Here is a 57,671-nt window from a genome sequence, read left to right on the forward strand (position 1 = left end):
AAAGCGAAGTGTATTTCCCAGAGCGGTCGCCGAAGTTGATTTTATGTCGTAGTTACCTCAACTCAGCGAGGCATATAACGAAAAGTGATTATAATTTTATTCTGACTTTGCTAAAAACGACTGTGGTACATCTGTTTTAAATAACATTAATTTATTTGTCGTTGGATGGTTAAAAGATAGTACTTTTGCGTGCAGACCAAGTCTTCCAATAGCAGTACGCTTCTTGGAGCCATATTTTTTGTCACCCACAACTGGGTATCCAAGGTCTTGCATATGAACACGAATTTGATTTTTCCGTCCCGTTTCCAACTGAACTTCCAGTAGTGAGAATTCATCATTTGACTGAACCAATTTATAATGCGTGATTGCATGAAGTCCATCATTTTGAGTTGGACTGGAATACATCAAATGTGTCTTGCTTTCGCGCAGCCAAGAAGAAATATACCCTTTTTCTTTTGTAACCTGCCCCTCTACTAAAGCAACATAAGTACGTTCTTTTACAATTTCTTTCCAGTTGTCCTGCATTTTCCGTTTAACTTGTTCACTCTTAGCAAACATCATTACCCCTGAAGTATCCTTATCCAGACGATGGACAACAAAAACTCTGTTATCAGGGTTCTCTTTTTTAACATAATCCATTAACTGGTGAAGTGCTGTATGCTTTTTCTCCTTTTCAGTTGCGATTGATAAAAGCCCAGCTTCCTTGTTAATGACAATGATATCATCATCTTCATAAAGAATGTTCATACCAATTAAAATGTCTTCTTTAATTGCCGCTTTATTCTTTAAAATGGTAACCGTCTGACCTCGACGCAGTCTGTAGTTATACTTCGTTTCAATATGATCATCTATCGTTACTTGACCCCTGGCCAAGATGGACTTTACAGAATTGCGGCTTCTATTAGTCATTATCTTCAATAAAAATTCTAATAATTCTATTGGTTCCTCTACTTCAAAGTTCATTGATTTTGCTTCTTTTCTGTAATTTGAATACTTTTTCTTAGGCATTATCGTTAGCTCCTTAGCTTCTTAAATAAAAATGTTAAGATTAAGCCAGATAACTATCCAGCTCAGTCTTAACATTAGATGGAATTTATTACAAATGCAAATCTAAATCTAATCCTCGTCTTTCACATCAATATCCTCTGGTATCGGTTCATTAAGGTAATCCTCAATCATTAATCGATACTTTTCTACTTGTTCGAAGTGTGATGTGAATTGTGCTTTATTGATAAGGTACTGTTCACCATCATGAATTGCACGAATACGACCTTGCAACACTAAAGCGGATAATTTCGTTTCATCCATAGATAAATATTCTGCAGTTTCCTGAACAGACAAGTACATTACCGTCAGCACCTTTCTATTTTAATTTATACTACCTATTATTTGCTCAAAACGTCATGATATTCTTTCTTTTTTTCGATTTTTTCTTTTGCATAGGGACATAGAGGTATTATTTTCTTTCCTTTTTCTCTAGCATATACAACAACATTCTCCAATAATTGTCCTGCTATACCTTGGCCACGAAGGTCATTTGATACGTAGGTGTGATCGATGACAAGTCTTTCCTCACCAGATTCCACAAATGTAATTTCTGCTAATGGATTTTGTACATTTTCTCCTATATAGAATTTATTTGCACCTTGGTTGATAGTAGCCATATTATTTCCTCCTAAATATTCAAACATCATCTATATATTATACCCTTATTTATGATTCATTGAAATGTAAAGTTGTACAAATTAATATTCAAATATGAAAATAACTTGCTTCTAAAATTTCTAAAACTTAACAGTAGCTTAATATTGGACTGCTATAATAAATGAAAGATAGTACAATTGGACTAAGAAAAGAAGGGGAAAATTACCATATGAAACATTTTTTCAGCACTGCTATTTCAAAGGCAACGTTACAAACGAGATTATTAATCCTTTTTATATCGTTAATTGTCATTTCAATTATTACTGTAGGAACAGTAACATATGTACAGGCAAAGAATTTAACTTTGAATACAATTGAAGACAGACTAGCTAGAGAGACACAATTAATGGGATACATAGCAGAAAATCTACAATTCTTATATGTGAGTGATAATGATTATTTTATGCAACAGCTTAATGCCAACATCCGCACCCAGAAAAATGAACTTAAAGAAGACGGAATCGAATCGCAATTTTTCTATATAAATAGTAATAAAGCTATTCCATTTACAGCGAGCGCAGACACATTACCCTCCATTTCAGATCCATTGATTACGGAGATTACAGAGAAAGAGAATGGGCAAATCAGTAAAGAAATTGATGGCGAACCATATACGATTTCGTTCCAGCAAATGGACGAGATTGGAGGTATCTATGTATTACTTGTACCTAATCATTCATTTATGACACCTGTGACAAATATGGGTTACATTATCATTTCAATTATCATTGCAAGCATACTCATCTCTACTATCTTGCTTATTCAATTCGTGAGATCATTAACAAGACCACTTACGGTATTACGCAATACGATGCGGGAGGTACGGGAGGGCAACTTGCACCAAGCACCTAAGCCAAAGACTACCCTCCCGGAATTTATTTCATTACATAAAAGCTACGACGCCATGATTGATCAAATGCGGACAATGCTTCATGAACTGAAAAGTACAACACTTGAATTAAACCATACAGGAGAGGATTTAAAAAATTCGTCCAATAGTACGCTTCAATCGAGTCATGATCTAACTGAATCTATCAACGTTGTTAAAAATGGCGCAGAACAAACTGCAAGCAGTTCCGAAAACAACGTATCCAGCTCTATTGCAATGAAACAAAAAACAGAAACTATGCTAAAAAACATGGACAATGTTTTTGCAAACTCTGAAAATATGAGAATCTCAGCAGTAAATGGTGAAAAAAATATCACAAAATTAATTCTAACCTCCCAAACATTCGAGAAGGATTTTAATCATTTAACTAAAACGATACAACAAGTAAATGAATACGCTAAGTCTATTTCCAAGCTTGTTGGATTGATTCAAGGTGTTGCAGAACAAACCAAATTATTATCACTCAATGCAGCAATTGAAGCAGCCCGGGCCGGGGAAGCCGGGAAAGGATTTTCGGTAGTTGCAAATGAAGTTGGCAAACTCGCAGAACAATCTTCAACAGCAGCTAATGAAATAACGAATGCCATATCGAATATGGGAGATATAACACAATATGCAACCACAGAGTTTAAAAGTTTATTTCAAAAAACGAATGAAAATTTGACAATCGCAAATGAATCGAAGGTCTCCTTTGATGAGCTAATGGAGAAAATCGTTGAAACGAATAATAATATTAAAGCGATGCAGGATGAGTTAAAGGAATTAAAAATGGAGCTTCCAAAACTGGAATTGTCAGCCGAAGACTTTGCCTCCATCTCACAAGAAACATTAGCAAGTTCGGAGGAAATGCTTGCAAGCAGTGAACACCAATATAAACAAATGGAAAACACACATGAAATCGGATTAAAGCTTATTGGTATTTCAAACGCTTTATCCCATATTACGAAACAATTTAAAGTAGATTAGGGTAGAACTTTTCGAAATAGTATATTGCTGAGAACCCTTAGATACCTCAAGGGTTCTTTCTTTTTCAATCCCAAAAATCGGTTGTATTTAAAATATAATCACACTGTTTTTCCACATCAAGCGATGAAAAGTAATGTTCCTCCAAAGGGATCCATTGATTGATGAACATTTGCAATTTTTCTTCCCCATTTCGTTTAGCAATGCGTTTCAATTGTGTTTGCGATTCAACTGTCATAAAGATTTTATAATCATAAGCATTTGCCAAACTCGGGTGTAGGCAATATACCCCTTCAATAAGGGTAATTTTTTTGGGGGAAGTATGAATTGGTTTATCCAAGGCCCTAATTGCACAGTTATATGGACGGTATGAGATGGTTTCGCTATTTTTTAAAGGGTTCAGTACTTCTTCTTTGAATCTCTCGTAATGGACATTTCCACCAGGTTCAGCCAGTCTTTCCTTTGTTTTCATCTCAAAAGGAAGGAAGAAATCATCCATATGAAAAACATTACAGTCAAATGCTCCGCCAAGTATTTTTGATAATGTACTTTTACCACTGCCACATCTTCCTTCAATCGCAACAATCAGATGGTCATTCTCTTCCAATTGTTTTTCTAATGTCTTGATAATAGGCTGAAACTTATCGTTATTCTCCATAACACTCTCCCTCTCATATATAAATAACTCAACTCTCGAAGTAACAGCTTTTTATATCATTTCGTTTTGTATAAACTCCGAAGTAACTGCTTGTTGATTTCCTCTACGGACAGTTGCTTTCCGCGGGCACGGCTTCAGCCTCCTCGCGGAAAACCACCGCTGTGGGGTCTTCAGACACGTGCTATTCCCGCAGGAGTCAACTGTCCTCCGCTCCAATCAACTGCCATGATAGTGGAAATCATTCTCTAAATAATAGAGTTGGTACAGTCATATCATTCCGCGAATGGACACCACAATAGCTCGGGGAAATACACGGAGACTCCAACGGGAAGAGAGGCATAGGTGAGACACTGAAATGCGTCAGCATGAAGGGGCTCACCAGCCGCCCGTGGAAAGCGCAGTGTATTTCCCCGAGCGGTCGCCGAAGTTCCCTATCCTAGTTCGCATTTTATCTCAACTCTGCGATAATTAATAGGCTATAAAAAGTGCGAAAGTGTGGGAAATAGTAATCTCATCTTATCAATCCCCTATACGATTCGCAATCGCATTTATCTTGAATTTTTGTTTTTGAAGCGAATCAAAGCTACAATAGTTATGGAAGGAGTTTTATAATGAACAGCAATTATAATTTACCTGAAAATATAATCGAACTATTGAATAATAAGAAAAGAAAAAATGATGATAATTTCCAAGAGTTGATCAGACAGGATGGTTATGTTCCTCCTGATATGGACTTATTGATTGATGCCATATCTGCTCTTCACATGGGGAAAAATGTTTTATTAAAAGGCCCAACAGGTGCAGGAAAAACGAAATTCGCCGAAACCTTATCCTCCCTCTTCCATCAACCCATGTTCAGTGTTAACTGCTCCGTTGATTTGGATGCAGAAAGCTTACTTGGCTTTAAAACATTGGCCTATCAAAATGAGAAACAAGTGATTGAATTCGTTCCAGGACCCGTAATTAATGCAATGAATTATGGAGAGTTCTTATATATCGATGAAATAAACATGGCCAAACCAGAAACACTCCCACTCATTAATGGCGTATTGGACTACCGAAGAACGATTACGAATCCATTTACGAATGAAATCATCACAGCCAAAGATGGCTTCGGAGTAATTGCAGCGATAAATGAGGGATACATTGGTACCGTTCCACTCAACGAGGCATTGAAAAACCGCTTCATCGTTATTGATGTTCCCTATATTGAAGGTGAACAATTAAAAAAACTCATTCAGACAAACACAAGTCTGGCAGATGAAGTGACAACCGATTTATTTGTGAAATTATCCAAAGATCTTATTACTGCGGTTCATCAAGGAAAGTTATCAGAAGACGCTGCTTCCATCCGCGCCTTACTGGATGCTTGTGATTTGAGCGGAATCATTCCACCAAAAAGGGCAATCCTTCGCTCTATTGTTGATAAATTGGATGAAGAACGTGAACGTGAATTTGTACTGAATCTGACAGATACTTTATTTGCAGTTTAGAAAGTGCATACACGCAACGAAGGTTATCACTTAAAACCTTCGTAACAACCAAGTTTTCTAATAGATAAGGAGAATATTTTATGTATCGTTTCCATGATTCAAAAGTGGATACAGATCTTTTTATGCAACTACAAGACTTAACTACTGTCCTATCCGACAATCCGAATATGGATTTTGAGCATAATTACGGATCATTTATTGATCTGATAGACTCCAAAGTTACAGCAAGTAGATTCTGGGATAAATCAAAAGATGATATTAAGGAAGCAGGACTTAAAACAGATGTTCTTTTACGAACAATTGGTACGTTACGTTATTCCAGCGTACCTGCAATGAAAACATATTTGGATAACACGATTGAGAGCGGGAAACCTAAATTTTCCGCCCAATTATTCACACTTCTTGAAGATTTACGACTTGAAGAAATGGTGAAAAAAGAACGACCAGGGACAAAAAAAGGCTTTGCTGTTCGCAAAAATTACCTGAAGCATTACTTCGAAAAGCAATTGACTGCAAATGTTACCCGAGGGTTTGCGACAGATGAAATCTTTTGTCTTCTCTATTTATTACTACAGTCCGATAATCCAGACCCTGTTTTTCCGAGAGCGAATGAGAAACAGCTTCAACAACTCGATAATTTAAAACCGCTTATCTATTCCGTCTTTGAAGCGAAAAGCACTGGAGATATTACGAAGATAGCGACACAAATTGTTTTCCGATTGAACGAGCATTATCAGGATTCCATTAATGAATATTTCATCTTTCCAATCAGCCATATTGAAAGTTATACAAAAAATACGTTATTTGACGAACTTACAAGAACAGACGATCTAGTCAATAATGATCAGGAAGATATCGATGAAGAAAACAGCGAATACTTCGATGAGGAATTTTCCACCTGGCATCGTGAGAATAAAAATGGTGAACAAAAGCAAAACTTCTTGCAATTTGAATTAGAACAAGGTACCAAAACAAGTATGATGGGTGGCGGCGCTCGCGAAACAGAAGATGCCGACCAAGCTATGGCTTCCATCCAGGGAGCTTCCGGAGAAAGTATGGAAAAGGACTATTCCGAAATGGAAGCCTTAGATAAAAAGGAAGAATCCAATGCAACACAAGGTAATGAGAATACTTTTGGGGAAGCGAACAAAGAAGCAGTACATTTAATCAAGGCTGCAAACACTCCCTCCAGGGAAGACGAGCAATTATATCAGGAGTACGTAAAAGCGATTGAAGCTTACCAACGAAAACTTGCGAATACAATCAAAAAGACAATTGAGCATAAAAAAAATACGCCACGAAAAGATTTATTGGTTGGAAGGCTATCCAAAAAATTATTACCGATAGTGATTGATGAAACTCCAAGAGTATTTTATAAAAAGGATCATGAATCAAAAGAATTCGATGCTGTCTTTACCTTACTTATCGATTGCTCTGCTTCGATGGCAGGTAAAATGGAAGAAACGAAAAGAGGAGTTATTTTATTTCATGAAGTCCTCAAACAATTAAATATCCCCCACTCCATTATTGGATTCTGGGAAGATGCAAATGAAGTGAGAGAAAACTATCAACCAAATTATTCCCACATGATCCATTCCTTTTCTGATTCTCTTTATCAAAACAACGGTCCGAAAATTATGCAACTCGAAGCCCAAGAAGATAATCGGGACGGGTTTAGCATACGAGTTATTACGAAAGAAATGGAAGCAAGGCGTGAAAAGAATAAGTTCCTTTTAGTATTTTCAGATGGGGAGCCCGCAGCATCAAACTATGATCAGAATGGAATCGTTGACACACATCTGGCCGTATCCGAGGCTAGAAAAAAAGGCATCGATGTCATCGGAATGTTTTTAGCGGACGGGGAGATTGGTGAAAGAGAAGAAGATATCATGAAAAATATATACGGCAAAGAACATATTATGGTTCCAACTATTTCTGAACTACCGGAGCATTTTACACCACTGTTGAAAAAATTATTATTAAAAGCAATTTAAAGGAAGATTAGCGCTCTTCCTAAAATCTGCTGCTACAATTCTTGATGTCCTACCAGAACCAGTAGCCAATGATATCACTAACTAATAGAGATTGGGGGGGCAATTATCAATGAAATTAGAAAATGATTATTTTAAAGACGCTATTCGAACACTTAGCAAAGTAAAAGATATCCCTCCTAGAAAAACTAGATTTACTAAAAATGATAACTTTATAACTATAAGTATAAAAAATGAATCTGAAAACGGATTAGATATAAACTGCTTTAAAGTCATTGACATAATCTACAGTTTAATTGGTCCTGCAAAAACTAAATTTAGCCATACCACTTTCACATTTCCCAACACTGAAAAAATAGATAAGATACATATCTCCTTTGAAGAAAATGATTATAAAACTTTAATAAATACATTGTTTAACAAAAATACTTAATTAAATATAGAAAAAGGCTATGCACTTTTATGCATAGCCTTTTTCTTCTTCCATCCCCTAAATTTCATTCGGGAGGCTCGTTCTATGATTTTACCTGAATCTTACTGCACTTCCATATGCAAATCTCCTGTTTTGGCCCATCCATTAAATTTCAACGCCTGATATACGACAAGTGAAATCGCTTACCTATTTGATTGATTTTGAACGTTTTTGATGTTATTATAATGATTATAGGAGGATACTTATGTTAACTGAAGAAAGGCATTCCTTTATTATAAAGCGACTAAATGAGAGCGGTATTGTAAAATCACATGAACTTATGACAGAACTTGATTGTTCAGAATCTACAATTCGAAGAGATCTTGCGCAATTAGAGTATAACGGGATACTCATACGTATTCATGGCGGCGCCAAACGAAATTACCAATTGGATGAAGAACTATCTTATACCACGAAAACGTTCAAAAACGTTCAAGAAAAAGATGAAATTGGTATTTTTGCTGCATCCTTGATTGAAAAAAATGATGTGATTTACTTGGATGCCGGTACATCCACCCTAGCTATGATCGATTATATAAATACGGATACTATAACAGTAGTAACAAATGGGATACTTCACGCCTCCCTTCTTGCTGATAAAAATATAAACACGATTCAACTTGGTGGAAAGGTAAAAAACTCCACAAAGGCGATTATTGGTGCATCAAGTCTAAGCGAGTTAAAGAATTATCGTTTTACAAAAGCCTTTTTAGGAATCAACGGAATTGACATCGCTTATGGATGCACAACTCCTGACCCTGAGGAAGCTGCATTAAAGACACTTGCCCACCATCAATCAGCAGTAACCTATGTACTTGCAGATAAAAGTAAATGGGACAAAGTTAGCTTTGCAAAGGTATGCAATTTAGAAGAAGTTACGATACTAACGGATTCCAGTGAACCAAACTTGAAACCTTATTACGATAAAACAACGATATTGGAGGCCTCGAAATGATTTATACCATTACCCTAAATCCTTCCATTGACTACTTAGTTCCTGTAAAGGAGTTACATATTGGTAAATTAAATTATATGGAGAACGATTTAAAATTACCAGGCGGAAAAGGCATTAACGTCTCTCGTATATTAAAGGAAATCAATGTGGAATCAACCGCTTTAGGATTTATAGGTGGATTTACAGGTCGTTTTATTTCAGATTGGCTCGAAAAGGATCTTGTCAAAACAGACTTCATTCCTATTGAAGGTGACACAAGAATTAACATCAAACTTAAATCAGATGCAGAAACAGAAATTAATGGGCAAGGGCCAGTGATTACAAATGCCGAAGCAGATCAATTATTAACACAAATGGAAGCTGCTGAACGTACAGATACCTTTATCTTATCTGGCAGTAAACCACCATCATTACCAGCTGATTATTACAGCAAAATGATAGAAAGCATTACCAGAAAAAAAGCAGAATTTGTCATTGATACTACTGGTGAAGCATTAAAAAAAGCATTGCCCTATAAACCATTACTAGTAAAACCAAATCAACATGAGCTGGAACAATTATTTAATGTACAACTTAATAACGCAGAAGATATTAGCCATTACGGTAAAAAATTACTCAAAGCAGGTGCCAAGCATGTAATTGTCTCGCTTGCGGGAGATGGCGCTTTGCTAATTACCAAGGACGGAATCTATAAGGGAATCAATCCAAAAGGAATAGTGAAAAACTCTGTCGGTGCTGGTGATTCCATGATTGCTGGATTTGTCGGTGACTATTTAGTAAGTCATGATCCAGTCAAAGCTTTTAAAATGGGAATTGCCTCAGGCAGCGCCACAGCTTTTTCCAATGACTTAGCTAAGAAAGAAGAAATCTTATCACTGCTACCTCAGGTGGAAGTCACCAGTATCTAACATAATAAGCTTATAAAGGACTGATAAACTTGAAAATTACTGATTTATTAAGTAAAGATATAATGATTATGGACATGCAGGCAACAGAAAAAGAAGCTGCAGTTAATGAAATGATTCGTAGCCTTAACAAACATCGGATTGTCAGTGATGCAAAGCTATTTAAAGAAGCCATTTTAGCTCGTGAAGCACAATCCTCTACTGGCCTTGGTGACGGGATTGCTATGCCACATGCAAAAACAAAGGCAGTTAATAAACCGACCGTACTTTTTGCGAAGAGCAATAAAGGGGTTGATTATGATTCACTTGATGGTCAACCAACCTATTTATTTTTCATGATTGCCGTTCCAGAAGGTGCTAATAATACCCATTTACAAACATTGGCTGCACTATCTAGAATGTTAATTGATCGTAAGTTTGTTAATCAACTCAAATTAGCAAAAACACCTGATGAAGTACATGCACTTTTCAACCAATCAGAAGATGAAGAAGAAACACCTGTAGAATCAGTGGATTCATCTGTTGAGAAACCATTTATAGTTGCTGTAACTGCTTGCCCTACCGGTATTGCACATACTTATATGGCTGAGGATTCCTTAAAGAAAAAAGCTGTGGAGATGAATGTTGATATCCGTGTCGAAACAAACGGTTCAGATGGAGCTAAAAACCGTTTAACAGATGATGAAATTAGAAGAGCTGACACGATTATAATTGCTGCTAGTAAAAAAGTAGATATGGCGCGTTTTGATGGAAAACGTGTCTTGGAAAGACCGGTAAGTGACGGAATTAAAAAAACAGAGGAATTGATTACAAAGGCAATTAATCAGGACGCTCCAATCTATCACGCTGAATATAATCAAGAAAACACGAAAGAGGAAGATAAGCCAAAATCTATTTGGAATACGATTTATAATGACCTTATGAATGGTATCTCACATATGCTTCCGTTTGTAATCGGTGGTGGAATCTTACTCGCTATATCATTTCTATTTGAAAGTTTACTCGGAAGTGATAGTGAAGTTTTCCTCTTTCTCAATGAACTTGGTGGCAATGCATTCAACTTCTTAATTCCTATCTTTGCTGGGTTCATTGCGATGAGCATTGCAGACCGTCCAGGTTTAATGCCAGGTATGGTCGGTGGTTTAATTGCAGTTAATAGTGATGCCGGATTTATCGGTGGATTAGTTGCTGGTTTCTTAGCGGGTTATGTCATTATCCTGTTAAAGAGACTATTACGCGGATTACCAAAGTCTCTTGATGGGTTGAAGCCAATTCTCCTTTATCCAGTATTGGGGTTATTCATTACAGGTATTCTCATGTTCTTCCTATTTGGTCCTATTTTTGCTGGATTAAATACTGCAATGGTGGACTTCTTGCAAGGACTTGGAACAGGTAATGCAGTTATCCTTGGCGTTCTATTGGGCGGCATGATGGCAATTGATATGGGCGGACCTTTTAATAAAGCAGCATATGCATTTTCAATCGGTATATTCACAGATACCGGTGATGGCAGTTTAATGGCTGCAGTTATGGCTGGTGGTATGGTTCCACCTTTGGCTATCGCCTTAGCTTCCACTCTATTTAAGAATAAATTTACCGAGGACGAGCGCAAATCCGGTGTTACCAACTATGTTATGGGACTTTCATTCATAACAGAAGGTGCCATTCCATTTGCTGCAGCTGATCCCCTTCGAGTTATCGGTTCTTCTGTACTTGGTGCAGCAATTGCCGGTGGGTTGACACAACTCTGGAGTAGTGCAATTCCCGCTCCACATGGTGGGATTTTCGTCATTCCTTTAGCAGAGAATGCACTATTCTTCCTACTTTCACTTGTAATAGGTACAGTAGTGGCTGCAATTGTGCTGGGCCTTTGGAGAAAACCAGCTTAACAAAAAGAACAGCATTTCTACAATAGAGTAGAAATGCTGTTCTTTCGTTTTTACACTTACATTTTATAATTTTTATGATTAACAACTGTCTTGAGTGGTTCACCTGTTACCGGATGTGTACCTATCTTAATAATCACGGAGTTTTCCCTCACCGTTAAAACCTCGCCATTCTTACCTTTCTGCTCACCCTTAACTACTTGAACCTTATCTCCCACGTACGCTTGCTTTATAGCTTTCTGTTCTTGTACTTCTTCTTCCATTTTAATTCCTCCTAGCCACGTGATGTTCTAACGCTGATGAAGATTTTAAATTACATATTATCCTTCCACAATGAACAATTGCTGATTCATCCTCTACCAATGTTAACATAAATTTACACATTTCTCTTAACATATATTTAAAAGTTTTTAATGCAAACGCTATTATATCAACGATTTATCTCCAAAAGACATGAAGCAAAGAATTATATTTTCTATCTGCACAACATATAAACGAATTCACGTTACAATGGTGAGAAAGAACTTTATAAAAAATGAAGCCAAATAAGTAAAAAGAGGTGTTCAGCATGCAAAAACTTACATTTGAAGCGTCGTGGGATAAGGCACTTCCAAGCAAAGATCGCGAACGAATCGCGGATATTTTTAAGGAAACATGTTCTCAACATTATCCTACTATTAAGCTTACCCCATTATGGCAAGCAACTAACCATCGCGGTGAATTATTAATCACTGTTTTGGTTCATAACTTCAGTGGAGGCGTATTTAAATTTAACAATACTAAATTGCGTTATATTGAAAAAAATAAAGTGATTGCAGAACATACTTTTTCGATTCCACCCCTATCGATTCAACCAGAAACAAGTATGCCATGGGCCTTTATATTTCCTGTTGAAGGCTTGAATGGTCAAGCAAGTTTAGTAAATGGAAATTTGGAATTCGCTGATTAGCATGCGAATTCCATTGAACGATTTCCAATAAACAGACAGTCCGCATACCGACATCAATTGTTATGAAAGTGCTATAATAATGATAGTACAGAGAAGAAAGGGTTGGTTTAAATTGACAGATTCAACGAATATAAAGCTCACTTCACTATCGTCCAAAGGTGGATGCGGTTGTAAAATAGGTCCGGCAGATTTAGCGAAAGTGTTACGGGATTTACCACCAGCTTCTCCTAATTCGGATTTACTCGTTGGTTTGGATACGAGTGATGACGCCGGTGTCTATCGATTAAATGATGAATTGGCGATGGTACAAACCGTTGATTTCTTTACGCCAATCGTCGATGATCCATATGCTTTCGGACAGGTTGCTGCTGCTAATGCTATCAGTGATGTTTACGCAATGGGTGGAAAACCATTAACTGCACTGAATATTGTTGCTTTCCCCATCTCCACATTGGACAAGCAAATTTTAACAGACATTCTACGGGGTGCAGGAGATAAATTGAAAGAAGCTGGTATTACGCTTGTTGGTGGACACTCCATTGATGATAATGAACCAAAATTCGGCCTTGCTGTAACTGGAATCGTTCACCCCGATAAAATTCGTACAAATGCCGGTGCCAAAGCCGGTGATAAACTTATCTTAACAAAGCCGATCGGTGTCGGTATTACAACAACCTCCATTAAACACGATTTAGTTACAGAGGAAGAAATTGCCCGAGTAACAAATGTAATGTCAACATTAAACAAAACAGCATCTGAAACAATGGAGTCGTTTGATGTCCATGCGTGTACAGATGTTACCGGATTTGGTTTACTTGGACACGCATCAGAAATGGCAAAAGGCAGCAACACAGGCATCCTTATTTATAACGAACAAGTTCCAATGTTATCAAGGATAAGAGAGCTTGCAGAAGCTGGCGCAGTCCCTGGTGGAACAAAAAATAATTTTGACCACCTAAAAAATGATGTTACGTTCCCGGAAACAATGGATCAGATCGATCAATGGATCTTATGTGACGCGGTTACATCTGGAGGACTTTTGATTTCAGTTTCTGATGAAGAAGCTGATGATTTGCTTTTGAAATTACAAAATGCTCGAGTGGAAGCTGCAATAATTGGGGAAGTAACCGAAGACCATCCAGGCCATATTAACGTAGTATAAATGTCCTTATTCAGAAAGGCGGAAACTCCTTGTTCCAAGATATTTCTATAGATGATTTACTTTCATTAAAAGATACTGGAGACATTACAATTATTGATGTACGTTCTCCTTCAGAATTTAAAGATGCAACCATTCCCGGCAGTATCAATATTCCATTTTTTAGTGACGAGGAAAGAGCAGAGGTTGGAACCATTTATAAGCAAGTAAATCCACAGGCTGCTAAAGATCGCGGGCTTGAAATCGTCTCAGCTAAGTTGCCAGCTTTCATTAAGGAATTTAAGGAATTAGAAGGGAAAAAAGCTGTCTTTTGCTGGAGAGGTGGAATGAGAAGCAGAACTTCCGCTACCGTTCTTTCATTAATGGGAATTAAAGCAGATCGTTTGGATGGTGGCTACCGATGCTATCGGAACTGGGTAGTTGATCGGCTAGAGACGATACATTGGAAGCCAGATGCCCTTGTACTAAACGGTTATACCGGTTCAGGGAAAACAACGATATTACAGCGTCTTCATAACGCGAATTATCCGGTTATCGACTTTGAAGGCCATGCAAATCATCGAGGTTCCATTTTTGGACAAATCGGACTGGAACCCAATAATCAAAAGAAATTCGACTCCCTGCTTATGGAAGACATTAGGCGACTCCAAAATTCTCCTTATGTTTTACTTGAAGGTGAAAGTAGACGGATCGGAAAGGTGACACTTCCTGATTTTATGTTAGAGAAAAAAGATAAAGGCATTCAACTGATTATTGATATTCCCATAGAAGAAAGAGTTATTCACATTCTTGACGACTACCAACCATGGGAGCACGAGCAAGAATGTATGGAAGCTTTCACTAGAATAAAGAGACGGATTCATACGCCAATTGCCAATCAAATCGAATTGGACTTAGAATCCGGAAACTATTCTCAAGCAGTACGACTTCTGCTTGAATATTACTATGATCCTTTATATGATCATTCAGCAAACCAAATTCCTGATAATCAGAAAATTAGAATCAAAGCAAACAATGTTGATGAAGCAACGGAAACCTTACAAAACTATTTAAGGGAAAAAATAAGTATCAATTAAAAAACCTATAGATTGGACACGTAAAAGTGTCTTATCTGTAGGTTTTTAATTGATATGGAGACATAAATAATACAAACTTTATTTCAAAAGTTACTTGACACAACAAAGTAATTAATGTATATTTACTTACATAAAGTAACTTTATATAGGAGGACACAATCATGACTAAAAGCGAAGTAGGTACAGTTATTTTACGTATCGTACTAGGTTTAACTTTTTTCATTCATGGGTTAGACAAGTTCCAAGGAGGAATTAGCAACACGGTTGGATATTTTGATAGCCTCGGTATTCCAGGCTTCTTAGCATACGTGGTGGCATTGATTGAATTAATCGGTGGAATTGCAATGATACTTGGTATTGGAACAAAAGTAGTTGCATTGTTGTTTGCTGTTGTTATGGTGGGCGCAATTTTCACAGCCAAATTACCTGGAGGATTTCTTGGAAATGGTCAAGGTGCAGGATATGAACTCGACCTTGCATTATTAGCTATCTCGATTTATCTTATATTAGCAGACCGCAATCCTTTATCTTTAGATAGCTTCATTGCAAATAAAAAAAATTCCTAAAACAGCTATAATAATTGTATTAGACATAAGTAAAAGCACCTACTTTTGGTATGAATAAAACCAAAAGTAGGTGCTTTTACTATTTCTAGATTAAATTTCCAGATCCCAACGTTCCTTCTCTGTCTTTTTCAACTGTGCTTCCGTTTCCTCTGGATAAACGGTACGGAATTTATGATGATCGGCCGGGATGATTTCAATCATCTTCTGAATCATGTCTTCTGGATTAAACTGATCTTTCAGTCCCTCTTGTTGTTTCAGCACGTCTTCTTCCCGTGTAAAGTTCTTTTCTTCATCAAACCATTTCCAAATTTCCTCAGAGCTACGATCATTGAACCCGGTATCAAATGCTCCGGGATTAATCGTCGCTACCTGGACTCCGAATTCTTCAAGTTCTGGTTTCATCGTTTGCGCTATTCCTTCTATCGCATGCTTTGTTGCAGTATATGGACCTAGATAAGGGGTTGCTGAAATACCAGCCATTGAACTCAGGAACACAATCTTTCCACTACCTTTTTTAACTAGCTTCCTTGCTGCAATCTGTACGGATTCCAGCGTAGCAAAAACATTCACCTCAAAAAGCGCACGGAACCGATCCATTGGCACTTCTGCAAGTGGTCCCCCTTCATTTATTGCCGCATTTGCCACAAACACATCAAAATTATATTCTTCAATCTGTGCCAGATCCCGCTGATTTGTTATATCCAATTTAAATACTTCGATATCCAGACCCTGTTCACGAACTTCACGCAAGAGATCGGTTTTCTGAGAAGTGAGTTCTGTAGTCGCAATCACACGATGTCCTTTTTTGGCTAGACCGAGTGCAGAACCTCTTCCAAGACCGCTACCTGCACCAGTTATAAAAATTGTTTTCCCCATTTTGTATACCTCCTATCAAAGTGCACTGTTATCCCTTTCTTCCCGCTAGCTAATGATATAAAACAAATAAAAAATGAATAAAGTCATCCCATGTTGAATAAAGTGGATACGAAGTAAAAAAAGGAGCTGGATATAGTTGGAAAATTATTTAAGGAGTGCTATTTTTGAACATCAGTTTTGGATACAGGTACTTGGCGATCATTCTCGATTTATCCATGATTCACTTTATCCTTCCGAAAAAGAGGATATCGCTAAAGCTACATATTTTGTACAACAATTTGATCAACTACTTGAACAGGTAAGTTCGCTTCATGAGTCAAATGCCATTTCTTTTTCAAACGAAGCGATAGAAGTTACCGAACAGCTAAGAGAATTTAAACTATCTATCATTAAACGTCATTTGACCGGACAATTCGGTATTCACCTAACACCTACCTTCTTAAATCATATGGTTAATGAATTAGAGGAGTACCAGCTTGTATTAAGCTACCTAGTAAATGGCGATGTCCCTCCGGTGTTTCATGAACTGCATCATCATTTAATCTGGCTGCTGGATGCATCCGGTCATGCTGGAGCTATTAATGACCGGATGGACGCAGTAGAAAAAAGACTAAAGAAAACGAGCCATACTTTCACCAAGCATTTTGAACAATATTATTTAAAAGCTGTGGAATTAACTGGTTATTTACGTACAAATATCGATAAATTCCCTGCATTAAACAGGTTTAATAATGATGTAGAGATTGAAATGGGGTTATTTAAAACATTTTTAAATGAGTTGGAGGAAATGGAATTAAGTGCTGAAGTGTTAGGAACCTTTTCTGCTTCAATGGCTGACCATATGGCAAGGGAAGAACAGTATTATTTAACAAAGCTTGCAGAAGTTCAATCCTAATAAATTCCCCTTCTGTCTTTTACTAAGAGGAGACAGAAGGGGAATTTTACTTATAATTGATTATTTAAGTTGCTGGTTGTCTGTTGCTGAGCATTATTGTTACCTGGTGTATTTGTTAATTGTTGGCCACTTTGGTTGTTTGCCATGTTTTGTAAGGGCTGGGTTATTTGTTGCAAGCCTTGTTGCAAGCCTGAATTGTTCATTGCATTAGAAATTTGCCCAGGTAAACGTTGAAATGTTCCATTTTGTACACCTCTTGTAATTCCGTAGATTGCTGCACCAGTCGCAGCGGTTGTAAGCAATGCAGTCATCATATTTTGGCGATTATTCATATTTCATTACATCTCCTTCGCTTTTTTAAGAACAGTATTAGTTTTTATAAATTATATAAAAATATACTGACGAAATAGATGTATGAATAAAAATGAATTCAAATTGGTAAAATAACACAGTTAATCAAAAAAACATTTATTAACGAAAAAGATCATCTTGTTTAACTCTTGATATCCCAACATAAAAAGCCCAATTTCCCAGTATAAAAATTGAGAAATCGAGCTTTACTTTTTTTGCCATAAACCCAGATGATTAGTTTCCACGCTACCGTTACTTTAAATAAACGTTTCCTCTTTGTTCTGACCAATTGCTTTATTTAGCATTGGTATAACTTCAGTTGCTAGTAATTCTATATTTTTCTCTAACTTTTGAAATGGAATTCCACCAATATCAATTTGTGCTAGAAAACGTGTATGTCCATACAATTCGTGTTGATGGAGAATCTTCTCTACTACTTGCTCTGGACTTCCCACAAACAATGCTGTTTCAGGGCTGGCTAATTGTTCAAAATCCTCCCTTGACATCCTTGTCCCCATTCCACGTTGGCGATTAACATAATTCCAGTAATTAGCGTAATAGGGATAAAACTCATCCTTTGCCTCTTCTGTTGTTTTTGCAAGGTATGTGTGTCCCGTAACACCAACATTTAATTTATCTGGTGAATGTCCAGCCTGCAAACCTGCCCTACGATAAATATCAACGAGTGATTTAAATCTCATTGGATCACCACCCAATATGGCTAAGGCCATACCGACTCCCAATCTTCCTGCACGAGCAGCACTTTCAGGTGTCCCTCCAACTCCAATCCAAATTGGCAGTTGTTTTTGTACAGGTCGAGGAGAAATTTCCGCATCATTTAAAGGAGAACGAAACTTTCCATTCCAAGTAACAATTTCATTTTCATTCAGCTTTAAAAGTAAATCCATGTGCTCACTAAAAAGCTCATTATAATCATCCGTGCTGTACCCAAAAAGTGGGAAAGATTCGATGAAAGCCCCTCGGCCAGCTAGAATTTCCGCACGGCCATCTGAAATCAAATCTAATGTAGCAAAATCTTCATATAGTCGAACCGGGTCCAATGTGCTTAGCACACTTGTAGCACTTGTTAACTTAATTCGCTTTGTTGCCCCGGCAATGGCAGATAAAACTACTGCAGGAGAGGAAACAGCATAATCTAACCGATGATGCTCCCCTACCCCGAATATATCGAGGCCTGCGTCTTCCGCCAGTTTTGCAGCCCTAATGATTTCATCCATTCTTTGTTTCATACTTATCGTTTTTCCAGTTAAAGGATCTGGTCCTATATCTCCGAATGTGTATATTCCTACTTCAATACCATTCTGTTTTGTTGTAGACAATGCTCGTTCTCTCCTCTTAAATCGTTAATTCAATCCGATTTCCAGACGGATCATAAGTGATTTGTCTTCCTTCTACTACGTTTACTGGAACGCCTATCTTTTGCAAGCTATCGATTGTTTCGTTAATTGCTTCTTCATTAGGTAAAATGAGTGTAAAAGATTCCATACCTACACTATTTTCTAGCGGCTTTGGTGCTCCTACTCCATTCCACGTATTAACGCCAATGTGATGATGGTATTTGTCTTTTGAAAGGAATAATGCCTGCCTTCCATAACGGCTAACCACATCAAATCCAAGCCCTTTCACATAGAATTCTTCTGTTTTTTCTAGTTCAGAAACATGCAAATGAATATGTCCCATTAACGTATCTTCAGGCATACCATTCCATGATTTACCGGGCACACGATTCGTTAATAATCTCTCGAAATCCAATGGGTCCACTGCCATGGCTACTTCTTTACCATTCCAAATCCATTCAGTGGGGTCTCGATCAATATAAATTTCAATCTCATTTCCATCAGGATCATGTAAATAGAGTGCTTCACTTACAAGATGATCCGCTGAACCGAAACGGACACCTTTTTCCGATAAATGAACGACGATATTAGCCAAATCAATTTTCTCAGGTAAAAGTAGAGCAAAATGATATAATCCCGTCGTTCTTCCTTGTTTTGGAATGACATCTTCGGGCTGTTCCAATGATAAAATACTTGTTTTACCATCTGTGGTAAGTTTTGCTTTCTGAGATGTTTGTTCTAAAATATCGAATCCGATTATTTCCCTGTAATACTGTAAAGACCTTTCTAAATTCTCAACCTTTATGTTAACATGGCCAACAAATGTTGTTGGTTTACTGTGGAAACCCATCGTATTCCTCCTAGTTTTTATCAGAGTTAAATAGTTTATTCAGTTACTTTATGTAACTTACTTTATAATTATAATTAGTTATTGTCAAGTAATTAATTTTGTCGTTTTCACTGACTTGAGCCCCTGATATAATGAAATGGACTGACACCAATCCCCAGTATCTAGTTAAGGCTCTTTTGTGAAAACTATAAATTCCCTCGATGAAGTTTCAAATAATGAAACTCTCTCGGATTATTTTGTATAAAAAACGCATAACACCTATACTAGCAAAAGATGAGGTGATCAAATGTCACAAAATCAAGTATCTACATTAAGAAAAGGACTTCTCGTATTGGAATCAGTAAAACAAAGTCAAGGGATTACTTTAGCAGAACTGATGAAGGAACTTCAATTAAGTAAGTCTACAGCATTCCGATTACTAACAACGTTAGAAGAAATGAACTATATCTATAAAATTCAAACACAATATTTTTTCAATCCTAAAATGTTTAGTGAAGGGTTGGAAAAGCGTTCTATAAAGGATTGGGCATCGTTACGTTCTATCTACCAAGTAGCTCAAAACCTGCAAATGAGCACCTACTTAGGAAAAGTGGATGGTACTGACCTTGTCATGACTCAGGTATTACATCCTCCTTTCCGCCAATCAGCAGACGAAGAAATTGGAAATCGTTCGAAAGTGCATCTATCCGCTTTAGGTAAAGTAATTTTGGCCCATTTGGGTGATCATAACTTAGAGGATTTACTCGATAAAATGTCACTGGAACGCGCCACAGAAAATACGTTCCAGGACTCCCAACTATTTCGTTATCATTTGAAGGCGATTCATCAAGACGGCTATGCTTTTGATGATGAGGAACGGAACGTCGGTATCCGTTGTGTAGCCGTACCAGTATTTCGCAATAAGGAAGTGATTGCTGCATTAGCCATTGCAGCACCAGCTGAGCAAATTTCACGTAGCAATATTAAGCATATTGCCACAAAACTAGTTGTAGGAAGCAAAACAGTCACAAAAGAAATAGATACTTTAGATATTTGAAAGAAATTTAATTCAGGCGGAGGAATAACATGAAAAGCAACAATCAACAATTATTTCAAGATTTTACATTTAAAAGTGGTGTCCATGTTAGAAATCGTTTGATGATGGCTCCGATGACGACTTTTTCTGCAGATAATAATGATTATGTTTCACAAGAAGAGCTTGATTATTACAAAGAACGCTCAAATGGCGTTGGTACCATCATTACTGCTTGTGCCTATGTTTCAAAAAACGGTAAAGGTTTTGATGGCCAAATGGGTATTGATCATGATGGAACAATTGATGGTCTTACAAAGCTTTCAGAGGTTATTCATCAAGGTGGAGCAAAAGGCGTTGTTCAAATTTACCATGGTGGTCGTTTAGCAGTTCCAAGACTTACTCCAAATGGTGAAACCGTTAGTGCTAGTGCAGTTGTACCTCTTGGAGATCGTGGGTTTTATAGTATCGATCAAGTACCAAGAGCATTAACAACAGAAGAAGTATATGAAGTTATCACTGATTTTGGTGAAGCAACACGTCGCGCAATAGAAGCTGGGTTTGATGGCGTCGAACTACACGGAGCAACAGGTTACTTACTCCAACAATTCGTTTCACCGCATTCTAATTTAAGAACAGATGCGTTTAAAGATCGGAATTTATTTGCATTAAAACTAATTGATGAAGTGAAAAATGTTATTGAAAAACATGCAACAAAACCATTCTTAATCGGTTATCGTTTTTCACCGGAAGAACCAGAAACACCAGGAATCACGATGAAGGAAGCTTTTGCGTTAATGGATGACTTGATTCGAGCAGACCTCGATTATCTTCATATTGCAACAACAAATGCTTGGGCAAAAGCCCGTCGAGGCATTGTCAGTGAAAAATCACGTACCGAATTAATTGCCGAATATGTTGGCGGGCGTGTCCCACTAATTGGTGTCGGCAGCATTCATACACCTGATGATGCAGCACTCGTTTTAGAAAAGGGAAAAACAGACTTTGTTGCACTTGGACGAGCCATTGTCGTTGATCCACATTGGGTTGAAAAAGCGAATGATGATAAGGAAGATACTATCATTCAACACTTAACAGAAAACGATCAGCATAAAGCGGTCGTCCCAACACCTTTGTGGAAATTAATTTTAGAGGTTGAAGGTTGGTTTCCGGTTAAAAAAGAGGCAAAAATGACATGATGGTCATAAAAAGGTTAAGCACAAATTATGATTCTAAATATTAAAGAGAATAATAATCTCCCATTTGCGTACTGTTAATTTTTAAATTCATATTCCAATATAGATTACTATAATAACAAACGTATAAGCAAAAATTGGCGGGAATGAGTCCGGTTCAATACCGCATTCACACCAGCCAATTAACTGCTTAATATAGAATATAACTTCCTTAGGGTCACATCAGTTTAACGTTTCACTTCGCTTTTACCTTGATTGGAATACTTCTACTTTTCCCCCGCCACCTCTACATTCTCTCGCTCAAAGCTATCGAGCAATGCACGCACTTCATCTGTTGACTCTGTGCTCATCAATTGATTTCTTAACTCACCCGCGCCTCGAATTCCACGGACATATACCTTAAAAAAGCGACGGAGAGGCCTGAACGGACGGGCTTCTAATTTTGAATATTTATCAAAGAGATCCAGATGCAACCTTAGGAGATCAAGCAATTCCTTACTACTATGATCTTTCGGCTCTTTTTCAAATGCAAATGGATTTGTAAAAATACCACGCCCAATCATAACCCCATCAACACCGTATTGACGGACGAGTTGCAAGCCAGTTTGACGGTCAGGGATATCCCCATTGATCGTCAAAAGTGTATTTGGTGCCACCTGGTCACGAAGTTTCTTAATCTCCGGGATTAGTTCCCAATGAGCATCTACTTTACTCATTTCCTTTTTGGTGCGCAGATGAATGGAAAGATTAGCAATGTCTTGTTTGAATATGTGTGTTAGCCAGTCGCGCCACTCGTCTACATTCGTGTAACCAAGTCTTGTCTTCACACTTACGGGTAATCCTCCTGCTTTCGTTGCTTCTATTAGCTCTGCTGCAACTTCCGGATGACGGATCAGGCCGCATCCTTTCCCTTTCTGTGCCACATTAGGTACAGGACAGCCCATATTGATATCTACGCCCTTAAAACCTTGTTTCGCCATTCCAATACTCATTTGCCGAAAGTGTTCAGGCTTATCGCCCCATATATGGGCTACAATTGGTTGTTCATCCTCTGTAAAAGTTAAACGTCCACGCACACTTTCTTTTCCCTCAGGGTGGCAATAACTCACCGTGTTTGTAAACTCTGTAAAAAACACATCTGGTCTGCCCGCTTCACTTACTACATGACGAAAAACAACATCCGTCACATCTTCCATTGGTGCTAATATAAAAAATGGTCGTGGTAAATCACGCCAAAAATTATCTACCATATTCAAATTCAAATCCTCTCATTATGGGATATCTGGTCAAACCCTTATCCTTAGAAAACGTGGCTATCGCCAAGCCTTTAGTCGATAGCCTTAGTTGCACTTATGCAAGATATGAAAGTTTAATGCTTTCCTATCTGCCAAAATTAAAAAGCAGAAATGTCCCTGCTTCTTTTATACTTATACCATGATTAAGTACTTTTTATCAAACTGATTGGAAATGTTTATTTTAACGAAAACAGGGTCGGTTTAGCAAATGTTTATTTTCACAGCCAAATGTTTTTATTAGCTAGACATAGTAGAAGAAAGAATTATGAGAAAAAGAATTCTTAATATAATAACGGGTTTCGTTACCTATCGCAAAACTTGAAATTACACTATTAAATGTTTCTAGATTTGCATAACGTATTGCACCGTATATTGTATTGAAATTTGTAATTAAAATTAAAAAAATCTCAGTTCAATGAATTGAGGTTTTTCTTATATTTATTTTCAACGATTCTTCAACTAAAGCATCATTCAGTTTAATAAACTAAAAAAAAGCGTTATTAAATTCTACTTCACTCTTGTGATTCTGTATCAAATTCTTCTTTCAACAATCCATAGTAAGCTAAATCGTAAAATTGACCAAAGCGAGCTACATGTTGTTTTAAGGTTCCTTCGTATTTCAGTCCTATTTTCTCCATTATTCTCCAAGAACCAGGATTGGAGGTAAATGATGCTGCAAATATTTTGTTTAATTTAAGATGATTAAAGCCATACTCCAACAATAATTTTGCGGCTTCAGTGCCGTAACCATTTCCACAATAATGTTTTCCAACCCAATATGCTAATTCCCCTCGCCTATAAGGTGAAGATAAATTTAAGTTAATAAGACCAATTAAAAGTTGTGATCCTTTCTCTGTTATCGCCAACATAATGATATTATTTCTTTCAGTATCATGGACACTTTCAATAAAATGTATCGCAGAACCTTTTGGATATGGGTGAGGAATATTCAGAGTTGATTTAGCTACATCGTATTCCCCAGCCAATTCTTCAATTCTCTCAGAATCAACAGTAGTTAATGGTCTTAGTAATAATCTTTTTGTTTCCAACTTCTCCATTTATGTAACCCCATTTTATAAATATATTTATTTTTACTATTTAACAAAACTGCCCCTGCCCCTAAGTACAAAGAACTAGCTGCCGTTCAATCTCACCTTCAACTCTTGAACCAGTTTGTTGAAGAAGACAATTACTATTTTCCAGACAAATTAACCCTTTCAAGCAAACTAACATCTATATTATCATTTGGTTTTCTTTCCAGAGAATAAACTGACACCGTATCAAGAATGAACTCCTCGCTAATTTCCTTTGACAATAACTCTTGAGTTTCTATATCTACTAGAGATGAGTTGTTACATAACGTGCAATGTGGTTTATAAGGAAATGGATTTTCTAAAAATTTAATATTCGATTTTACAAGCTCTTCGTGAAAGTCTCGAATAGAAATTTCATCTTGTAATGTGAAAAAGAAAACATCCGTATTTGGAAAGCTGCTGACTTCTCCGAATATACCTTTAATCGGCTTTGTGCGTAATGCTATATCTTTAATAGTTGTATAAACATTACTCGGGTTTTGTTCATACTGTAATACCCCTATTCCACTTGAGCCAGCAACCGTTATTTCGACGGGAAAAGACATTGTATAACTATATTCAGACCTTATTTTCTTTACTTTATCAGCAATTTTCTTTGGTAAATCCAATACTATATATGTATCATTTTTGAAACTCTCCATTTTACTACCCCCTAATCTTTATTTAACATCCTGCCAGTTTCTTCATTAACAATAGGGGAATTTTAACTCTTTCCCCTTTTACTTTAAGTGACATTCGCTCAAATATTCTGGACATACCAAGCGTTCTTTTGTAAAAAGTAAGATTGTTAAATAACAAAGGAGGACTTGTAATGCAACAAGGTAAAAAAGCTAAAGAGAATTTGAGTTCTATTATGAAACCAGAATTTGCAGGAACTGATGCACAAAAAGTAAAACAAGAAATTCAAAAAGATGTCAGCGAAGGACAAGGTGCAATGACTTCCCGAGAGGCAGGAGCTATGCACGATTAAAAAACCACTCTGAGTGGTTTTTTATTTTTCCGCTGCAAAATTGCAATTTGTGCTTAAAGTTTAAGACAAAAATAGAACCGCCTTCTTATAGAATTGCATCAGTTAGCTTAACAAGATTTTATATTATGATGGCTTAATTTATCTACAATTAAAGGTAATTCCTTTAAATCTTCCACTATGAAATCTGCTTTAACGTTATCCCATTGATAGTCTCTTTTCCATACACCTTTCATACCAACCTTTTGAGCAGCCTTTACATCTTTTTCTGGATGGTCGCCAACAAATATACTTTCGGAAGGTAAAACATTAAGTCTATCTAGGGCGATTTGGAATATTTGAGGTTCAGGTTTTTTCGTTCCTTCCCATTCAGATATAAGAATTGTCTTAAAATATTTTTGAATATCTAATGCCTTAATATTATCCATTTGGAACTGCCCTTTTCCATTAGTAATCATTCCAAGAACAATACCTTTATTTTTTAGTTCCTCTAACGTACTAATGAGGTTAGAGAAAGGAACACAACTACGTTTAAATTCACTAATACAGTCTTGAAGTAATTCTTCCCAAGTCAAACCTGTAATATCAAATTCATTCACTAACTGTTGATACACCTTATCCTTCCAAACATACCCCCTATTATCAAGTTCAATAAACCTTGTTATGTATTTATCCTTTGGAATATGATTTAAACATACATTTAGTCGGTGGTATTGCTTCTCAATAAATGCCTTTACTGACGCATCTCGGTTTAACAAAGTTCCATCTAAGTCAAATAGAACAGCTTTTATAATATTCATCCACTCCCCTAAAATGCTCCATTAATTAAAAAGATCTCCGTACAGACGGTCTTCTTGCTGTATTAAAGCACCATTTAATGCAACAAGAAATGAACTTCTATTAGCTGACTTAACTTAAAAAGAAAACTTATATTTACTTTAACTTTCGATTACTTTTTAGCATTTGTCGCAAATATTCTTCTGATTTCCCATTAGGAATACTAAGGCTTTCCCATTCCTCATTTTTAATTTGCTTACCAACATAAACGATTTGTCCGATATGATAAGCGTAATGTGCCATTTGCCTTTCAATCGCATCAATAACCGTATGGCTTTCGCCACGAATATAAATATTTTTTAATAAGTCCTCTTCATTTAAATTATCAATTGTTTTAGTAAGAGTACTCCAACCTCTTTCCCAAATAGAAATCATTTCTTGTTTTGAAGATATAGTGTTTGCGAATTCTTGGTCACGTTTCCTATAGGTTTTTTCACCATCAGAAGTTAAAAATTCTGTCCATCTTGAAATCATATTTCCACTTAAATGTTTCACGATTATTGCAATATTATTAGATGAATGATTTAAAGCCCAGTGTATATCATCTTCTGACAATTGTTGTATTGTCTTATCTCCTAGTTCTTTAACACTTCTAAACCTTTCTTGAACTACTTTTAAATACTCATTCCCAACAGTCATTACGTTCCACCCCACTGATTAGTATATATCATAATACCAATTCTTACATTCCACTATAGTTAAAAAAGACCGCCATATTGACGATCTTCTTGTTGTGTTAAACTGCCTATAGTTTAATAAAGAGAATTTAAAGTTCCATTTTTAATCCCTCATGTGTTGCTTTAAAACCTAAACTTTCATAAAATAGTAAAGTGGCATCTCTTTTTTTGTTGTTAGTTGCACTAAATGACAACCACGCTCTTTTGCACGCTGGATTGCACATTGAATAAGTGTAGTGCCTACACCTTTACCACGTACAGAAGATGATGCTCTTACCCCCTCAATAGTTGCTCTCCATCCGCCTTGATGCGTAACATATGGTGTGAAAGTGAATAATTTGTTGTACCCCAATAACTTCATTTCCGTCACAAGCAACTACTAACTCGTTATTAGGATCAGATTATAGTTTTAAATGCTTTTATATAACTATTAGGAAGTGGTTGTTCATAACGTTCACGCTTACTTCCTAAAACATCGTCTTCAAGCATTGCAAGAATACTATCTAAATCTTTTTCAGTAGCTATTCTGATCCTTATTTCCGTCTCCAATTAAATCTTCCTTGTTTAGTAAAACGTTAATTACTTTTATTAATATTTTTTGCTTCTGTAATAATCTTTTTAATTAACAAGTTAACAGTTTGGTTTTCAGCTAACCTTGGACTTTGTCCAGACCAAAGAGACATAAAATCCCGATTTTTTTGTGAAGATGAAGCATTTCTAATTCCTTTAGTTAATGTGTTTTGAACAGGAAACTTCGGTAAAGTTGCTTCATGTTTCTGCATCTCTGAAATGTATTTATTTTTAATTCCTCTTGCCCATTTTCCTGAAAATGAACGAGTTAAAACCATTTGATCTTCGTGAGCATTAAGAATTTCTTCTTTATGAATCTCATTAGCCCCACTTTCAATACAAGTTAAAAAAGCCGTTCCCATTTGTACACCCTTCGCTCCTAAGCAAATAGATGCCATTAACCCTCTCCCATCCATTATTCCTCCAGCTGAAACAACAGGAATATTTACATGGTCTACAACTTGCGGGATTAGTGACATTAAACCAATTAAACTCTCCTGTTCCACATCGATAAAGTTACCTCGATGCCCACCAGCCTCACTACCTTGAACAATAACAATATCCATTCCTGCTTTTTCATTTTCAATTGCTTCTCTGACAGTAGTAGCTGTGCCCATTAGAATAATATTATGTTGTTTTAACTCACTAATAACTTCGCTTGAAGGGATACCAAATGTAAAAGAACAAACAGGGACTTTTTCTTCAATTACAGTCTTAATTTGTTCATTAAATGTTTCTAATACATTATTAAATTTCGGAATTTCTAAGTTATCTTGATGGTGTAAACCCAATTGCTCACGAATAGGCTGTAATATCTTGTTAGCTGATTTAATTTTGTCTTTAGTAATATCAAATTCGTTGGGAACAAATAGGTTTATACCAAAAAAATTGGATGTTAACTGTTTTATTTCCCTAATTTGTTCACGCATTTGAATAGGGGTCATATAGCCTGCCCCAATCGATCCTAAACCTCCAGAATTTGAAACCTCAGCAACTAATTTCGAAGTAGTTACTCCGCCCGCCATAGGTGCTTGTATAATCGGATACTGAATATGCAAAAGTTCTGTAATTATATTATTTAGCATAAATTACACCTCGTTATTTGTATTTATTTATATTTTCTAACTATTCATTTATTTAATGTTAACATAATATTCCTAAGATTATTAGTAAAAGAACAAGACAATCAAATTTGATTGTCTTGTTCAATTCTTGCACCAGTTACTTTAAGTGCATTTCTTCACATTCTGATTAGTAAATATATCAAATCCATGTATAACCTTTGAACAGTTTCAAATAATAAAAAAATACGGGGAGGTAATGGAATGGAAAAAATTCAATTTTAATAATTATTTTGATTATTGGTATCGCTGTTTATTTTGATTCTTAGTTAAAAGCTACGGAATGTAAGCGTTTTTCCAGTAGATAAATCAAACTAAGTTATGATCCGATTAACAACAGGGGGACTTGTAGGCGGAATGATATTACCTGGAAGGAGATTCAGTTAGGAATAATGGCAGACTGGGCAAGGTTTTTCAATTATGAACTGCAATTTCCGATAACAACTATACAACACAAACATATATAAGAACATACTAAAGGGTGAAAACAACAATGTCGAGTACTACAATTGAAAACAATAATAAATATAATTCTGCTAAGGTATGGCAGATTGGTTTATTTGCCTTAAATAATACAGCTACAAACTTATATTTATTCATTATCGGTTTCATAGCCTATTATGCGACAGGAATTGCTGGCTTAACTGTTGTAGCTGTTAGTGCAGTTATCGGATTTAGTCGGGTACTTGATTCTATTACTGACCCAATTATTGGATTCATTATTGATAAAACAGAATCTAAATTTGGTAAGTTCCGGCCGATGATGGTTATTGGGAACGTTATTCTGGCTGGTTCCGTTTTAGTTATGTATAATATTACGCATTTATTGCCGGAAGTATGGCAATTACCGTTCTTCATTTTGGTTTATATCTTTTATATTATTGGTTATACATTCCAGACGGCTTGTACGAAGGCAGCACAAACCGTTCTGACGAATGATCCGAAACAACGTCCGCTGTTCAGTGCATTCGATGCAGCATATAATATTGTAGTATTCACTGGTGGACAAGTTTTCGTAGCCAATTATCTTGTAGCTAAACATGGAGATTTTACGATGTCTCTATTTACGGAATTAAATATGTACGCCATTATTTTAGCAGGATTATTTACGATTTTGGCAGTATATGCGATTAAAAATAGAGATAGAAAGGAATACTTTGGACTTGCCGGTGAAAATGTAGAAACAAAATTCCGTGATTACTGGCCAATTCTGAAAGGGAACAGACCACTGCAAATGTTAGTTATTGCTGCTTCCACAGACAAAGTTGCAACCATGGTGCTTAGACAGCCGGCAATTTATGTGATGTTCTTTGGTATTGTGTTGGGGGATTATGCACTTAGCGGTACTTTTTCAATGATTACAATTGTACCTAGTCTTTTGATTACTTTATTGGGTGTTCGGTTAGCTTCAAAAACAGGTTTAAAGAATGCACTGGTAAAAGCTACATGGCTGGGGTTAATTACATCAATCATTCTTATTGTTTTCTTCCTGTCAGTCGACCCGAATGTAATCTCACTCGAAAATATCGGGTTTGCTACGGTTCTATTTACAATTCTTTATGCCTTACTTCGTGGAATTGAAACGTTAACACCATCAATCGTTATTCCAATGATTGCCGATGTAGCCGACTATGAAACGTATCGAACAGGCAGATTTGTACCAGGTATGATGGGAACGATCTTTTCCTTTATCGATAAAGTAATGTCTGCAATGGCACCTGCACTTGTTGGGATTGTTGTTGCAATGATTGGCTACAAAGATGAGTTCCCACAATTGGGAGAAGCATTGACATATCCATTGCTTATCGCGACCTTGATTCTTATATTCGGTATTCCGATTATCGGCTGGATTATCTCACTCATCGCTATGAAATTCTATGGCCTTAGCGATAAGAAAATGGAAGAGATTCAAACGGAAATAACAAGAGTAAGAGAACAAATCACTACAGCAAAAGAGAAAAAAGCCGCTGCAAAGAAGGATTAATTAAACGTTTTTATGTATCCAGGTATTAGTGCTAGTGCCTTCTCGCTTTAATACTTAAAGGAGGGACAGTCACTATTTTTTGGCAGATAGGAAAGCATATAACCGATCGAAGTAGCAAAGTCTTTCGATTAGCAAAGCATCACAGAAGTTGTTTATTAGTCAGCCAAGCCTTTCAAATGCAATAAGAGTTGGAGAAGGAAATGGGCATTATAATTTTTTCTCGGACTAATAAGGGAATTATGGTTACCATCGAAAGCTCGGAGTTTTTAGGTTATGCAAGGCAGGTACTTGAACAGACAGAACTTCTTGAAAGGTTGGATATATCCCCCATAAAAATGTACCTAAGAGCACACTGGCCAATGCCTATATTCAATATTTAAAGGAAACAATCGAACAAGAACAGAATGTCCTTATAATTGTGTAAGGCAAGGTCATCTTTTATGCTTTCAGGACCCTTTATAGAAACACCAGGACGATAAAGTTTTAATGCGATGACAAGCTAAGCCCCCTCCGGTAATCATCATTGATTTTATATTAGAAAAAATGACTCCCCTTCATAAAGTAAAACGAAAATAGTTTAGCTATTATAAAAAAATATTCCACCCGTAAAAGTTATTGGATGGGATCAGAGCAGAAAAAGTATGATTTACTTGATGTTCAACGCAATAACGGGGGAGCTGCAAGAAAAAACTGAAAGAGAATAATATAAAAATTAAAGTGGTTGATACAAGTCTTATTCTGTTATGTCCCGACTTCAGTAATATTACTTTAATATTGAACTAATCCTTCCAATTTGTAAAATTAATCAAACAAATTGGTGCGTTAACCCTTCTTACATTAACGCACCATATAGCGTAATAAGAGAGGTCCTTCAATTAGCTTGTTCAGTGGAACAACTTCTATTTATCTAGCATAAATGATGAAGGATTTAATTCTTCACTTTCAATTACAATAGCAGTCAATCTTTTATCTGATTTCGTTTCGTGCCACTCGTCTTTTTCCCAAAATACAGCGTCTCCAGACTGGACTTTGAAGTATTCTTCTTTTTCACCACGGACGTATCCTTCCCCATTTACGATTAACAGAAGTTGAGGTACTACTGCTTGGTGATATCCTACAATGCCCTTTTCATCTAAGTACATACATCCTATGTTAGTCACCTTGTTAGTTTGAATAATACGAGACATAATAAAATTCGAATTAAATTTTGAGATTATTTTACCGTTATCTTTATTAAATTTATAAAATTCCATTATGTTGTACCTCCTGCTCAATTAGTAAGCCTCATTTGCTTGAGAAGTAAGTGATTCTGTTATTGATCAATCGTTTACCAAATAGTTGTAGTAAATTAGTAATTGTATTCGTTTTTTAAAGCCCCATATATATCAGTATCTTCATATTGACCCCATCTTAAAATTTCTTGTCTTAAAGTTCCTTCGTATGTCAATCCAGCATTTTTCAATACTTTACCTGAAGCCACATTCTTACTCATTATAGGAGCCCACATTCGATTTAAGTTTAATCTATTAAATCCAAAATCAATTACTTCTTTGGCAGCCTCTGTTGCATAGCCTTTTCCCCAATACTCTTTCCCAACCCAATAAGCTAACTCACCTTTATTGTGTGATTTATCAACTCTTAAAGTCATTGTACCGACCAGTTCTTTTTCATTTTCAAGAATGACAGCAAAAGGGTAAGCATCTCCATCCTCAATAATACTTGAATGAGTTTTAATCCAACTTTCAGCCATTTCTAAAGTGTATGGGTGAGGTAAGAAAGTAGTCTCCGCCAATTCTTTTACATTTGCTAATTTCTGAACTCTTGGGGCATCTTTTAACTCATAAGGACGTAAAATTAAACGCTTTGATTGCAATGTGTAATACATTATTAATCCCCCTTTCTAATTTTGTAATCTGAACTATTTGATTCAATAACAAATAACTCTTACTTACACTATGCTGCCCAGTTACTTGAAGAAATAGCATTACCATTCTTGTGGTAATGCACCATTTTCTTGAAGTACCTTATTTCACATATTAACAAAACGCCCTTAACAGAAGGAACAGTGAACTAAAATTCATTCTGAACTTATTAAAAACATTTACAAAACCAATACTAAGATGACTATCTTTGAAAGGTTGTGTTTTTATTGAATCAAGAAACAAAAGTAGCCAATGAACTCCAAGAAATGATGACCAGGAACCTGGTACCAGTGTCAGTGCAGGAAGATATAAACGAAATATGTGAAGGTTTAAAGGATGGGTCGTTAACACTGAATGAGCTGGAAAATGGTGATTCGTTTGTTGTAGAAACGATCCATAGAGCGATGAATCAAGTTGGAAAAAATCAATAACGAACCCGGGAGTTTTTCACCTAGGAAATAGAGACCGGCTGCCGTTTCAGCCGGCATCTTTTTGCAGAAAGAAGGGATTTTTGTTTGATATTTTGATTGTATTGTTTCACTAACCTGCCCAGTTACTAAAAAATCGCCGCCGCTTATTGTAGTAATGCACCAGTTAATTGAATATCTAATTACCTTTTTATTAGATTTCCATCTTTATCGTAGTATTTATAATTCCGAAATTCGTAACTATCTTTATTTGTTGTAGGCAAATCACCCCAAGCAACAGACCCTTTATAAGGTGTAAATTTTTGTTCTAAGATTTCCCCGTTTATATCAACCTGTATTTCAGCAATTTTATTGTCATGATTCGTCACGAACATCATTTTTGAACTCCCCGTTAACGGTAGAAACATACTAAATGATTCGTTATCAGATTCAATATGCCTCCATTCATAGTTACCTTTCTGATTTTTATGAAACTCGATATAAGACGGATTACTGTTAGACAAAAATCCTACAATTCTAACCTCATTGAAATCGTTAATCTTTAGAATTTCAATTTGTTTATCCTCGTATCCTTTAATAGAGTTAATTACATTGACTATGGATTCCTTATCATTTCCATACAATTCTTTTGAATTATAAAAATAAAAGAAAACCACTATCACTAGAATAAGTCCGGCAACTATAATTCCTAATTTTTTCTTCCCCATACTTTACCTCCTTAAAGCACTAACTTGTTAAACAAATCTGCCCCATTAGTTCAATAAATCTATCCAATATTACCATAGTATTTAAAAATATAACTCAAAAAAACCGATCGTTTTGGTGATCGCTCTTTTTTAACTATTGCATCAGATTATGGAACAAAAAATATTTAGTACCTAAATTAATGAACTGAACTATTAATACTCCAGGACTGCTTCATCTCTCATTTGTCTAAATAAATACAAACCAATGCAGAGAAAATAGTAATAGCGGCACAATTTTGTACCGCACTTAAATTTAAATTATCTATAGGAGTCGTGAGTTGGACGAAACAAGGCTTCCTCTGAATCTCTAACAATTGAAAAGTGATCAACATTATAATGACCGTGAAGTGTGGTGTTATGATGCTTTATGATTTGTTCTGTGATTAAAACATCATTCCCCAATGTTGAATGTCCATCACCAACTAATGTTACATCAAATCCACTAATAGTTGCTGTTCTTACAGCACTATCTATACAGTGTTGTGTTTCACAGCCCATAATCACAATATGTTCAATCCGTTGAGATTTTAAATAGTCTAGAAGCCCTGTTCCATAAAAGGAATTCGTTGCAGATTTATCGAAAATCTTTGCTTCCGTGGGTACATTGATTTCACTGTGAATTTGAAATCCATCACCTTTTCCTTCAGCTACATCGAGATCCCTTACAAATACAACTGAAACATCTGCTTTTCTTGATTTTTCAATCACTTTATTTATATTCCTGATAAGTTGCTCTTTATTAAAAATCGCATTTTCTTCTCGATTTCCATCAATTAATTCTTGTTGAGTATCAATAATTAATAATGCTTGATTCAAATAATTTTCCCCCTTTCAAATGTAGAGAAACGCTATACATTTTTTATTTAATCGTTATGCCCTTATAATTTTTCACGCTAAAACTTCTTCTTCATAATACCATAATATTCAAAAAACACTCTTCGAAGAAAAAGACGATTGCTTTGATGATCGCCCTGTTTAACTCTTGCACCATATAGTCTAATAACTTTTTTAAATTCCCCCAGCTATTTGTACACCATTAGGGTCCGTCTGATTCCCTACCGAGACACCTTTCATAACAGCTTTGTTAATTGTAACTTTATTCCCTTTTACGGTATGGACATTAGCTACCTGATTATTAAGCAATTGGAATAATTTTTTCTCAAGGTTTTCTGCTTGAACAGATAACTCCAATTCTTCTATTTTTGCTACATCAGAAGGTTCATCAATTGCATCCAAGTTATCCTGAAGTTCAATCCTAAATCCATATGGTGTCCCTATGAAAGTTCTTCTATCATTTGAATTAACATTAAAGTTCATTTCTCTTGCTCTATTGCAAATTTCATCGTGCTCATTAGCATTTACCAAAAAACCAATATGGTCAAACATAACCTTTTTTCCAAAGCCAAAGGTAATATTTATCGCACCTTTTCTTGCTTCTATTATTCTAAATGTAATATCTTTATCCCTAAAATCGTCCCAATTTAATGGAGGATTAAATGATTGATAATCTCCTTGAAACTTTCCTATACGCTGTGATATCCTAAATCCCTGTTCTATATAGAATTTCTCTGTTTCTTCCATATAAGGAGTCCAAAAATGATAATGAAATAACATAAAAATACCCTCCAATTTAAATGTTTAAAAACTTTCCTCTTTCACTTACCTGTTAAATTAGTTAGAATACTCTATCTTTATAATATCATAATATTCAAAAAACATTTGCCAAAAAAAGACGATCGCTTTGTTTCACTCTTGCACCAGTTAACACAATAAGAGTTTTATTAGTTTTTAACTTCATAATGGAGTTCTACAAACTGATTGAAGTCTCTCATTCCTTTCAATGAAAGGTCTAATTGATAATCTCCCTCTCTAAATAACGGAATTCCTTTACCGAGTATAGTAGGGGCAACCGTTATAATGAGTTCATCAACTAATTTTTCTTGTATAAAAGAATGTAACAATTCTCCTCCACCAACAATCCAAATATTTTTCCCATCTTGGCTTTTTAATTTTTCAATAAATTTAGTTACACCGTCATTAACAAATTTTACATCTTCGGTATCCTCAATAGAAGACCTTGTAAACACATAGCATTTTTTGTTTTTATATGGGAATTCCTCAATATCTTGTTTTATTATCCAATCGTAAGTCCTTTTACCAAGTAAAACCGTATCCACCGTTTCATAAAACTCTGAAAAGCCATTATCACCTTCACCTTCGACATTGTAAAGCCACTCAAGTGAATCGCCTTTAGTAGCAATATATCCATCTAAACTCGAAGCAGTAAATTATACCAAATTTCGCTTTTTATTCATAAAATCCTCCGTTAAACTAGAATGCATGTTCGTTTATTAATGTAACAAAGAATATCTCATTCTTCAACTCTTGTGCCAGATAGATCAACAGCATTATACATATACTCTTATTATCTTGTTCAGCTCTTGCACCCGTTAACGGAACTAAAACGGCAGGCTTTGAAAAAGAGAAATGGTTATAACTAATGCCGATAAAGATCCTGCAAACAGTAAGGTTATCATTTTCCGCCAATTTATCTCTTTTGAAGGTTTTACAGCCTCTCGGGAAACCGCAATCCATATCACAGCAGAAACTATGGCTACTATGACAATAACATCTTTAGACATATTTAATACCCCCTTGATTTATACGTATTATTCCGTTAAATGTACCTTATGTACGAATTAGAAAAATTAAAGTTTCACTATTAAACAATCCTGCTAATAGAATAAAAGACCGCCATTTTGACGACCTCATTGTTGTATAAAAGCACCAGATAGTTAAACAAGAAGCCAATTCTAAATTAAGTTCTTAGGTCAAAATTTTTAAAAAGAACGGTTTCACCTCCAAGGGAGAAACCGCTCTTCTTTTAGATTTAATCTTCATTGGTGAAATCAAGTATTCTAATGGGATTGCCTGAGATATCTTTGTAAATTGCATAGCGACCCGGCGGAATATCAATTGGTGACTTTATAAAGTCTAATTTTTCTTTATTTCGATTATAAAAATCATCTACATTACCCACTAAAAAAACACCACCAGGCAACAAATCATTTTCATCATCTTCAATCATCAACCTTACTTCTGAATCGGGTAGTTGAAATGTTACAGTATGATCTCCTTCCCGCCAAGCTTCTTTAAAACCAAGCGTATCACGATAAAACGCAGTCGATTCTTTAATATTTTCAACCGGGTGACACAAAAATAATAATTTCATCTAATGTTCCTCCTATAATATAATTTTCCGTAAATCAATTATGTAATTCATAATGTTGTTATGTTAAACATAAACCATTTACGGATAGCTGTCAATATGCTAAAATGAAAGTATGATGAAAGAATGGATACCTATACCAGGCTCAAGCAAAGATAAAATACTTAAAGTTGCGTTAGAGGAATTTGGAACTAAAGGCTACAAAGGAGTCAATATTACCGAATTAGCCACTAAAGCCAATATGACAACCGGTGCAATTTATCACCACTTTGGTTCAAAAGCAAACCTGTATGAAGTTATTAAAAATGAAATGGAGCAAAGAATCGTTGATAGAATGGAGGGAGTTATTTCAGTTTTTGAAAAACCTGATCAAGGGTTGGAAGCCGCACTTATTACATCCCTAAAATTCGCTGTAGAAATAAATATATGTAAATTATTAAGCGATGAAGCTACAACCCTAACACCGGATAAAATTACAAAGTATTTATCTGGATTTGATACAAATCACCATATGCCAATTAGTATAGTAATAATTTCTTCTTGGCGATCTATTCTGGATTCAATTTCGGAAAATAGAATAACACTCGAACAAGGAATAAAATTAATTAAGTGGATATTTAGTAAGAGTGAGAGCGATTTTTAAATTAGATTTTCTTCAAATATAAATTTCTAATAAAAGGGTCTGATTCTTAATGAATCAGACCCTTTTATTAGAGCCCAGTTATAATTAGATATGAATTCAGAGTTGTTCTTAAACTATCCTGCCCATTAGAAAAAAGCCGCCTGAATAGGCAGCTGAATCTTAAAGTAACACATTTGTTGAATAAGAATTGGATGATTACCACAATCACCTTTATGTACATTACTTTTCAAAGATCTCATATAACTTAGAGAATTATAAATCCTGTTTGTAAACAATTCCATACTCTAAGTATATCTTTAAAGATGTTAATGCTTCTCCCCAACCTACTGCACATCCAATACAGGCTTTTAAATCCTTTTCTGAATTTGTATAGCCCTTCTCATTAAGAACTACTAATGTTCCGTCTTTATAAGGCTGAAGTTTAAAAGTTACTATTGAATTTTGTTCTCCTGGTGACCATTGAAAAACAAATCTTTTGTTTGGAGTTGCCTCAAGTATCTTCCCCCCATCCTCAATATTTACATTTTCACTACCGAAATTTGTCCATCTCAATCGTATTTCACCAGTTCCATCAGGATATATCTCTAAAGATGTATCATCTGTAAACCAAGCATTCCAACCTTTAGATGTTGAAACTGTTTTATACACTTCTTCTAAAGGTACTTTAATATAGGTTTTATGGTTTATATCTGGCATTTTCAGTATCCTCCAAACCCCTTAATTTTTCTTTATTATATAATTATATAACCTCTACTATTCTTTTTTTCTTCAACAATCCTGCCCATTACTTGAATGAGGAAGGAGCATTACCCTTCTTTCAGTAATGCACCCTTTAACGGAACTAAAACGGCAGGCTTTGAAAAAGAGAAATGGTTATAACTAATGCCGATAAAGATCCTGCAAACAGTAAGGTTATCATTTTTCGCCAATTTATCTCTTTTGAAGGTTTTACAGCCTCTCGGGAAACCGCAATCCATATCACAGCAGAAACTATGGCTACTATGACAATAACATCTTTAGACATATTTAATACCCCCTTGATTTATACGTATTATTCCGTTAAATGTACCTTATGTACGAATTAGAAAAATTAAAGTTTCACTATTAAACAATCCTGCCAATAGAATAAAAGACCGCCATTTTGACGACCTCATTGTTGTATAAAAGCACCATTTAGTTGAAGAACACATCATTCTTATTTTCCTTTGAATTGCTTATATATCTTAATGCCTGTTCCACATCCTTCATGGTATTTAAAGAGGTTAATTCACTTTCACCATATCTATTTACCAATTTGTGAGCAAGTTCTGGTCTTATCCCTGTATATATTGAGTCAACTCCTAATAAGTTCAGTATAGAATGAACTTTATATAAAAAATCTAATACAACTTCGTCTATATCATAAAGACCCGAAACATCTACAATTAAACGACTAAGTTCCTGGCTTTGAACTTTGGGAGGTAAATTAACTAAAAGTCGAATGGCTCTATCCTCATTAACGTGACCTACCAATGGAAGGACGGCAACGTCTCGGGATATAGGTACAATAGGTGACATAACATTTATAAGTTGTCTCTCAGCTTCTTTACGTGGAGTGATATCACGAATGATTGATTGCATTGCTTTGGTTTTACCATACATAACAGGGTGGCAGAAAAGATCAACCTCAACAACCGTACCATCAACTCTGTATATTGTTGTTTCCATTAGTTCACCAACCCGTCGCTCCTCTTCTCCCTGTCGTATTCTCTCAATAATAAAATCTCTATAGTCTTCAGTAAAAACATCTACTACATTAGCTCCGATTAAGTCCTCTTTTTTTTTCGCACTCAAAAGTTCCACGCCAGCTTCATTTATGTATAAGACCTTATGATTAGAATGAATGATTGTAGTTTCAAATGAATATTCAATGATTTGTTTGTATTTCTCCTCATCATTTTTTATTACTTTTTGGTCCCTATCCATTGGATTATGCATTATTTCCCCTCACTTATCTAAAAATTATGTATAGATTAATTATATAACACCTTAAAATATTTATGTAATTAACACTTATATTTTCTACAATATTTCTTGCGAGCTAACCTGCCAAATAGCTCAACAGCCTTATATTTAAAATTAACATAATATTCCTAACATTATTAGAAAGAGAAAAGACAATCAAATTCTCATTGCCTTATTTAACACTTGCACCAGTTTATTTAAGAAGAGCAACTTAGGATAGTGTTTTGTAAAATCCTGTCGCTTTCCCTTCAAACCCACGTCTAATATAAAATTGGTGAGCATCATCTCTTTCCCTTCGGTTCCCGCTATTTAATACTATCCTATTGGCTCCTTGTTCCTTTGCCCATTCTTCTGCCTTCTCAATTAACTTTTCACCAATTCCTCGTTTTCTAAATTTAGAGTCAACGACTAAAGCAACAATTCGTACATAGTTCTCATTTTTTTCATAATGAAAGCCTAACATCATACCAATCATACCAACAATAACTCCGCCTTTTTCAGCTACTTGAGTATTATATAAAGAATTAGAGTTTATGTTTGAAAAACGATGTTCCATTTCATCAGTAGTTGTTGGATACCCTAATTCCCCCATTAAAACTGCTAATTGTCTAACATCCTCTTGAACAGCTTTTCTAATCAATACTATCCCCCCCAGAAACAACTGAGTTTCAACATATTACTTTCTTTTTGTTCAACTAACCTGCCAGATAGCCCAACAGCCTTTAATTTAACATTAACATAATATTTCTAACATTATTAGAATAAGAAAAGACAATCAAATTCTGATTGCCTAATTCAACTCTTGCACCCTATAGTGTAATAAGAGTCTGCAACAGCCACCTATATTTAATAATAATATAATGGATAAAGTTTAAACGAATTTTTACTCCTGACTAATTGGCAAAAATGATGAAAATGTAGTATCAGTTATTTCTTCAATTGCTAATGAAAAGTTTAATTCTTTGATCGCTTTAATGAATTTACTAAGTAAGGTATGATAATTATTAATTTTTTCAGGAGTCCATTTTGTTTGTGCAGCTACCTTGGTTATCATCGCAATTTGGGAATAAAAACGAACAGACGCAGTATTGTTAGAGACTTCAAAAAATAACTTCAGAAAGTCTTCTGTACTTGCAATATAGTCAATAATTCTCATTTCTTTATGATGTTTCTCTACTAAATTTAGACGTTTTTCAAATTCGTCGTGCACATCAGCATTCCACTCATTTTCACAATCTTTTACTGCTTTTCTTAAGAGAATTACTAATATTTCTATATAGTCATTCAGCTCATCATCACTGATGGTCCGTACACTAACCCCTCTTCTTGGCAATCGTTCCAATATATTATCTTTCTGTAAAATATAAAAAGCCTCTCTGACAGGCGCGTGGCTTACTTGAAGTTCTTTAGCGATTTCTGATTCTATTAAACGCTGACCTTGAACTAACTCCCCGGAAAAAATTCGATAGAGCAGTAATTCTGCAATTTGAATGGGTAATGGTTTATCAATTAGATTATCATTAGTCATTTATGTTTTCTCCTTAACGATTAAATTCTCTAATTCATTTTATCGAACTGTTCTATATTCTAACACACTTCTAAAAGAGCAGATAACTTTACAGTATTATCGATAATATACTATAATTATGTATGAAATGTGAACAAATATTTGCTTTTATATTCATAAATATTTCTAATATGGGGGACAAAGGAGAATATATTATGGGACGTTTAGATAATAAAGTAGCAGTTATCACAGGTGCAGCAGGTGGAATGGGAGCATCGCACGCAGAATTGTTCATTAAAGAAGGAGCAAAAGTAATTGTCGCTGACTTCAATGCTGAGGCAGGACAAAAATTTGCAGATCAATTAGGAGAAAATGCTGCATTTGTAAAGATTGATGTATCAAGCGAAGAAGATTGGAAGAATTTAGTCGCTAAAACAGAAGAAATATTTGGTCCTATTAATATTTTAATTAACAATGCAGGCATAACTAACTATGAGTCTGTTCAAGATATTGATTATGAAACATATCAAAGAATGATGAAAATTAACTCAGATAGTGTTCTATTAGGGATGAAATATGCTTATCCTTCAATGAAGAAAGGTGAATCTGGTTCAATCGTTAACGTTTCTTCACTTGCAGGAATGTTTAGTCTTCAAAATTTAGCAGCATACACTTCATCAAAATTTGCTGTTAGAGGACTTACGAAGAGTGCAGTATTAGATTTTGGTAAAGATAACATTCGAGTAAACGCTATTTTCCCAGGTGTTATTAGAACAGCAATTACAGAGCAAGAGGATACAAAAAAAGCAATTGCTGAAATGGTTAATAAAATTCCTTTACAACGCATTGCAGAGCCAAAAGAAATATCTAATTTAGTCTTGTTCTTCGCTTCAGACGAATCATCTTATATTACTGGTGCTGAAGTCGTCATTGATGGTGGGTTAACTGTTTCTTATGGTTAAGATTATCTAATAATATTATTAATTACTGTAATGCAATAATATGCACAAAAATAAAAGTGAAAAGTTATAAATAGAATGTAATAAATGAAAACTCTCCTTCTTCAGGAGAGTTTTTTATTTAAACAGTTATTTAATAAAAAGGCTCTGTTTTAGCTTATTATTGACATTAGGTGAAAAATTGGAACTTCCAATTAACTGGAAGTTCCAATGGTATAATAATTCCTTATTCAACTATCCTGCCTAGTTAGTTTAAGTGAACTTCTTCACAATATCTAAAATCTATCTTCATTTTACCATATATTCTAAATGTTTATAACAACTTAATCCCTGAGTTTTCAATGCCTTCACTCCATACTTCTTTCCTCTTATTGCTTATGTCCTTTTTCTCCGCTAACAGAGAGAGGAATTAGGAGAAAAAGGGAAAATGCAGTAAGTTAATGAAACGGAAAAAGAATAAAGATGTTAAAAGCAAAGATATTCTTTGGGTTATAAGGAGTTGGAAAAACAACAACTGAATAGCAATTAGAACCCACCCGATTCCATCCAGTACAGGCAAGATTGTGAAGAAGTCTTGAATAAAGAAAAAAGACTGAACCCATTAGGATACAGCTAAATTTCGTATTGATCTTGGTTGGCAAAAACCGATTGGATTGGTGGTGGGAAAATGATTAAACACATAATGCTCTCTCACTGTTCAGTTTAATTCCCTGATAGGCAAGGAAGAACTGCAATATCAGCAAATGCCAAACTCCCAGCAGAGGGAAAAACTAAAAAATGGGAGGCATAAATTTAGACAAATACAAATTTCCCATTATCAAAAATATTTTTCAAGACATGTAAGTTCTCATTTACAGCTTTCTTTATGTTGTTTTGCATAACCCCAATCATTATGCCAGTCATGCCTGATGATATTATTTTGGCCTTGTTGGTTAATAATGTTCCTTGGCTTTGCTGTTCCAATTCATATGTCATCGTATAAGAAAAGATATTTCCAGATGCTTCAAAAGTTAATCTTTCGTTTGGCACATACTCGGTGATTACTATTTCCTCAAAAGACTGTAAGCCCGTCCCTCTTAATAAATGATACTTGGAACCAATAATACCTTCATTTGAGTTTACTTTTTTTATTTGTTGAACTGCATAATTCCAGATAGTGAAGTTTTCCATTTTAGCAAGGTATTGAAATACGTCTTTTGCATCGGATGAAATCATCAAAGTATTACTAAATCGGGCCATTAAACTTCCTCCCTTTTTTATAAACCCTACTCATATTACCGCCATCTTGTTTTATTAAACTAGGCGTTGCAATTCCTCTCTACTTCTTCGATTAAACCTTTTAAACTTTGTAATTTTTTCTTTGCGTCTAAATAATAAATGTTATTTTTCCCTTGTTTTTCCATTTTGATAACTTCTGCATCTTTGAGAATTTTAAGGTGATGCGATACTGCTGGCCTGGAATTACCAGCTAAAGAGGTTATTTCATTCACGTTGAGCTTCCCTCTTTCTCCTAAAATAATAATTATATTTTGTCTTATCGGATCACCTAAAGCCTGTAACAATGTTGTATTTTCTCTAAAAATATCCATGAGTAATTTATTATTAGGGTTTTCCATGATAATTCCTTTCTAACGTTAACAAGTTTAAACTTTTGGACCCATTGTATCATAAAGAAAAAATAAAGTGCAAGACGCCTAATAACATCATTTTTTTGCTCCATAGTTTATCCTGCACTCCTTACTAATATTTTTTAAATAAGATTAATCAAACTCTACATTATATATCGACCAAAAACACATTATCTGTATAGCACAAATTATATTAAGAATTTTAAATCAACAAATGAAATTACACTTATTTTGTTACTTATAAGATAGAGAACAAGGAATAAAATAAGTTTATAGTCAAACACTTTGTAAAAGTTCAGTAGTACCCACAATTTATGTTTTCTTTCCTCTTAACTCATATTTCCCTATACTGGATGAAATATTACAAACCTAACTTCATTTCTTTTTACTACTATGTACTGTTAAAATAATCTCTTAGGAAAACCCCACCTCAAACCCGCATTCCACCGTCGGAGTTAAAATAAAGTTTTGCTACTGAACCCCTATTTTACCACTTTTTTGTTTCAAAAATGACCGTTTTTCGCCTGTTTTTCACACGTTTTTTCACCTTTTTTTCGGAGTTGGAATAAAGTTTTGCCATAATGGAGGGAAGAGATAGCGGAGAAAAAAGATGAGGAAAACAGATAAATATATTGGATGAGTATTGATTTGTTATTGAATTTATTATTGAATCAGATATTGGGTAAACCCAGTAATGGCAATGGTTTAGCATGAAAAGAAATTGAATTTGTATTGGAAAAACATGAAAAAATCCCGGGTTCCTATTGGATGAAACCCGAGAAATTATTGGATTTAGACTAGAATTCGCAAATGTTTATTTTAACGAAAACAGGGTCGGTTTAGCAAATGTTTATTTTAACGAGCAAATGTTTTTATTAACTAGACAACACGTTTTTCCAACCACGTTACCGCTTCAACATGCGGGGTCTGGGGAAACATGTCAACTGGCTGTACTTCTTTCGTCTCATAGCCACTGTCTTCCAGAATTCTGAGATCTCTTGCCAATGTCGATGGGTTACAAGAGACATATACAATCCGCTTCGGTTGCATATCAATCATTGCTTGGAGGAAGTCCACTTCGCAACCTTTCCGTGGAGGGTCAACTACAATAACATCTGGTTTGATTCCTTTTTCTTTCCACTTCGGCATCACTCTCTCAGCTTCACCCACATGGAATTCCGCATTGGTAATGCCATTTAATTGTGCATTCATCTTCGCATCGTTAATTGCTTCGGGCACAACTTCAATTCCATATACCTTTTTTGCTTTTTGCGCCAGGAATAGTGAAATAGTTCCGATTCCACAATAGGCATCAATCACTACATCATTACTTCCAATTTTGGCATATTCCAATGCCTTGTCATATAGTGTTTTCGTTTGAACAGGATTTACTTGATAGAAGGACTTGGCTGAGATAGCGAATTTAATATCGCCGATTTTATCATAAATATATTCTTCTCCCCAAAGTACTTTTGTCTTATCCCCCAAAATAACACTCGTACGTTTCTCATTTACATTCTGTATAATCGATCTAATTTGCGGGAATTTTTCAGTTAGTTCTTGAATTAAAACATCTTTATTCGGAAGCTTATCCGTTCTTGTGACAAGAACAACCATTGCTTCATTTGTAGCATGGCCTGTCCGTACCATAATATTTCGCAATTCCCCATTATGCTTTTCCTCATTATAAGCCTTAACTCCGATACGATTTGCGATCTGTCGTGTTTCATTTATAATTTCATTTATAAGCTCATCCTGAATGGTGCAAGCATCCATATTTTCAAGGATTCGATGGCTACGTTTTTGATAAAAACCAGTGATAAGTTCACCATTCTTCTCTCCAACCGGAATTTGTACTTTATTCCGGTAATGAAACGGATTTTCCATCCCGATAATTGTGTGGATTGGAACATGATCAAGATGCGCTACTTTTTTCATCACATTTTTCACTTGATTTTGTTTCATTTCAAGTTGCAGCTGATAACTCATATGTTGGAGTTGACAACCCCCACAGTGCACATGACATGTTGCTGTAACACGTTCTGGACTTTCGTTCTTAAGTTCAAGCAACCTTCCAAAGCCAAAATTTTTATTGGCTTTAACAACTTTTACGATAGCTTCTTCTCCTGGTAAAACATTCGGGACGAACAACGGGTAACCGTCGATTTTCCCTACACCATTCCCCTCATAGGTTAAGTCCTCAAAAGTAAGGGTAATCGTATCATTTTTATTAACGGGAGTTGTATGTTTCGCCATTTATATCTTCCTTTTACGTGCAATTTTTGTGATTTAATCTTACCATATTTTCTGCAGAGATTTCATTTATAACCAATGTTCGAGAATCGGATATTATTTTTACTGACAAAACAAAAGGAAGACCTCAAAAACTTCAGTCTTCCTCATTCTCAATGAATTCTTCTGGCACGCAGAAATTAATATGCTGCTGCAGGTTTATAAATTCACCTGGCAATAACCCGCCATATTCTCCATCGATATTCAATTGCATTTTTTCATTTGTGTGTACTTTAATATGTTTCGCCTGCTTGTAGATGATGTTCTTGCTTTTCAAATGTTCGCCCCTTACTGCGAGCGTCGCAATTTGGATAAACTCGGCAAGGTTTGTTTTGCGTAAAATTAGCAAGTCAAAATAGCCGTCATTCATTTTCGCATCTGGAGCGAGTTTTTCAAATCCACCTACGGAATTGGAGTTAGAAACGAGAAAAAGCATAATATCTTCTTCCAGAATTTCACCATCGTATTCAATTTTAACTTGAGAAGGTTTCAAAGAAGGAAGCATTTCGATACCTCTTATATAATAAGCCAACTGTCCAAGTACTGTCTTTAGTTTACTCGGCACATCATAGGTTAATTCCGTTAATTTTCCGCCCCCGGCGATATTGATGAAGTAATGTTCATTCACTTTCCCAATGTCGAGCAACATTGATTTTCCAGATAAGATAACTTCCACAGCTTTATGAATATCCCTGGGGATAAGCAATGCTCTGGCAAAATCATTGGTTGTTCCAGCAGGAATGATTCCGAGCTTCGGTCGATGCTCCTGTTCGGCAAGTCCATGAATCACTTCATTTATCGTTCCATCTCCACCAGCAGCTACAACTAAGTCATAGCCACGTTCTACGGCCGTTCTTGCTGCCTTAATTGCGTCACCTTCACTGGTTGTTGCATGTGTCGATGCCTCATAACCGGCAACTTCAAATTTTTCCAGAATGGTAGGCAGCAATTTTTTTACTGCTTCACGCCCTGATGTTGGATTATATATAATTCGAGCCTTTTCCATTTTATTTCCTCCCCCAAATACGGTAACGATATAGGGCTTCTTCGTTTATTAATTTTTCTTTACATCTAAACCTTATGATAATCCTTTTAGAACCATTTGAAAAGGTTTATCAAAACATATATGGAAGCTGCCATCTTAAAAAGATGACAGCCTACAATCATTTTTACCTATTATTTAATTCTTCTGCAAGAATTTTATTTACTAATGGTGGGTTAGCCTGGCCCTTGGTTGCTTTCATAATCTGACCAACCAGGAATCCTTTTGCCTTCCCTTTCCCATTTTTGAAATCAATAATCGATTGTTCGTTTTCATCAAGAATTTGAATGACAATTTCTTTCAATTGTTCAGGGTCTGATATTTGTACAAGTCCTTGATCCTTAACGATTTTCTCTGGATCTCCACCTTTTTCAACCAATTCCGCAAATACTTTCTTCGCGATTTTGGATGAAATCGTACCATCTTCAATTAGCTTAATCATTTTTGCCAGTGCAACTGGTGTAATTGCTAATTCTTGAAGTTCTTTGTAATTCTTATTCATATATGCAGAAACTTCACCCATCAGCCAGTTGGATACTTGTTTAATATCAGCATCCTGCTCTACTGCTGCTTCAAAGAAATCTGACATTTGTTTAGATGCAGTTAGTACATCTGCATCGTATTCAGATAATCCAAGCTCTGCAATATAACGTTGTCTTCTTGTGTCCGGAAGCTCTGGAATCTCACTGCGTACGCGCTCTTTCCATTCCTCGTCAATATACAACGAAACGAGGTCAGGTTCAGGGAAGTAACGATAGTCGTCCGATCCTTCTTTCACACGCATTAGAAGGGTTTCTTTTGTTTTTTCATCATAGCGACGTGTTTCTTGAAGAATTTCTCCTCCAGATAATAATACTTTTTCCTGACGTGTTTCTTCAAATTCAAGTCCTTTTTGCACATAAGAGAAGGAATTCAAGTTTTTCAATTCTGCCTTCGTTCCAAATTTTTCTTGTCCAATTGGTCTCAGTGAAATATTTGCATCACACCGAAGTGATCCTTCCTCCATTTTTACATCGGATACACCTGTATATTGTATAATATTTTTCAGTTTTTCCAAATAGGCATAAGCCTCTTCTGGAGAACGCATATCTGGTTCAGATACGATTTCAATTAATGGTGTTCCTTGACGGTTAAAGTCGACATAGGAATAACCATCTTCACCATGTGTCAATTTACCTGCATCTTCTTCGAGGTGAAGTCGTGTAATACCGATTTTCTTTTTCTTGCCATTTACTTCAATTTCAATCCAGCCGTTTTCTCCAATTGGCTGATCAAATTGTGAAATCTGATAAGCTTTTGGATTATCCGGGTAGAAATAGTTTTTACGGTCAAATTTCGTATTGGTAGCAATTTCACAGTTAAGTGCCATTGCTGCCTTCATTGCGAAGTTTACTGCTTCCTCATTTAAAACTGGAAGCGTACCTGGATAACCAAGATCAATTGGATTAACATTTGTATTTGGATTGGAACCAAATTCATTAATACTTGGGCTGAAAATCTTAGAATTTGTTTTTAATTCAACGTGTACCTCTAGTCCAATTATTGTTTCAAAATTCATTAGTTGGCACCTCCAAGCTGAGGTCGTTTTTTATGATAATCTGTTGCCTGTTCAAATGCATGTGCAGTACGATAAACAGTACTTTCATCAAAGTATTTCCCAATAATCTGCAATCCAAGTGGCAGACCTTCTTCAGTGATTCCACATGGTATGGAAATTCCCGGAACACCTGCAAGGTTAACAGGTATTGTTAGAATATCATTTGCATACATTGTCAATGGGTCATCTGTTTTCTCTCCTACTTTAAATGCTGGTGTAGGTGTCGTCGGCCCAATAATAACATCATATTCTTCAAAGATTTTATCAAAATCATTTTTAATTAATGTACGTACTTTTTGTGCCTTTTTATAGTAAGCATCATAATAACCCGAGCTTAATGCAAACGTTCCAAGCATGATTCGACGTTTAACTTCCGGCCCGAATCCTTCACTGCGGGAATTTTTAAACATATCGATCATATTGTCGGCATTCTCACTGCGCACACCATAACGGACACCATCAAAACGGGCCAAGTTGGCAGAAGCTTCCGATGATGACAATAGGTAATAAGTTGCTACTGCATACTTAGAATGTGGCAAGGATACTTCTTCCCAAGTTGCTCCCATTGACTCATATACTTTCAACGCTTCAAGGACAGATTCTCTCACTTGAGGTGATACCCCTTCAGCTAAATATTCTTTAGGAACTGCGATTTTAAGTCCACTCACATCATTCGTAAGTGCGTCTGTGTATTTCGGCACATCTACATTTGCGCTCGTTGAGTCCATTGCATCATGACCCGCAATGACTTCAAGAACACGTGCATTGTCTTCTACTGTACGAGTTATCGGCCCAATCTGATCAAGAGATGAGGCAAATGCAACGAGTCCAAAACGAGATACGCGGCCATAAGTTGGTTTCATACCAACTACTCCACAAAATGCTGCAGGCTGGCGAATCGATCCACCTGTATCGGAGCCTAATGAGAACAATACTTCTCCTGCTGCTACTGCTGCTGCAGAACCACCACTTGACCCACCAGGGACATAATCCGTGTTCCAAGGGTTTCTTGTTGGATTATAGCTGGAATTTTCATTCGAAGAACCCATTGCAAATTCATCCATATTTAGTTTCCCGACTTTAACGGTTTGTTCTGTATTCAATTTCTGAACAACCGTTGCATCGTATAATGGATCATTGAAGTTATCCAGGAATTGGCTCGCACAAGTTGTACGCAATCCTTTTGTCATAATATTATCTTTAATTCCACTTGGGATGCCAAAAAGGCTTCCTTTAACGTCAGATGCATCTAGTTCTTTAGCCTTTGCTATCGCATTCTCTTCATCTAATGTTAAAAATGCATGAACTTGATCATCAACCTCTTTTATTCTTTTATAGGATTCTTTTACTAAATCCTCTACTGTAATTTCTTTATTATGTAGCTTTTCTTCCAATTCTTTAATCGTATGGTCAAATAGTGACATCTAAAGTTATCCTCCTTATTCTTAGAAAACTTGACGTTTGCCTGACCTTTGCGGCAAATGTCTTTGTTGCACGTGTACAGATAGACAAGTTCTCTACTTAGTTATCTGCCATTATGGATGGTACACGGAATTGACCGTCTTCTTGATCAGGAGCATTCTTCAGTGCATCCTCTTGTGTAATCCACTCTTTCGGCTCGTCTTTACGCATCACATTTTTCAAATCAAGAACATGCGTAGTTGGCTCTACACCATCTGTATCCAGTTCATTCAATTGTTCTGCATATCCGATGATTGCACTTAACTCATCAGCCATCTTTTCGACTTCTTCATCTGTTACAGCTAGTCTTGCCAAATGGGCTACGTGTTTTACTTGCTCTTTTGATATATCTGCCATTGGTTATACCTCCATATCGGTGTTTATATATGTTGTACTTCTTTTTCTCATTTCATTATTATAACACTATTGATAATAGCAGAGATAGTCACTTGTAGGCAAATTATCTCTTATTCATATTTACGAAAAAATCCACTTCTATTTTAAATAGAAGTGGATCCATACTATCTTTCTTTCGTTATCTCAACAGCCTGATCAAACTCTGCTGCAATCTCAGGATGTGGTTTACCCATTAGACTAACAATTACGGTACTAACTAAACTGAGGATAAATCCAGGTAATAATTCATAAAGATCAAAAATTCCACCTGAAAGCAAATCTCCCCAAACAATAACTGTAATCGCACCAACAAGTATACCTACTAAAGCTCCATTTCTGGTTATTCCTTTCCAGAATAAGGATAAGATGATAAGTGGTCCAAATGCTGCACCGAAACCAGCCCAAGCATAACTTACAAGATCTAGTACGGTACTTTCCGGATTCATTGCAATGATGACCGCAATTAATGCGATGATTACTGTTGCAAATCTTCCAATCCAAACAAGTTCTTTATCTGTAGCTTTTTTACGGAAAATTGCTTTGTAAAAATCTTCCGCTACAGCTGAAGACGATACGAGTAATTGGGAATCAATCGTACTCATAATCGCTGAAAGGATTGCTGCTAAGAGAATCCCGGCAATTATTGGATGGAATAATAATTGAGAAAAGGCAATAAATATTTTCTCTGGATCAGCCAGCATCTGTATACCATTTTCATCCATTACTTGTATTCCAAAACCACTTAATACAGAAACATCTTGCGTACTAATAAATGCCAGTCCAACAAAACCTGTGAAAATGGCACCGTACAAACCTAAGACCATCCATGCTGTACCATAAAAGCGTGCTTTTGGTACATCTTTCGCTGAACGTAATGCCATAAACCGTACAAGTATATGTGGTTGACCGAAATAACCAAGACCCCAAGCTAATGATGATAGGATAGCGATAATCCCAACGCCTTGAACCATATTCAAGTGTGTCGGATCAATTTCGCCAACCGCTTGAACAGCTGCATTCCAACCACCCATTTCATTTAATGCAACGATTGGGACAACTATTAATGCTGCAAACATTAATAAACCTTGAATAAAATCTGTCCATGCTACTGCAAGGAAACCACCAAGCAGGGTATAACCTACTACAACAATAGCACCAATCCATAATGCTGCCTGATAGGAAAGTCCGAATGATGCTTCAAAGAGTTTCGCTCCTGCTACCATCCCAGAAGAAGTATAGAATGTAAAGAACAGTAGAATTACTAAAGCAGATAAAACGCGGAGAATATGTGATTTATCTTTAAAACGATGTTCTAGAAAATCCGGAATTGTGATGGAATTATTCGAAACCTCTGTATACACACGTAGGCGTTTTGCAACAAACTGCCAGTTTAAATATGCACCTATTGCCAAACCTACTGCCATCCAGGCCTCTGCCATCCCTGAAGCATAAACCGCACCAGGCAGACCAAGCAAGAGCCACCCACTCATATCTGAGGCTCCAGCACTTAATGCTGCTACACCCGGTCCTAGATTTCTTCCTCCCAGGACATAATCAGATAAATTATTAGTACGGTAGTACATAATTAAACCTATTATAAGCATACCTAGTAAATAAACGATAAACGTAATTAATGTTGTAAGACTCACTCTTTATTTTCTCCTCTCTGTAAATAATGTAATGATGGATAATAAAAGCACGATCGGCATCGGTATAAACAACCAAAACCATGTTACACCCCTAATTGCATATTCCATCCTTTCTACCTCCCCCTGATTTAATACTCTTATTTATTTATGTTCCCCCGTTTATGAGCCTTTATTATGATTTCATAGATTGCGTTCATTTTCAACTCATAAAGGCTGCTACAAAGCCATATTGACAGAAAATATAAACTTTTATTCATGTGTATTCAGCCATATTTTTTTATTAAAAGTGATATAGAGGTGTGAGAACGATACAAATCACTTAGAACATAAAATACTACTAATTTATCCATATACCTTCCCTTACCTTCACTTTTTAGTGAATGAAAAATATATTAAAAAAGTTTTTTCTGACAAGTACTATTCCCTAAAAATGGTAAAAAAATACCTGAAACAGGTTCCACTCCGTCTCAGGCAAAATCCATCATATAGTAATAGGGTAAAAAATTAAAACTGATTAAAATTATACTGTTGAACCACTCTCTTTGAGGATACCTGGTTCGCGATCCATGCTAAGGTCTATTGGGTTAGTCTCTTGAACAAATGCAAATCCACCTACCAAAAGAACTCCTAATAATAAACCAGCTAAAAGTTTTTTCATATTTATCCCTCCCTTAAGGAAATTCATATATTAGTAATTTGCTCATAGGCAAAATTAGCCTCTTTATAATACTTTGTAGCATCCTTATATTTATAGAGTTTTTCATAATAATTAGCTAGTAATTCCGCATATATAATTATGCTTGCATAGTCTTTATGCTGTTTTAAGTAAGGTAGGAATTTCTTTACAACCATATTTTCAAATTCCATAAATTGTTCTGTTAATAAATAATTATAAGTATGAATTACATAATAGAAAATCTCATATGATTCATTATCATTAAATTGTTCAATTAGTTCTAAGCCGTATTCAATACTGTTCTTGGCTTCTTCATATTGCTTGATATTATAAAATTCTCTTACCAAGGAAGAAACAGATGCTAATCTCTCAACTAGATTTACTTCAACATCATATATTATCTCTTTATAATACTTTATAGCTTCAATCGGTTCACCTTTTGAAGAATATAGAAATCCCAAATTTTGATTAGTAAGTTGAATCAATTGTTTATTCTTCTCAAGTTTTCCAAGGTGCAATGCTAAATTAAAATTTTTGATTGCTTTATCATATAATTTAATACGTCTGTATGAGATGCCCAGTACATTATGACATTGGGCACAACGTATAAAGTTATACTGTTTCATAAAAATATTTAAAGCTTTATTAGCGTATTCAATTGATTCTAAGGTATTACGGAGTTTACTTTGAGTAACCGCTATAATATAATTCAGGTCAGCAATTTCTTCTTCTAAAATATCAATTTGATTAATTTTGTCTTCAGCCATCTTATACATTTTCATGCTTTGATAATATTCCGAATCCTTAAGCGTACTGTAATTCCCTCTAAACTTATACCAATAAAATTGTTGCAAGTTATCAAATGTACTGGAAATTTCATTTAGTTCATTTATCTTTTTTAGTGCTTCATCAAACTCACCCAAGATTAAAAAGTATCTTATCTTATGAATCTCGAACATCATGAGACTATCTGAGAGGTTCTTATCCATCATTGCCTGGATTTCCTTATATGTAGCTATAATTTCTTCTTTGTTGTTTACTTCAAATAACATGCCATACCATTGCTTGCATTTCTCTTTGATGGCTTCTTCCTGACTGTTGTCCACTTCAATCCCTAGGCGGTTACAAAGTAATTGGATAGTCTCTGGACTTGCCTGGGTTTTTTGGTTTTCAATTTTTGATAAATAGGAAACAGAAACAATCCCTTCAGAAAGTTCACCTAAAGTCATTTCCTGTTTGGCACGCTGTAATTTAATAAATGATCCTATCTCTATCAAAATACCCACCCTATCATCAAATTCAAAATATTTTAACTAACTTAATTATATCATAGTTTCAAAGAATGCATATTGGGAAAACCATAGGGTTAATTTGCGAATTAAAGCATAAAAAGGTTTCCGGTTTTCCTATTACAGGAAAATTTACAGCTTCTCGGGATAAAAATCCTCAGAAAGTGGTCAATTGGTAGTAAGTTGTATAGCACATTAAAAAAAGTGGAATATTACAATTATTAATCGTATCGAGAATGCCACCAATTTCTCATGGCATTCCATTGACTATATTATTTAATCAAAAATATGAACGGTAGGCGTTTCATCTCCTGCATCACGGTATATTAGACTTTCCATCTTTTGACTTGAAGTGATATTTATTTCCAGGTCATAGTAATTAGGGAACATTTCCTGAACCAGCCCGTAGGCATATTGTGTAAAACCGAGAACCTCTGCTTTACCGTAAAACTCGATAGGAACTTCAATAGTTAACTTTTGGAGTTCTTCATCGATATAAAATCCCTCACCAATTAATCCAACATAGTTAGGGAAAAACTGGGAAATTTCAGTACCAAAACTAGATACAATTTCGTGATCATCGTAATATTTTTCCCTTCCCTCATCAGATGGAAAGAGAATATTTTCTTCATTTATTGATTTCCAACCGTCGACAGAGCTGCTGCCTCCCGGGACATTTACTTTTGCAACAAAATTCCCTGGTACGGGTGAGGCTTGTTCTTCCTCCTGATACAATGCTATCATAATCGGGACTTCCATCAATCCTTCCATTCCGCGGATTTCTTGAACAATTGCTTGAGCGACCTTATTTCCTTGTGACAGCATATCCTCTTTAGGAATATCTTCATAATAAGATGACCCACCTAGTTCTGTTTGGAAACGGTAAACTGATTTCATCGCAATCCCAATGGAGATACCTGCAAGTTCAACACTTTGATCTTCATTATGTTTCATATAATTTTGTTCCAGTATATGGGATAAATACCGTGGATTCTCCCGGTGTGTTTCTACATCGGCACCCTCTTTTACCACTGGGTTAAGCTCATCAATCCAAGTGAATATGGTACTTGAATCTAAGTACTGTCCCTCCTGAAAATATAATTTTCCCGGGTCATATACTTCTTTAGATAATCTTCTGAGTCCTTCTTCCATTTCATCAATGTCAACCCGATTAGCCATCTGATTTAAGATGACCCCTCTTGCTTCACTTGTTTTATACGGAAGAATCATTCGGTAATTTTCATCGGATAATTGATAACTTGGTACAATGGATGTCTCCGGTTCTGCAATATCCTCATCGTTTTGCAAAACTTCTTCTTCGTTTGAATTTTGCACACAGCCTGTGATAAAAAGGAGTGTACATAGTAGCAACGCACTTATTTTTTTCAATGAAAACACTCCTTACCTTTCCACAACATCTTTTAGTTGCGCTTCATTCCATATTTCAATACCTAATCTTTGTGCTTTATCATATTTGGAACCCGCATCCTCTCCTGCAATGAGGAGATCTGTTTTTTTGCTCACACTTCCAGTAACTGTACCGCCTAAGGATTCGATCATTTCTTTTGCTTTATCTCGTGAGAATTCTTCCATTTTCCCAGTCAATACAACTGTTTTCCCTGCAAATACAGAATCATCATCCAGTTGTGCCTTCTTTGGACCTGTGTATTCCATGTTCAGATTTAGCTCATGTAAATCATTCAATAGTTCTGTTACTTTGTCTTCTGAAAAATACTGAACAATGGAGTCTGCCATTTTGTCACCAATTTCATCGACTGCAATGAGGTCATCAAACGTTGCCACCTGCAACTTTTCCATTGTTTCAAATTCCATAGCAAGTGTTTTTGCTGCCTTTGCCCCAATAAAACGAATACCGAGTCCAAATAAGAGTCTTTCCAAGGAATTCTCTTTAGAAGCCTCGATGGATTCGAGCAAATTCGTGACTGATTTTTCCCCCATCCGTTCCAGTCGAAGAAGTTCTTCACGTTCCAAACGGTATAAGTCTGCCATCGTATGAATGAGCTTTTCCTGGAACAGTTGCATAACTACTTTCTCTCCCAGGCCATCGATATTCATAGCATTTCTGGAAACAAAATGAATAAGCCCTTCCATCAATTGTGCCGGACAGTTTGGATTAATACAACGCAATGCGACCTCTTCTTCAAGTCTGACCAATTCACTGCCACATGCCGGGCATTCCGTTGGCATATGAAATTCCTTTTCTTCACCCGTTCTTTTTTCAATCACAGCACGAACTACTTTCGGAATAATATCACCGGCTTTTTTAATAATCAACGTGTCTCCAATCCGAATATCCTGTTCACGGATTAAATCTTCATTATGAAGCGATGCACGCTGTACGGTTGTACCAGCGACTTTTACCGGATCCAAAATGGCAGTCGGTGTAATAACCCCTGTTCTCCCAATGCTCAACTCGATATCCCTAAGTTGAGTGATTGCTTCCTCAGCAGGGAACTTATAGGCAATCGCCCACCTGGGACTTTTTGCAGTATACCCCAATTCTTCCTGTTGATTGAGATCGTCTACCTTTACGACGATCCCATCGATTTCATAGGATAAGTTTGGACGTTCCTCGGTCCAGTAGATCACATATTCAATGACTTCATCGATGCTTGTGCATTTCCTCCATTCCGGATTCGTCTTAAAGCCAAGCTGTTTTAATTTTTCAAGCCGTTCACTATGTGTTGAAATAGGACTGCCATCCCACTCACCAACACCATATAAAAAGATATCCAGATTACGCTTTGCCGCAATCTTCGGGTCAAGTTGTCTTAAAGACCCCGCAGCTGCGTTTCTTGGATTCGCAAAGGGCTCTTCTTCTTTTTCTTCTCTCGCTTCATTCAAGGCAAGAAAGGATTTTTGTGGCATAAAAGCTTCTCCACGTACTTCAAGTGTCCCTTTTTCTTTAATCGAGAGTGGGATACTTCGGATTGTCTTCAGGTTATTCGTAATATCCTCCCCTGTTTCTCCATCCCCCCGTGTAGCACCACGAACAAATTTTCCGTTTTCATAAGTTAGAGAAATGGCAAGACCGTCGATTTTAAGCTCACAAACGAATGTAATTGGATCGTCTGTCCCACCACTAGCTCGTCTTGCAAAATCCCTCAGATCTTGTTCATTAAATGCATTGCCAAGACTAAGCATCGGAACATTATGCTGTACCTTCTTAAACGCATCCAGTGGTTTTCCACCTACACGCTGAGTCGGAGAATCATCTACTTTAAGCTCTGGATATTCCTGCTCTAATTGTCTGAGTTCCCTGAGCTTCTCGTCATATTCAGCATCAGGTACACTTGGCTGATCTAGCACATAATATTCATAGCCATATTGATTCAATAACTCTACCAATGCTTTTATTTGATTCGCTGCTTTTTGCTTATCCATCACCACGGCACTCCTATTCTTTCGTTATTGGTGCAAATTTTGCAAGGAG

At 35.8% G+C, this 57,671-nt stretch carries 59 protein-coding genes and 3 pseudogenes (1 of these 62 running past the window's edge); 20 read left to right on the plus strand and 42 right to left on the minus strand.

Going from position 1 to position 57,671, the window contains the following annotated elements; translation table 11 throughout:
- Positions 1–96: 96 nt before the first annotated feature.
- From ACHABU_RS08160 to ACHABU_RS08170, 3 genes are all read right to left on the minus strand, one after another.
- Entirely contained in the window at positions 97–1,008 is a 912-nt protein-coding gene (locus ACHABU_RS08160; RefSeq protein ID WP_435764217.1) for an RluA family pseudouridine synthase, read from the minus strand.
- A gap of 108 nt (positions 1,009–1,116) precedes the next feature.
- Positions 1,117–1,347, minus strand: coding sequence for an excisionase family DNA-binding protein (locus tag ACHABU_RS08165; RefSeq protein WP_435764219.1), 231 nt, complete (start codon positions 1,345–1,347; stop codon positions 1,117–1,119).
- Positions 1,348–1,385: 38 nt separating this feature from the next.
- Positions 1,386–1,664 carry a GNAT family N-acetyltransferase gene (locus ACHABU_RS08170; RefSeq protein WP_379497269.1) on the minus strand — a complete coding sequence of 93 codons (279 nt, stop codon included), beginning with the start codon at positions 1,662–1,664 and terminating at the stop codon, positions 1,386–1,388.
- Positions 1,665–1,873: 209 nt separating this feature from the next.
- Between ACHABU_RS08170 and ACHABU_RS08175 the strand changes: the two genes are divergently transcribed.
- Positions 1,874–3,559 (plus strand): methyl-accepting chemotaxis protein, encoded by a 1,686-nt coding sequence (locus ACHABU_RS08175; RefSeq protein WP_435764223.1) that lies wholly within the window; start codon positions 1,874–1,876, stop codon positions 3,557–3,559.
- A 64-nt stretch (positions 3,560–3,623) separates the two neighbouring features.
- On the opposite strand, the gene ACHABU_RS08180 is transcribed toward ACHABU_RS08175, so the two are convergent.
- Positions 3,624–4,214 (minus strand): uridine kinase family protein, encoded by a 591-nt coding sequence (locus ACHABU_RS08180; RefSeq protein WP_435764226.1) that lies wholly within the window; start codon positions 4,212–4,214, stop codon positions 3,624–3,626.
- A gap of 611 nt (positions 4,215–4,825) precedes the next feature.
- Between ACHABU_RS08180 and ACHABU_RS08185 the strand changes: the two genes are divergently transcribed.
- From ACHABU_RS08185 to ACHABU_RS08210, 6 genes are all read left to right on the plus strand, one after another.
- A complete protein-coding gene (locus ACHABU_RS08185; protein WP_435764229.1) occupies positions 4,826–5,707 on the plus strand; it encodes an ATP-binding protein in 882 nt (293 codons plus the stop codon).
- 80 nt (positions 5,708–5,787) lie between these two features.
- A complete protein-coding gene (locus tag ACHABU_RS08190) occupies positions 5,788–7,701 on the plus strand; it encodes a vWA domain-containing protein (protein WP_435764232.1) in 1,914 nt (637 codons plus the stop codon).
- Between the two features lie 109 nt (positions 7,702–7,810).
- Positions 7,811–8,131, plus strand: a complete 321-nt coding sequence (locus ACHABU_RS08195) for a hypothetical protein (protein ID WP_435764234.1) — start codon at positions 7,811–7,813, stop codon at positions 8,129–8,131.
- 244 nt (positions 8,132–8,375) lie between these two features.
- Entirely contained in the window at positions 8,376–9,125 is a 750-nt protein-coding gene (locus tag ACHABU_RS08200) for a DeoR/GlpR family DNA-binding transcription regulator (protein WP_435764236.1), read from the plus strand.
- The gene (gene pfkB / locus ACHABU_RS08205) at positions 9,122–10,033 is read left to right on the plus strand and encodes a 1-phosphofructokinase (protein WP_435764238.1); all 912 of its coding nucleotides are present in this window, start codon (positions 9,122–9,124) and stop codon (positions 10,031–10,033) included. Before ACHABU_RS08200 ends, pfkB begins: the two co-directional genes overlap by 4 nt.
- 29 nt (positions 10,034–10,062) lie before the next feature.
- Positions 10,063–11,919 (plus strand): PTS fructose transporter subunit IIABC, encoded by a 1,857-nt coding sequence (locus ACHABU_RS08210; protein ID WP_435764241.1) that lies wholly within the window; start codon positions 10,063–10,065, stop codon positions 11,917–11,919.
- Between the two features lie 56 nt (positions 11,920–11,975).
- Here ACHABU_RS08210 and ACHABU_RS08215 read toward each other — a convergent pair whose 3' ends face one another.
- The gene (locus ACHABU_RS08215; protein WP_435764243.1) at positions 11,976–12,179 is read right to left on the minus strand and encodes a DUF2187 family protein; all 204 of its coding nucleotides are present in this window, start codon (positions 12,177–12,179) and stop codon (positions 11,976–11,978) included.
- Between the two features lie 305 nt (positions 12,180–12,484).
- On the opposite strand from ACHABU_RS08215, the gene ACHABU_RS08220 reads away from it, so the two are divergent.
- From ACHABU_RS08220 to ACHABU_RS08235, 4 genes are all read left to right on the plus strand, one after another.
- Positions 12,485–12,865: an SLAP domain-containing protein gene (locus ACHABU_RS08220; RefSeq protein ID WP_435764245.1), complete on the plus strand. Its 381-nt coding sequence runs from the start codon at positions 12,485–12,487 to the stop codon at positions 12,863–12,865.
- A gap of 79 nt (positions 12,866–12,944) precedes the next feature.
- Positions 12,945–14,027 (plus strand): selenide, water dikinase SelD, encoded by a 1,083-nt coding sequence (gene selD / locus ACHABU_RS08225; RefSeq protein WP_435764247.1) that lies wholly within the window; start codon positions 12,945–12,947, stop codon positions 14,025–14,027.
- Positions 14,028–14,056: 29 nt separating this feature from the next.
- The gene (gene mnmH, locus ACHABU_RS08230) at positions 14,057–15,100 is read left to right on the plus strand and encodes a tRNA 2-selenouridine(34) synthase MnmH (RefSeq protein ID WP_435764249.1); all 1,044 of its coding nucleotides are present in this window, start codon (positions 14,057–14,059) and stop codon (positions 15,098–15,100) included.
- 161 nt (positions 15,101–15,261) lie between these two features.
- Positions 15,262–15,666 (plus strand): DoxX family protein, encoded by a 405-nt coding sequence (locus tag ACHABU_RS08235; RefSeq protein WP_435764251.1) that lies wholly within the window; start codon positions 15,262–15,264, stop codon positions 15,664–15,666.
- Positions 15,667–15,756: 90 nt separating this feature from the next.
- On the opposite strand, the gene ACHABU_RS08240 is transcribed toward ACHABU_RS08235, so the two are convergent.
- Positions 15,757–16,542 carry an SDR family oxidoreductase gene (locus ACHABU_RS08240; protein WP_435764254.1) on the minus strand — a complete coding sequence of 262 codons (786 nt, stop codon included), beginning with the start codon at positions 16,540–16,542 and terminating at the stop codon, positions 15,757–15,759.
- 136 nt (positions 16,543–16,678) lie between these two features.
- Here ACHABU_RS08240 and ACHABU_RS08245 point away from each other — a divergent pair, with 136 nt between their 5' ends.
- A complete protein-coding gene (locus ACHABU_RS08245) occupies positions 16,679–17,437 on the plus strand; it encodes a DUF2935 domain-containing protein (RefSeq protein WP_435764256.1) in 759 nt (252 codons plus the stop codon).
- 50 nt (positions 17,438–17,487) lie between these two features.
- On the opposite strand, the gene ACHABU_RS08250 is transcribed toward ACHABU_RS08245, so the two are convergent.
- From ACHABU_RS08250 to ACHABU_RS08260, 3 genes are all read right to left on the minus strand, one after another.
- A complete protein-coding gene (locus ACHABU_RS08250; protein WP_435764258.1) occupies positions 17,488–17,769 on the minus strand; it encodes a hypothetical protein in 282 nt (93 codons plus the stop codon).
- A gap of 276 nt (positions 17,770–18,045) precedes the next feature.
- A complete protein-coding gene (locus ACHABU_RS08255; protein ID WP_435764261.1) occupies positions 18,046–19,128 on the minus strand; it encodes an LLM class flavin-dependent oxidoreductase in 1,083 nt (360 codons plus the stop codon).
- 16 nt (positions 19,129–19,144) lie between these two features.
- Positions 19,145–19,996, minus strand: coding sequence for a VOC family protein (locus tag ACHABU_RS08260; protein ID WP_435764264.1), 852 nt, complete (start codon positions 19,994–19,996; stop codon positions 19,145–19,147).
- A gap of 286 nt (positions 19,997–20,282) precedes the next feature.
- Between ACHABU_RS08260 and ACHABU_RS08265 the strand changes: the two genes are divergently transcribed.
- Together ACHABU_RS08265 and ACHABU_RS08270 are read left to right on the plus strand one after the other, a co-directional pair.
- Positions 20,283–21,032: an IclR family transcriptional regulator gene (locus tag ACHABU_RS08265; protein ID WP_435764267.1), complete on the plus strand. Its 750-nt coding sequence runs from the start codon at positions 20,283–20,285 to the stop codon at positions 21,030–21,032.
- Positions 21,033–21,061: 29 nt separating this feature from the next.
- On the plus strand, positions 21,062–22,207 hold the full coding sequence (locus ACHABU_RS08270) for an NADH-dependent flavin oxidoreductase (RefSeq protein ID WP_435764270.1): 1,146 nt from the start codon (positions 21,062–21,064) through the stop codon (positions 22,205–22,207).
- Positions 22,208–22,470: 263 nt separating this feature from the next.
- On the opposite strand, the gene ACHABU_RS08275 is transcribed toward ACHABU_RS08270, so the two are convergent.
- The 3 genes from ACHABU_RS08275 to ACHABU_RS08285 all read right to left on the minus strand — a co-directional run bounded on the left by ACHABU_RS08275 (position 22,471) and on the right by ACHABU_RS08285 (position 25,234).
- Positions 22,471–23,454, minus strand: coding sequence for a tRNA dihydrouridine synthase (locus ACHABU_RS08275; protein WP_435764563.1), 984 nt, complete (start codon positions 23,452–23,454; stop codon positions 22,471–22,473).
- A gap of 557 nt (positions 23,455–24,011) precedes the next feature.
- A complete protein-coding gene (locus ACHABU_RS08280) occupies positions 24,012–24,557 on the minus strand; it encodes a GNAT family N-acetyltransferase (RefSeq protein WP_435764272.1) in 546 nt (181 codons plus the stop codon).
- 134 nt (positions 24,558–24,691) lie between these two features.
- Positions 24,692–25,234 carry a 2'-5' RNA ligase family protein gene (locus ACHABU_RS08285; protein WP_435764275.1) on the minus strand — a complete coding sequence of 181 codons (543 nt, stop codon included), beginning with the start codon at positions 25,232–25,234 and terminating at the stop codon, positions 24,692–24,694.
- A gap of 170 nt (positions 25,235–25,404) precedes the next feature.
- Between ACHABU_RS08285 and ACHABU_RS08290 the strand changes: the two genes are divergently transcribed.
- Positions 25,405–25,563 carry a hypothetical protein gene (locus tag ACHABU_RS08290; protein WP_435764277.1) on the plus strand — a complete coding sequence of 53 codons (159 nt, stop codon included), beginning with the start codon at positions 25,405–25,407 and terminating at the stop codon, positions 25,561–25,563.
- A 107-nt stretch (positions 25,564–25,670) separates the two neighbouring features.
- Here ACHABU_RS08290 and ACHABU_RS08295 read toward each other — a convergent pair whose 3' ends face one another.
- The 4 genes and pseudogenes from ACHABU_RS08295 to ACHABU_RS08310 form a co-directional block, all read right to left on the minus strand.
- Entirely contained in the window at positions 25,671–26,354 is a 684-nt protein-coding gene (locus tag ACHABU_RS08295; RefSeq protein WP_435764564.1) for an HAD family hydrolase, read from the minus strand.
- A 139-nt stretch (positions 26,355–26,493) separates the two neighbouring features.
- Positions 26,494–27,036, minus strand: a complete 543-nt coding sequence (locus tag ACHABU_RS08300; RefSeq protein ID WP_435764279.1) for a DUF1572 family protein — start codon at positions 27,034–27,036, stop codon at positions 26,494–26,496.
- 127 nt (positions 27,037–27,163) lie between these two features.
- Positions 27,164–27,563, minus strand: a pseudogene (locus ACHABU_RS08305) (GNAT family N-acetyltransferase).
- A gap of 86 nt (positions 27,564–27,649) precedes the next feature.
- The gene (locus ACHABU_RS08310) at positions 27,650–28,729 is read right to left on the minus strand and encodes an NAD(P)H-dependent flavin oxidoreductase (RefSeq protein ID WP_435764281.1); all 1,080 of its coding nucleotides are present in this window, start codon (positions 28,727–28,729) and stop codon (positions 27,650–27,652) included.
- A gap of 529 nt (positions 28,730–29,258) precedes the next feature.
- Between ACHABU_RS08310 and ACHABU_RS08315 the strand changes: the two genes are divergently transcribed.
- Positions 29,259–30,749 carry an MFS transporter gene (locus ACHABU_RS08315; RefSeq protein ID WP_435764283.1) on the plus strand — a complete coding sequence of 497 codons (1,491 nt, stop codon included), beginning with the start codon at positions 29,259–29,261 and terminating at the stop codon, positions 30,747–30,749.
- A gap of 127 nt (positions 30,750–30,876) precedes the next feature.
- Positions 30,877–30,956: pseudogene (locus ACHABU_RS08320) on the plus strand (LysR family transcriptional regulator); the annotation flags it as partial.
- Positions 30,957–31,648: 692 nt separating this feature from the next.
- Here ACHABU_RS08320 and ACHABU_RS08325 read toward each other — a convergent pair.
- On the minus strand, positions 31,649–32,002 hold the full coding sequence (locus tag ACHABU_RS08325; protein WP_435764285.1) for a cupin: 354 nt from the start codon (positions 32,000–32,002) through the stop codon (positions 31,649–31,651).
- A 95-nt stretch (positions 32,003–32,097) separates the two neighbouring features.
- Positions 32,098–32,634, minus strand: a complete 537-nt coding sequence (locus ACHABU_RS08330) for a GNAT family N-acetyltransferase (protein WP_435764287.1) — start codon at positions 32,632–32,634, stop codon at positions 32,098–32,100.
- Between the two features lie 264 nt (positions 32,635–32,898).
- Between ACHABU_RS08330 and ACHABU_RS08335 the strand changes: the two genes are divergently transcribed.
- Positions 32,899–33,102, plus strand: a complete 204-nt coding sequence (locus ACHABU_RS08335; RefSeq protein WP_435764289.1) for a hypothetical protein — start codon at positions 32,899–32,901, stop codon at positions 33,100–33,102.
- Positions 33,103–33,281: 179 nt separating this feature from the next.
- Here ACHABU_RS08335 and ACHABU_RS08340 read toward each other — a convergent pair whose 3' ends face one another.
- The 6 genes and pseudogenes from ACHABU_RS08340 to ACHABU_RS08365 form a co-directional block, all read right to left on the minus strand.
- Positions 33,282–33,806, minus strand: a complete 525-nt coding sequence (locus tag ACHABU_RS08340; protein ID WP_435764291.1) for a hypothetical protein — start codon at positions 33,804–33,806, stop codon at positions 33,282–33,284.
- Between the two features lie 297 nt (positions 33,807–34,103).
- A complete protein-coding gene (locus ACHABU_RS08345) occupies positions 34,104–34,661 on the minus strand; it encodes a cysteine hydrolase family protein (protein WP_435764293.1) in 558 nt (185 codons plus the stop codon).
- A gap of 192 nt (positions 34,662–34,853) precedes the next feature.
- Positions 34,854–35,459: a hypothetical protein gene (locus ACHABU_RS08350; protein ID WP_435764295.1), complete on the minus strand. Its 606-nt coding sequence runs from the start codon at positions 35,457–35,459 to the stop codon at positions 34,854–34,856.
- 167 nt (positions 35,460–35,626) lie between these two features.
- A pseudogene (locus ACHABU_RS08355) lies at positions 35,627–36,160 on the minus strand (dihydrofolate reductase family protein).
- Positions 36,161–36,304: 144 nt separating this feature from the next.
- Entirely contained in the window at positions 36,305–36,487 is a 183-nt protein-coding gene (locus ACHABU_RS08360) for a hypothetical protein (protein ID WP_435764297.1), read from the minus strand.
- A 248-nt stretch (positions 36,488–36,735) separates the two neighbouring features.
- Entirely contained in the window at positions 36,736–37,077 is a 342-nt protein-coding gene (locus ACHABU_RS08365) for a VOC family protein (protein WP_249869171.1), read from the minus strand.
- A 115-nt stretch (positions 37,078–37,192) separates the two neighbouring features.
- On the opposite strand from ACHABU_RS08365, the gene ACHABU_RS08370 reads away from it, so the two are divergent.
- Entirely contained in the window at positions 37,193–37,717 is a 525-nt protein-coding gene (locus tag ACHABU_RS08370) for a TetR/AcrR family transcriptional regulator (protein WP_435764299.1), read from the plus strand.
- A gap of 252 nt (positions 37,718–37,969) precedes the next feature.
- Here the strand turns inward: ACHABU_RS08370 and ACHABU_RS08375 are convergent, their stop codons facing one another.
- From ACHABU_RS08375 to ACHABU_RS08395, 5 genes are all read right to left on the minus strand, one after another.
- Positions 37,970–38,413 carry an SRPBCC family protein gene (locus tag ACHABU_RS08375; protein ID WP_435764301.1) on the minus strand — a complete coding sequence of 148 codons (444 nt, stop codon included), beginning with the start codon at positions 38,411–38,413 and terminating at the stop codon, positions 37,970–37,972.
- Between the two features lie 145 nt (positions 38,414–38,558).
- Positions 38,559–38,741, minus strand: coding sequence for a hypothetical protein (locus tag ACHABU_RS08380; protein WP_435764297.1), 183 nt, complete (start codon positions 38,739–38,741; stop codon positions 38,559–38,561).
- 149 nt (positions 38,742–38,890) lie between these two features.
- On the minus strand, positions 38,891–39,694 hold the full coding sequence (locus ACHABU_RS08385) for a PAS domain S-box protein (protein ID WP_435764303.1): 804 nt from the start codon (positions 39,692–39,694) through the stop codon (positions 38,891–38,893).
- A gap of 238 nt (positions 39,695–39,932) precedes the next feature.
- Positions 39,933–40,361, minus strand: a complete 429-nt coding sequence (locus tag ACHABU_RS08390; protein ID WP_435764305.1) for a GNAT family N-acetyltransferase — start codon at positions 40,359–40,361, stop codon at positions 39,933–39,935.
- Between the two features lie 243 nt (positions 40,362–40,604).
- Positions 40,605–41,249, minus strand: a complete 645-nt coding sequence (locus tag ACHABU_RS08395; RefSeq protein ID WP_435764307.1) for a GntR family transcriptional regulator — start codon at positions 41,247–41,249, stop codon at positions 40,605–40,607.
- Between the two features lie 194 nt (positions 41,250–41,443).
- Between ACHABU_RS08395 and ACHABU_RS08400 the strand changes: the two genes are divergently transcribed.
- The gene (locus tag ACHABU_RS08400; protein ID WP_435764309.1) at positions 41,444–42,190 is read left to right on the plus strand and encodes an SDR family NAD(P)-dependent oxidoreductase; all 747 of its coding nucleotides are present in this window, start codon (positions 41,444–41,446) and stop codon (positions 42,188–42,190) included.
- 789 nt (positions 42,191–42,979) lie between these two features.
- Here the strand turns inward: ACHABU_RS08400 and ACHABU_RS08405 are convergent.
- From ACHABU_RS08405 to pcrA, 13 genes are all read right to left on the minus strand, one after another.
- Positions 42,980–43,426, minus strand: coding sequence for an SRPBCC family protein (locus ACHABU_RS08405; RefSeq protein ID WP_435764311.1), 447 nt, complete (start codon positions 43,424–43,426; stop codon positions 42,980–42,982).
- Between the two features lie 59 nt (positions 43,427–43,485).
- Positions 43,486–43,803, minus strand: coding sequence for an ArsR/SmtB family transcription factor (locus ACHABU_RS08410; RefSeq protein WP_435764313.1), 318 nt, complete (start codon positions 43,801–43,803; stop codon positions 43,486–43,488).
- Positions 43,804–44,694: 891 nt separating this feature from the next.
- Positions 44,695–46,071, minus strand: coding sequence for a 23S rRNA (uracil(1939)-C(5))-methyltransferase RlmD (gene rlmD / locus ACHABU_RS08415; RefSeq protein ID WP_435764315.1), 1,377 nt, complete (start codon positions 46,069–46,071; stop codon positions 44,695–44,697).
- A 133-nt stretch (positions 46,072–46,204) separates the two neighbouring features.
- On the minus strand, positions 46,205–47,113 hold the full coding sequence (locus tag ACHABU_RS08420; protein WP_435764317.1) for a diacylglycerol kinase: 909 nt from the start codon (positions 47,111–47,113) through the stop codon (positions 46,205–46,207).
- 163 nt (positions 47,114–47,276) lie between these two features.
- Positions 47,277–48,707 carry an Asp-tRNA(Asn)/Glu-tRNA(Gln) amidotransferase subunit GatB gene (gene gatB / locus ACHABU_RS08425; protein ID WP_435764319.1) on the minus strand — a complete coding sequence of 477 codons (1,431 nt, stop codon included), beginning with the start codon at positions 48,705–48,707 and terminating at the stop codon, positions 47,277–47,279.
- Entirely contained in the window at positions 48,707–50,170 is a 1,464-nt protein-coding gene (gene gatA / locus ACHABU_RS08430) for an Asp-tRNA(Asn)/Glu-tRNA(Gln) amidotransferase subunit GatA (protein ID WP_435764321.1), read from the minus strand. The genes gatB and gatA overlap by 1 nt, the downstream gene beginning before the upstream one ends.
- A 97-nt stretch (positions 50,171–50,267) precedes the next feature.
- Positions 50,268–50,564, minus strand: a complete 297-nt coding sequence (gene gatC, locus ACHABU_RS08435; RefSeq protein ID WP_435764323.1) for an Asp-tRNA(Asn)/Glu-tRNA(Gln) amidotransferase subunit GatC — start codon at positions 50,562–50,564, stop codon at positions 50,268–50,270.
- A gap of 164 nt (positions 50,565–50,728) precedes the next feature.
- On the minus strand, positions 50,729–52,252 hold the full coding sequence (gene putP, locus ACHABU_RS08440; RefSeq protein WP_435764325.1) for a sodium/proline symporter PutP: 1,524 nt from the start codon (positions 52,250–52,252) through the stop codon (positions 50,729–50,731).
- Between the two features lie 520 nt (positions 52,253–52,772).
- Positions 52,773–52,910: a hypothetical protein gene (locus ACHABU_RS08445; protein ID WP_435764327.1), complete on the minus strand. Its 138-nt coding sequence runs from the start codon at positions 52,908–52,910 to the stop codon at positions 52,773–52,775.
- Between the two features lie 23 nt (positions 52,911–52,933).
- A complete protein-coding gene (locus tag ACHABU_RS08450) occupies positions 52,934–54,205 on the minus strand; it encodes a helix-turn-helix domain-containing protein (protein ID WP_435764329.1) in 1,272 nt (423 codons plus the stop codon).
- A 288-nt stretch (positions 54,206–54,493) separates the two neighbouring features.
- Positions 54,494–55,606, minus strand: coding sequence for a CamS family sex pheromone protein (locus tag ACHABU_RS08455; RefSeq protein WP_435764331.1), 1,113 nt, complete (start codon positions 55,604–55,606; stop codon positions 54,494–54,496).
- Between the two features lie 12 nt (positions 55,607–55,618).
- Positions 55,619–57,622, minus strand: coding sequence for an NAD-dependent DNA ligase LigA (ligA, locus tag ACHABU_RS08460; RefSeq protein WP_435764333.1), 2,004 nt, complete (start codon positions 57,620–57,622; stop codon positions 55,619–55,621).
- A gap of 13 nt (positions 57,623–57,635) precedes the next feature.
- Positions 57,636–57,671: the final stretch of a DNA helicase PcrA gene (gene pcrA, locus ACHABU_RS08465; RefSeq protein ID WP_435764335.1), read on the minus strand. Its footprint extends 2,187 nt past the window's final position; only the last 36 of its 2,223 coding nucleotides appear in the window; the start codon falls outside the window, past its right edge — the gene reads right to left on this strand; its stop codon occupies positions 57,636–57,638.

Source organism: Oceanobacillus sp. CF4.6, assembly GCF_051262635.1.
Classification (GTDB): Bacteria; Bacillota; Bacilli; order Bacillales; family Amphibacillaceae; genus Oceanobacillus.

Coding starts and splice junctions, on each gene's coding strand:
- ACHABU_RS08300 (WP_435764279.1), bottom strand. CDS start 27,036: ATGACTGTTGGGAATGAGTATTTAAAAGTAGTTCAAGAAAGGTTTAGA.
- ACHABU_RS08190 (WP_435764232.1), top strand. CDS start 5,788: ATGTATCGTTTCCATGATTCAAAAGTGGATACAGATCTTTTTATGCAA.
- ACHABU_RS08180 (WP_435764226.1), bottom strand. CDS start 4,214: ATGGAGAATAACGATAAGTTTCAGCCTATTATCAAGACATTAGAAAAA.
- ACHABU_RS08280 (WP_435764272.1), bottom strand. CDS start 24,557: ATGGAGAAGTTGGAAACAAAAAGATTATTACTAAGACCATTAACTACT.
- ACHABU_RS08240 (WP_435764254.1), bottom strand. CDS start 16,542: ATGGGGAAAACAATTTTTATAACTGGTGCAGGTAGCGGTCTTGGAAGA.
- ACHABU_RS08185 (WP_435764229.1), top strand. CDS start 4,826: ATGAACAGCAATTATAATTTACCTGAAAATATAATCGAACTATTGAAT.
- ACHABU_RS08265 (WP_435764267.1), top strand. CDS start 20,283: ATGTCACAAAATCAAGTATCTACATTAAGAAAAGGACTTCTCGTATTG.
- gatC (WP_435764323.1), bottom strand. CDS start 50,564: ATGGCAGATATATCAAAAGAGCAAGTAAAACACGTAGCCCATTTGGCA.
- selD (WP_435764247.1), top strand. CDS start 12,945: ATGATAGTACAGAGAAGAAAGGGTTGGTTTAAATTGACAGATTCAACG.
- ACHABU_RS08200 (WP_435764236.1), top strand. CDS start 8,376: ATGTTAACTGAAGAAAGGCATTCCTTTATTATAAAGCGACTAAATGAG.
- ACHABU_RS08310 (WP_435764281.1), bottom strand. CDS start 28,729: ATGCTAAATAATATAATTACAGAACTTTTGCATATTCAGTATCCGATT.
- pfkB (WP_435764238.1), top strand. CDS start 9,122: ATGATTTATACCATTACCCTAAATCCTTCCATTGACTACTTAGTTCCT.
- ACHABU_RS08405 (WP_435764311.1), bottom strand. CDS start 43,426: ATGGCCCGATTTAGTAATACTTTGATGATTTCATCCGATGCAAAAGAC.
- ACHABU_RS08330 (WP_435764287.1), bottom strand. CDS start 32,634: ATGTATTACACATTGCAATCAAAGCGTTTAATTTTACGTCCTTATGAG.
- ACHABU_RS08250 (WP_435764258.1), bottom strand. CDS start 17,769: ATGAATAATCGCCAAAATATGATGACTGCATTGCTTACAACCGCTGCG.
- ACHABU_RS08175 (WP_435764223.1), top strand. CDS start 1,874: ATGAAACATTTTTTCAGCACTGCTATTTCAAAGGCAACGTTACAAACG.
- ACHABU_RS08235 (WP_435764251.1), top strand. CDS start 15,262: ATGACTAAAAGCGAAGTAGGTACAGTTATTTTACGTATCGTACTAGGT.
- ACHABU_RS08410 (WP_435764313.1), bottom strand. CDS start 43,803: ATGGAAAACCCTAATAATAAATTACTCATGGATATTTTTAGAGAAAAT.
- gatB (WP_435764319.1), bottom strand. CDS start 48,707: ATGAATTTTGAAACAATAATTGGACTAGAGGTACACGTTGAATTAAAA.
- ACHABU_RS08400 (WP_435764309.1), top strand. CDS start 41,444: ATGGGACGTTTAGATAATAAAGTAGCAGTTATCACAGGTGCAGCAGGT.
- ACHABU_RS08215 (WP_435764243.1), bottom strand. CDS start 12,179: ATGGAAGAAGAAGTACAAGAACAGAAAGCTATAAAGCAAGCGTACGTG.
- rlmD (WP_435764315.1), bottom strand. CDS start 46,071: ATGGCGAAACATACAACTCCCGTTAATAAAAATGATACGATTACCCTT.
- ACHABU_RS08380 (WP_435764297.1), bottom strand. CDS start 38,741: ATGTCTAAAGATGTTATTGTCATAGTAGCCATAGTTTCTGCTGTGATA.
- ACHABU_RS08365 (WP_249869171.1), bottom strand. CDS start 37,077: ATGAAATTATTATTTTTGTGTCACCCGGTTGAAAATATTAAAGAATCG.
- ACHABU_RS08195 (WP_435764234.1), top strand. CDS start 7,811: ATGAAATTAGAAAATGATTATTTTAAAGACGCTATTCGAACACTTAGC.
- ACHABU_RS08260 (WP_435764264.1), bottom strand. CDS start 19,996: ATGGGTTTCCACAGTAAACCAACAACATTTGTTGGCCATGTTAACATA.
- gatA (WP_435764321.1), bottom strand. CDS start 50,170: ATGTCACTATTTGACCATACGATTAAAGAATTGGAAGAAAAGCTACAT.
- ACHABU_RS08445 (WP_435764327.1), bottom strand. CDS start 52,910: ATGAAAAAACTTTTAGCTGGTTTATTATTAGGAGTTCTTTTGGTAGGT.
- ACHABU_RS08360 (WP_435764297.1), bottom strand. CDS start 36,487: ATGTCTAAAGATGTTATTGTCATAGTAGCCATAGTTTCTGCTGTGATA.
- ACHABU_RS08370 (WP_435764299.1), top strand. CDS start 37,193: ATGAAAGAATGGATACCTATACCAGGCTCAAGCAAAGATAAAATACTT.
- ACHABU_RS08395 (WP_435764307.1), bottom strand. CDS start 41,249: ATGACTAATGATAATCTAATTGATAAACCATTACCCATTCAAATTGCA.
- ligA (WP_435764333.1), bottom strand. CDS start 57,622: ATGGATAAGCAAAAAGCAGCGAATCAAATAAAAGCATTGGTAGAGTTA.
- ACHABU_RS08375 (WP_435764301.1), bottom strand. CDS start 38,413: ATGCCAGATATAAACCATAAAACCTATATTAAAGTACCTTTAGAAGAA.
- ACHABU_RS08385 (WP_435764303.1), bottom strand. CDS start 39,694: ATGCATAATCCAATGGATAGGGACCAAAAAGTAATAAAAAATGATGAG.
- ACHABU_RS08290 (WP_435764277.1), top strand. CDS start 25,405: ATGCAACAAGGTAAAAAAGCTAAAGAGAATTTGAGTTCTATTATGAAA.
- ACHABU_RS08220 (WP_435764245.1), top strand. CDS start 12,485: ATGCAAAAACTTACATTTGAAGCGTCGTGGGATAAGGCACTTCCAAGC.
- ACHABU_RS08270 (WP_435764270.1), top strand. CDS start 21,062: ATGAAAAGCAACAATCAACAATTATTTCAAGATTTTACATTTAAAAGT.
- ACHABU_RS08340 (WP_435764291.1), bottom strand. CDS start 33,806: ATGGGGAAGAAAAAATTAGGAATTATAGTTGCCGGACTTATTCTAGTG.
- ACHABU_RS08315 (WP_435764283.1), top strand. CDS start 29,259: ATGTCGAGTACTACAATTGAAAACAATAATAAATATAATTCTGCTAAG.
- ACHABU_RS08325 (WP_435764285.1), bottom strand. CDS start 32,002: ATGGAATTTTATAAATTTAATAAAGATAACGGTAAAATAATCTCAAAA.
- ACHABU_RS08275 (WP_435764563.1), bottom strand. CDS start 23,454: ATGGTAGATAATTTTTGGCGTGATTTACCACGACCATTTTTTATATTA.
- ACHABU_RS08285 (WP_435764275.1), bottom strand. CDS start 25,234: ATGGAGAGTTTCAAAAATGATACATATATAGTATTGGATTTACCAAAG.
- ACHABU_RS08170 (WP_379497269.1), bottom strand. CDS start 1,664: ATGGCTACTATCAACCAAGGTGCAAATAAATTCTATATAGGAGAAAAT.
- ACHABU_RS08350 (WP_435764295.1), bottom strand. CDS start 35,459: ATGTTATTTCATTATCATTTTTGGACTCCTTATATGGAAGAAACAGAG.
- ACHABU_RS08420 (WP_435764317.1), bottom strand. CDS start 47,113: ATGGAAAAGGCTCGAATTATATATAATCCAACATCAGGGCGTGAAGCA.
- ACHABU_RS08165 (WP_435764219.1), bottom strand. CDS start 1,347: ATGTACTTGTCTGTTCAGGAAACTGCAGAATATTTATCTATGGATGAA.
- ACHABU_RS08160 (WP_435764217.1), bottom strand. CDS start 1,008: ATGCCTAAGAAAAAGTATTCAAATTACAGAAAAGAAGCAAAATCAATG.